The following is a 55,907-nucleotide window of genomic DNA, read 5'->3' as shown; positions in this document are numbered from 1 at the left end:
CCTCGTGGTGTCCGTCGCCGGGAACATCGACCACGACGAGGTCGTCCGGCTGGTGTCGGACGCGTTCGCCGGGCACCTGACCGGCGACGCCGAACCCGCCCCGCCCCGCGTCGGCGGCCCCACCGCGCCCGTCGACCCGCGCACCGTCATCATCGACAAGGACACCGAGCAGGCGCACATCGTCCTCGGCGTCCCCGGCGTGTGCCGCACCGACGACCGCCGCTTCGCCCTCGGCGTCCTCAACGCCGCCCTCGGCGGCGGCATGTCGTCCCGCCTCTTCCAGGAGATCCGCGAGAAGCGCGGCCTGGCCTACTCGGTGTACAGCTACACCGCCCAGTACGCCGACTCCGGCATCTTCGGCGTCTACGCCGGCTGCCAGCCCGGCAAGGTCGACGAGGTCCTGTCGATCTGCCGCGACGAGGTGAACCGCGCCGCCGAGCAGAGCCTCACCGAAGAGGAGCTCGAACGCGGCAAGGGCCAGCTGCGCGGCGCCATGGTCCTCGGCCTCGAGGACACCGGCTCCCGGATGAGCCGCATCGGCAAGAGCGAGCTGGTGTACGAGTCGCTGCTCCCGGTCGACGACGTCCTCGCCTGCATCGAGGCCGTCACCCTCGACGACGTCCGCGCCGTCGCCCACGAGATCCTCTCCGCCCCCCACGCCCTCACGGTGATCGGCCCGGTCGGGGATAGGCTCGGCTAGCCCAGGGGGCTGTGTTTTCCCAGGGGGGCGACCCCCTGGAACCCCCGTCACGACGGACGGCCTGTTTCGACGCTCCGCTAGCGCTCCGCGTCGAAACAGGCCGTCCGTCGTCGGGCATGCCCGCTGCGCTCGCTGGCGCTCGCTCCGCGTGCCTACCCGTTTTGCCCAGGGGGGCGACCCCCTGGAACCCCCGTCAACGGTCGGGAGGCTGTTTCCCGCTCCGCTAGCGCTCCGCGCGAAACAGCCTCCCGACCGTCGGGCAGGCCCGCTGCGCTCGCTGGCGCTCGCTCCGCGTGCCTGCCCGTGGCCGGGGCTGGGGTCTGGCCTTCCGTGGGGTTGATCAGCCGGCTGGACCGCTGGGTTCGCTGTGCGTGCCTACCGTGAGGTCGGCCGCGGTTCGGTGTGGGGTGGTGGGGGTATCGGCGCGGGGTGAAGATCCTCATCAGAGTGGTGATCTCGGCGATCGCGCTGTGGGTGGCGGCCGCCGTGGTGGACGGCATCGACGTGCAGGGCGGCAGCGCGGGGGAGAAGGCGCTGACGCTGCTGGTCGTCGCGGTCATCTTCGGCATCATCAACGCGGTGCTGAAGCCGGTCATCAAGGTGCTCGGGTGCGTGTTCTACATCGTCACGCTGGGGCTGATCGCCCTGGTGGTGAACGCGGGGCTGCTCATGCTGACCAGCTGGGTGGCCGGGGAGCTGCACCTGCCGTTCCACGTGGAGTGGTTCTGGCCCGCGTTCTGGGGAGCGATCATCATCGGCCTGGTGAGCTGGCTGCTCAACCTGTTCGTCGCGGACGACGAGTGATCGCGGTGGAACCGGCGCCGGGACGCGGTGCGGCGGCCGGTAGGCTCGTCGCACGCTTCATCGGGAGGAACACGTGATCAAGGTTGGGGTGCTCGGCTCGCGCGGCCGCATGGGGGCCGAGGTGTGCCGGGCCGTGCAGGGCGCGGACGACATGGAGCTCGTCGCCGCCGTCGACCAGGACGACGACCGGGAGCCGCTGACCGCCGCCGAGGTGGTCGTCGACTTCACCCGCCCGGCCGTGGTCATGGACAACCTCAAATGGTGCGTGGACCACGGGCTGCACGCCGTCGTCGGCACCACCGGGTTCGACCCGTCGCGGCTCGACACGGTCCGGTCGTGGCTGACCGGCGGCAAGGGCCCGAACGTGCTGATCGCGCCGAACTTCGGCATCGGCGCGGTGCTGATGATGCACTTCGCGCAGAAGGCCGCCCCGTTCTTCGAGTCCGTCGAGATCGTGGAGCTGCACCACCCGAACAAGGTGGACGCCCCGTCCGGCACCGCGTACCGCACCGCCGAGCTGGTCGCCGCCGCCCGCGCGGAGGCGGGGGTCGCGCCGCCGCCGGACGCCACCACCGAGGAGTTCGACGGCGCCCGCGGCGCCGACGTGGACGGCGTCCATGTGCACGCGGTCCGGCTGTCCGGTGCCGTCGCGCACCAGGAGGTCGTGCTCGGCGGCCACGGCGAGCTGTTCACCATCCGGCACGACTCGATGAACCGCGAGTCGTTCATGCCGGGCGTGCTGCTGGCCGTCCGCAAGGTCGTGGGCGCGTCCGACCGGCTCACCGTGGGCATCGAGTCGCTGCTCGGCCTGTGATGGAGTTCGCCGCCGAGCCCTGGGACTACCTCGCCGCGTCCGAGGCGATCGACATCGAGCACCCGCTCGTCCAGCAGACCGCCTCGGACCTGCGCACCGGCGACGACATCGCGTACGCGCGGGCGGCGTTCGACCATGTCCGCGATCAGGTGACCCACTCGATGGACGCCGGTGACGAGCGGGTCACCTGGCGCGCCTCCGACGTCCTGGAGCAGCGGACCGGGCTGTGCTACGCCAAGTCGAACGCGTACGTCGCGCTGCTGCGGGCCGGCGGCATCCAGGCGGGTCTGTGCTACCAGCTGGTGGACGGGTTCGTTCACGGGCTCACGGCGGCTCTGGTGGACGACCGCTGGGTGCTTCTCGACCCGCGCGGCAACAACGACGAGGTCCACGTGGAGTTCTCCGCGTCGGAGGACCGCCTCGCGTACCCGGCGGTGCCGGTTCTGCCGACGGTCCACGCGGCGCCGCACCCCACCGTCCTGAAGGCCCTCAAGTCGATGCGGAGGCTCTCCGTGGAGGCGCTCCCCACCACCCTCTAGCGGACGCGGGAGAGGCGGACGAAGGGCAGTTCGCGGCCGACGCGGCGGTAGTCGTCCTTGGTGCCGTCGACGATGAAGCCCATGTACCGGAGGAGCCTCGCGGCGGCCCGGGGATGGCGCGGCGCGTAGCGGATCATCAGCTCCCCGCCTTCCTCGGCGTCCAGCGGATGCGCCGTGACGGCGAACCGGCTCCGCCCCACCTGGACGGTCGCCCGGGGCGTCTTCTGAAGGTTGCGGTACCAGTCGGACCGGGGGCCGAAGCCGGAGCAGACGACGTAGTCGTCCCCGGAGTGCTCGACGACCTCCACGACCGCCTGCCGGGGCTCGCCGGACGCGCGGCCCACGTGCTCGAGCAGCAGGAAACGGTCCCCGAACAGCGGGCCGAGGCCCATCCGGTACAGGTGGACGGGCAGCCGGAACAGGGTCCGGCGCAGCCCTGACGGCGGCGCGGGCCGCTTGGGGATCTCCATGGCGCTCCCTCCCCGGTCCGTCCTACCCGCGACGGGCCGGGGAAGTCGCGTCAGTCGAGGACGGCCAGATCGAGGCGCTCCAGGCGGACGGGGTCGGCGAGGATGTCGATCGCGACGATCCGGCCGTCCGCGACGGTGAACGACAGCACCGACGCCGGGCGGTCGCCGTCCATCGACACGACCCCGGCGGTCCCGTTGACCAGCGCGGGACGCGACGTGTAGGCCGCGCTGCGGCTGAACATGACCGCCTGGTCGGCGACCATGCGGGCGCCGCGGAGATGCTGCCGGCCGGCGGCGCCGAGGTCGGCGCGGAGCTCCACGTCCGGGTCGAGGACCGCGACGAGGGCCTCGAAGTCGCCGGCGCGCGCCGCGGCGTGGAAGGCGTCGACGACGGCGCGCTGGCGGGCCGGGTCGCGTTCCGGGACGGGCGAGGCGCCCCTGACCCGGCGGCGGGCCCGGCTGGCGAGCTGCCGCGCCGCGTCCGCGGACCGGCCCACGATCGGCGCGATGTCCTCGAACGGCACCGCGAAGGTGTCGTGCAGCACGAACGCGAGGCGCTCGGCGGGCGTCAGCGACTCCAGCACGACCAGCAGCGCGAGCCCGACGGAGTCGGCGAGCAGCGCCTCCTGCTCGGGGTCGGTGCCGGAGGCCGGCCCGATCACCGGGTCGGGCAGCCGCTCCTCGATGGGGTCCTCGCGGCGGGACGTGCGGGACCGCAGCATGTCCAGGCACACCCGCCCGACGACGGTCGTGAGCCATCCGCCGAGGTTGGCGACCTCGCTGGTGTCGGACCGGCTCAGCCGCAGCCACGCCTCCTGGACGGCGTCGTCCGCCTCCGCCAGCGATCCGAGCATCCGGTAGGCGACCGCCTTCAGGTGCGTCCGGTGCTCCTCGAACCGGTACGCCAGAAAGTCGCGCTCGTCCATCGCAGTCCCCCTCGTCGGCCCCATCCACCACATTGACGGATCGGCCGGGCCGAATGTGACGGCTTGTCGGGTGCGAGAACGTGCCCTTAACGTTCGACGCGTGGACGACTCGATCGCGCGGGACCTGTGGACGGTCCTGGAACCCCTGCACGCGGTGACGTACTTCGAACCGGAATGCCTGGAGGCGAACAAGGAGGCCGGACTGAAGGGCTTCTGGATGGGCTACTTCGGCAGCCGCGCCGCGCCGATGGGCGCGGTCCCGGCGGGCGTGGTCGAGGCGACGTTCTTCGGGTTCCATCCGTCCCGGGTGCGGCGGGCCGTCCCGGACGCGTGGCGTTTCGCCTCGCCCGAGCGCATCCTCGGGATACGGGGCGCGGCGGCGGCGCGGGCCCTCCGCCGGATCGTGCCGGGGATCGAGCGGACGGCCGCCGAGACGGCGCCGGCCCTGCACCGCGCGGTCGCGGAGGCGGACGCGGCGGGGCGCCCGCTGTTCGGCGCCAACCGCGACCTGGACGTCCCGGACGACCCCGTCGAGGCGCTCTGGCAGGCCGCCACGGCGCTGCGCGAGCACCGCGGCGACGGGCACGTGGCCGTCCTCACGAGCGAGGGGCTCGACGGGCTGACCTCGAACGTCCTCGCCGCCGCCGTCGGCGCGGTCACCTCCGACCAGATGCTGATCAGTCGGGGCTGGTCGCGGGAGCAGTGGGACGAGGCGGCGGACGCCCTCGCCGCCCGCGGCCTCGTGGAGGGCGGCACCGCGACCGGCGCGGGACGGTCCCTCAAGGCCCGCATCGAGGAGCGCACCGACGCGCTCGCCGCCCCGCCCTACCGCGCCGTCGACGACCCGAAGGCCCTCTACGACCTGCTGGTCCCCGCCGCGGAGGCCGTGGCCGACGCGGGGGAGATGCCCTACCCCAACCCGATCGGGCTGCCCCGCGTCGGCCGCGCCTAGCCGCGCGTGGGGGTCTTGGAGAGGTCGACCTCGGTGATGCTGCGGGTGATCCCCGCGGCGGAGTAGGCGGCCTCCTCGTCGAGGGTCTCGGCCTCCAGCAGCGCGGCGGCGAGCGAGTCGAGCTGGTCGCGGTGCGCGCGCAGCGTCTCGAGGGCCTCGGCGTAGCACTCGTCGACGATCCGGCGGGCCTCCAGGTCCACGGCGTCCAGGGTGCCCTGGGCGGCGTACTGGCCCATCGGCTCCATGCCGTCGGACGGCAGGATCGACAGCGGGCCGACCTTCGGGGACATGCCCCAGCGGCCCACCATCCCGCGCGCGATCTTGGTGACCTGCTCCAGGTCGCTCTCCGACCCGGTGGTGATCACGCCGAACACCAGCTCCTCGGCGGCCATCCCGCCGAGCGCGCCGATGATCCGGCCGCGCAGGTACCGCTCGTCGTAGGCGTAGCGGTCGCTGTCGGGCGTGGAGACGGTGACGCCGAGGGCGCGGCCGTGCGGCACGATCGTGATCTTGCGGACGGGGTCGGCGCCCGGCTGCAGCATGCCGAGCAGGCCGTGCCCGGACTCGTGGTAGGACGTGCGGCGCCGCTCCTCGTACGGCATGACCAGCGCGCGGCGGGTGCCGAGCTGCACCTTCTCCAGCGCGGTCTGGAAGTCGTCCATGTCGACCGCGCTCTTCTCGCGCTTGACGGCGAGCAGCGCGGCCTCGTTGACGAGGTTGGCCAGCTCGGCGCCCGTCATGCCGGGCGTCATCTTCGCGACCGAGAGGATGTCGGCGTCGCCGCCGAGCGGGACCTCGCGGGTGTGCACCCGCAGGATCGCGACGCGGCCGTCCAGGTCCGGCGGCGACACCGCGACCTGCCGGTCGAACCGGCCGGGCCGCATCAGCGCCGCGTCGAGGATGTCGGGGCGGTTGGTGGCGGCGATGACCACGACGCCCTCGGAGCCGGAGAAGCCGTCCATCTCGGTGAGGATCTGGTTCAGCGTCTGCTCGCGCTCGTCGTGCCCGCCGAGGCTGGCGCCGCTGCCGCGGGTCCGCCCGATGGTGTCGATCTCGTCGATGAAGATGATCGACGGTGCGGTCTTGCGGGCCTCGGTGAACAGCTCGCGGACGCGGGCGGCGCCGACGCCGACGACCATCTCGATGAACTCCGACGCGGCGGCGGAGTAGAACGGCACGTCGGCCTCGCCGGCGACGGCGCGGGCCAGCAGCGTCTTGCCGGTGCCGGGCGCGCCGGTGAGCAGCACGCCGCGCGGGACGCGGGCGCCCATCCGGCGGTACTTGCCGGGGTCCTTGAGGAAGTCGACGACCTCGCTGAGCTCGGCCTCGACCTCGTCGATGCCGGCGACGTCGGCGAAGGTGGCGCGCTTCTCGTCGGGCGCGACGGGCTTCGGCGAGCGGCCGAAGCCGCCCATGATCCCGCCGCCACCGCCGCCGGTCATCCGGCGCTGCAGCCACACCATGACGCCGATCCACAGGCCGACGAACAACAGCGTGGGCAGCAGCGACAGCGCCAGGTTGGCGAGCAGGCCGCGGTCCTCGTTGACGGGCTTCGCCTCGACCGCGACGCCCTTGCTCACCATCTCGGTGTAGATCTTGTCGTCGGCGAACGCGGGGCGCAGCGTCTCGAACGCGGTGTAGGTCTTCTTCGGGTCCTTCTGCCCGGGGACCTGCTGCGCGCTCTTCAGCTTGCCCTGGATCTGGTAGCCCTTGGTGTAGACGTCCTTGACGTTCCCGGCCTGCACCTGCTGGGTGAAGGCGGTGTAGGGGACGCTCACCTTGTCCTGCCGGCCGGTGTAATGCATCGAGACGTAGCTCAGCCCGAACACCACGAGCAGCAGCAGCCAGAACAGGGAGGTGTTGCGGCGGGGACGCCAGCCGCCGAAGCCGCCGCCGGCCTTCTTCGGCCGCTCGGGCACGCCCTCGGCGCGCCAGGGCCGCTCGGGGTCGTTGCGCGGCGGCACCGACTCGCGCCGGTCGCGCTCCGTGGAACCTGCACGCTGCGCCGCCGCCTCGCTCGGCTGTGGCGCGGGTCGCTTGGACGGCACGTCTGGCATCTCCCGGTACGCATCGCTCGCGCGTGGCACGAGTGATCGGCTTCAGCGGAGTCCCGGTTCGGGGCTCCGGGGTGGTAAACGGGATTCCGGTACGAGACGTTCCCGTGCCGTATCAGCGGTGGGCGAACGCACACTCCGGGACGTGGCGCGGGTCACTGCGGGCCGTCGGGGGCGGTGAACCCGTACTTGTGGAACAGCCGCTGCGCCTCGGGCGTGACCAGCCAGGACACGAAGTCGTCGGCGTCCCGGCGGTGCGGCCCCTCCCTGACCGCCGCCGCGGAATAGGTCGCGGTGACGTTCTGGGCGGCCGGAATCGGAACGCTGCTGACCGCGACCCCGGCGGACCGGAGGTCGGTGATGTAGACCACGCCGGCGTCGGCGTCGCCGACGCGGATCTCGTCCAGCACGGCCCGGGAGCTGATCTCCTCGGCGCTCGTCCGGACGGTCACCCCCGCCTTCGCGAACGCCTGGCGGGTGTAGCGGCCGATCGGCACGGACGAGGCGCCCGCGACGACCCGCAGCCCCCGCCGCTCCAGGTCGCCCAGGCCCTGGATGCGCCTGGGGTTGCCGGGGCCGACGGCGATGGTGAGCGAGTTGCCGCAGATGGCCCGGCGGTGGCCGTCGAGGTACCGGTCGGCCTGGTCCAGGCTGGCGGTGTCGGCGGTCGCCAGCACGTCGCCGGGGTCGCGCTCGGCGAGCCGCTCCGCCATCTCCGCCGAACCGCCGAACTCCGGCCTCACCCGGACGTCCGGGTGCGTCTGGCGGTAGGCCGTGCTCATCTCGCCGAACACCTCGGTGAGCGACGAGGACGCCAGCACCGTCAGCGTCACGGGCCCGGACGAGCCGCCGCACCCGGCGGCGAGGCCGGCCAGGACGACCGGGACGAGCAGGGCGGACGCGCGGGCACGCCCGACGGCGCCGGAAAGGCGCGCTCGGGGGGAGTCGGGCATATCGCAGAATCCTAGGGACGGACCCGGTCCGTCCTCGGGATTCGGCCCTCAGCGTGTCGGCACCGCCCGAGGGCGCCCGCCACTCCCGCCGATCGTCTCCGGCGTGTCGGTGCCCGGCGCTACTGTTCCCTCAACCCAGATCACTTTCCCCGGAGGCACGGACGATGTCCCTCGACCTGATGGAACTGCTCCCCGCCGACTGGAGGCAGCGGCTCGACCCGCTGCTCGACCCGGTCGCCACCGCCGCGCTGGGCGCCTTCGTGGCGGGGGAGTACGACGGGCAGACCGTGTACCCGCCCCGCGAGGACCTGTTCAACGCGTTCCGGCACTGCCCGTTCGACCGGGCCCGGGTGCTGATCCTCGGCCAGGACCCCTACCACGGCCCGGGCCAGGCGCACGGGCTCAGCTTCAGCGTCCGCGAGGGCGTGCGGCTGCCTCCGTCGCTGCGCAACATCTACAAGGAGATGGCCTCCGACCTGGAGATCCCGCCCGCCGTGTCCGGCGACCTCACCCCGTGGGCCGACCAGGGCGTCCTGCTGCTGAACGCGGTGCTGACCGTGCGCGGCGGCGACGCCGGGTCGCACGCGGGCAAGGGCTGGGAGGACTTCACCGACGCCGCGATCCGCGCGCTGAACGACAAGACCGACCGCGTCGTGTTCGTGCTGTGGGGCGCCTACGCCCGCAAGAAGGCGCGGCTCATCACCGGCCCGCAGCACACCGTGATCGAGTCCGCGCACCCGAGCCCGCTGAGCGCGAAGAAGTTCTTCGGGACGCGCCCGTTCAGCGCCGTGAACAAGGCGCTGGTCGACGCCGGCCAGCCCGAGATCGACTGGAGCCTCGCCTGACCGCGGCGGGCTGAGCGCCGCACCGGGCCCGCCTCACCCGCGAGGACGAGGCGGGGCGGGTCCGGTTCCCCACGCGGCGGGAGGCGCGCCGGAGCCCGCGCAGCGATGCTCGGGGCATGACCGTTCCAGCCGATCCAACCGAGCCCTTCGCCGGGAACGCGCCGGCCCGGGGCCCGGGCGCCCTGCGGCTCGCCGTCTGCGCGGCGACCGTGGCCGCCTGCGTCCCCTACCTCTCCATCAAGATCGCCTGGCTGTCCGGCAGCACCGTCGGATGGAACGACGCCGCGGCGGCGCGGGACTCCGTCCTGTACGTCGGGAACGCGATCACGCTGGGCATGGACGCGTTGGCGGTGCTGGTCGCCTGCGCGTTCACGTTCCCGTGGGGACGGCGCGTCCCGGCGTGGCTGCTGCTGCCGCCGATCTGGGTCGCGACCGGGCTGCTCGCGCCGATCGCGCTCGCCGTCCCGCTGGGGACGGCGATCCAGAGCCTGGCGTCCACGGAGCCCGTGACGGGGACCGGGAACGGCTTGCAGGGGTGGGTGTACGGCGTCGTCTACACGGGGTTCACGCTCCAGGGGATCGGGCTGCTCACCGCCTTCGTCCTCTATGCGCGGAGGCGGTGGCCCGGCGTGTTCACCGTCCGCACCGTGGACGTCCCCACAGGCCCGACCCGATCGCTGCAACTGCTGCTGGCGCGCGGAGCGGTCGTTCCGGCCGCCGTCTGCGCGGCCGTGCACTTCTTCTGGGGGTTCGGCGGGACGGCGGGGCTCCCGCACGACCTGGCGGCCGACCGGAACGCACCGCAGCAGGTCCTCGACGGTGTGTGGGGCCTGCTCGCGCTCGGAGGCGCCGTGGGGCTCCTCGCGCTGGCCGGGCGCGCGCGCCGTCCGGCCCGGTTCGTCCTGCCGTTGGCCGCGGTCTGGGTAGGCGCGGGCGCGATGTTCGCCTGGTCGCTGTACGGACTGATCGTGACGCTGGCGGCGGCGGACGCGCTGGGCGCCGACACGGCGCCGGTGAGCGGCCTGGTCGCGCTCGGCGGCACGCTCACCGGGCTCGTCGCCGCGCTGACCGGCGCGTTCCTGCTCGCCGAGCACGGCGGTGCCCGGCGCGCGGCTCAGAGCGCCAGGCCGATGGCGAGCAGCACCCCGTAGGCGATCTGGAGGCGGCCGGTCTCGCCCAGCACCGGGATCAGGGCGGGGCCGGACGCGCCGCCCAGCACCTTCTGCGTCGGCGGGATCGACAGCGGCGCGGCGAGCAGCGCGATCAGCGCCCACGGGTGCGGCGCGGCCAGCACCAGCACGAACATGAACGGCAGCGCGGCGCACGCGGCGTACATGATCCGGGTGCGGCGGTCGCCGAGGACGACCGCGAGCGTCCGCTTGCCGGACTCGCGGTCGGTGGGGATGTCGCGCAGGTTGTTGGCGACCAGCAGCGCGCAGGCGAGCAGGCCGACCGGCACCGCCGCCGCCCAGCCCTCCCAGGGCAGCTTCTCGGCCTGCACGTAAACGGTCCCGACGACGGCGACGAGGCCGAAGAACACGAAGACCGACACCTCGCCGAGGGCCCGGTAGCCGTACGGGGTCTTGCCGCCGGTGTAGAACCACGCGGCGAGGATCGCGACCGCGCCGACCAGCAGCAGCCACCAGGTGGTGACGGCGGCGAGAACCAGCCCGGCCACGGCGGCGGCCAGGAAGCAGCCGAGCGCGGCGGCGAGGACCTGCTTGGGCGGCGCGACCTTCGAGCCGACGAGGCGCAGCGGCCCGACGCGGTCCTCGTCGGTGCCGCGGATGCCGTCGCTGTAGTCGTTGGAGTAGTTCACGCCGATCTGCAGGACGAGCGCGACGAACGCCGCCAGGAGCGCGCGCCACCAGATGGCGTGGTCCACGCCGATCGCGACGCCGGTGCCGACGACGACGGGAACGAGGGACGCGGGAAGGGTGCGGGGCCGCGATCCGGCGACCCATTGGTTCAGCGTGGCCACAGTTACCGCTCGTTCTCGTGGGACGACAGGGGTTCAGGGGGTGTCAGCCGCCCTGGGGTTCCGATTCTTCCCGATGTCGATCAGTGCTCGGGCGCAGCCGGAGCGAGAGGATCAGCCCGGCGGCGAGGATCGCGGCGGTCGTGAGCGCGGCGTGCCTGGTCGCGACGGCGAGGCTCGCGTCCGCGGCGTGCGCCTCGACCGCCGTGCCGGGACTGTCGTGAAGATCACGTCCGTACGTCCCGGCGCTCTCGCGCAGGTGCCGGGTCACCGACGCCTGCACGTCGGGCGCCAGCGCCGTCCCGGCGAGCCGGTCGCTCATCGCGTGCCCGAGGCTGGTGGCGAACACCGTCCCGATCAGGGCGATGCCGAGGGCGGCGCCGACCTGCCGCGCGGTGGACTGCGTGCCGGACGCCTGCCCGGCCTGCGCCGGCGGGACGTCCGCGAGCGAGACGTTGGTGAGCTGCGCCGACGTCAGGCCGAGGCCTAGGCCGTACAGCAGCATCCAGGGCGCGAGCCCGAACCCGCCGGTCGTCGCGGACACGGTGACGGCGAGGGCGAGGACGGCGGCGACCTCCAGCACCATGCCGATCTGCACGACCCGGTGCGCGCCGCGCTTGTTGGCGAGCTTGCCCGCGTACCCGCCGGTGAGGAACGCCCCGAGGGCCAGCGGCAGGATCGCGACGCTGATCTGCAGCGGGTTCGTGCCGTGCACGCCCAGCAGGAACAGCGGCAGGATGAACAGCAGCCCCAGCTCGCCCACGTTGATCAGGGACGAGGCGAGGTTGCCGTGCCGGAAGTTCGGGATCCGGAACAGGTCGAGGTCCAGCATCACCGGACGGCCCGCCGCCGCCCGCGCCCGCTCGACCACCACCAGCGCCGCGATCAGCACGACCCCGAGCGCGATCACCACCGGGACGGGCGACAGCCCGGTGCCCGGCCACTCGAACCCGCCCACCGAGAACCGCCGGGTGGCCGCCCACCAGCCGTACGTCTGGCCCTCGATCAGCCCGCACACCAGCGCGGCGAGCCCGAGCGCGGACAGCGCCGCCCCGGACCAGTCGATCTCGCGCAGCGTGCCCCGCGCGGCGGCGCCCGCCCCGCGGGTCTCCGGCATCAGCCGGAACGCGGCCGCGATGAGCGCCGCGCCGAGCGGCACGTTGATTCCGAACGCCCAGCGCCAGCCGCCGCCGGTCGCGACGGCCCCGCCGATCAGCGGCCCGAGCGCGGCCATCCCGCTGATCATCGAGCCCCAGATCCCGAACGCGATGGCACGGTCCCGTCCGGTGAACACCGCGTTCACCGTGGACAGCGTCGCGGGCAGGACCATCGACGCGCCGACGCCCTGCGCCGCCCGCGCCGCCACCAGCGCGCCGCCGCCGCCCGCCGCCGCGGCGGCGAGGCTCGCGAGCGCGAACACCGCCACGCCGAGCACGAACATCCGGCGCCGCCCGAACAGGTCGCCCGCGCGGCCGAACGGGATCAGCAGCGCCGCGAACACCAGCGAGTACACCGAGGTGATCCACTCCGCGCCGGCGGTCGTCAGGTCCAGGTCGGACACGATCCGCGGCAGCAGCACGCCGACGATGGTGGCGTCCACGACGACCAGCGACACGCCCAGGCTGATGACGACCATGCCGAGCCACCGGCGGTGGTCGGCGCTCGGCGGCGTCGCCGGGGCATGCGGCGACAGGGAGGTGGACTCGGGCACGGCCTCAACGATATGGCCGGACGGGCCGTGCCCCTCACCGACCCCTGCCGAACAGCGCCCCTATCGAACGGTGATGTCAGCGAACGGTGATGTCAGCGAACGGTGATGTCGGTGTGGAGCCGGACCTGGCGGACGGGCTCGCCCATGTCGAGGGTGCGGGCCGTCCCGTCCGGCGCCCAGCCGGCGCCGCCGAGGAACGCCCGGGTGACCTCGTCCTTCTCGAAGGCCCAGCTGATCAGGGTGGTGAAGCCGTCCTCGCGGAGCAGGTCGACGGTGGCGGCGAGCAGCCGGCTGCCGTGCCCGGCGCGGGCGTGCAGCGGGTCGACCAGCAGGGTGATCAGCTCGGCCGTGGTCGCGGCGTCGAGGTCGGGGTCCTCGGCGGGCGCGTGCGCCGCGAACCCCACGACCAGATCGGACGCGACCGCGACGAGCAGCCGGTGCCGCGGGCTCGGCGGGTTCGCCGCCGCGTCCGCCCACCGCTCCCGCCACGCCTCCAGCGCGTCCGGGCCGGTCACCCGGTCGAGGACGCCGGCGGGGAGCAGGTCGCGGTAGGCGTGCCGCCAGGCGCGCACCTGGATGTCGGCGACGGCGGCCGCGTCCGCGCGCCGCGCTTCCCGCACCCCCGCATCGGCCCCACCACCGGTCATGGCAGCCCCTCTCCCTGGACGATCACCGCACACCCTAGGGCCCGGGCACCGGGTCAGGCGCGGTTGCGGGCCCGGTAGGCGCGGGTCTTGGTGCGGTTGCCGCAGGTGCGCATCGAACACCAGGACCGCGACCGGTTCTTGGACGTGTCGAGGAACGCCCAGCGGCAGGTGCCCTCCTGGCAGACCTTGAGGCGCGGCCACGTCCCGGCGGCGGCGGCGTCCATGATCGCGGCGGCGAGGCGGGCGAGTCCCGCGGCGGCCGTCGCGGGCGGGTCGAGCGGGACGAGCGCGGGCCGCGGCCCGGTGAGGTCGACGCGCAGCGGCAGCGCGGCGAGCGCGTCCTCCAGTTCGCCGGGGAAGCCGGCCTCCTGCGGCCCGTGGTGGGCGGCCATGGCCTCGCGCAGGCCCTCGCGCAGGGTGATCGCGGTGCTCAGGTCGGCGGGTCCGGCGGGCGTCCCGGGAGGGACGAGCCCGCGCCCGGCCAGCCATCCGGCCAGCGCCTCCGGCGCGGGGAGGCCCTCGGTGCCGGAGTCGACGTCCAGCGTGTTGACGAAGTCCTGCAGCAGCAGGGCCGGGTCGTCGGTCTGCGCGTCCGTCATCGTCCCTCCACCCGTCCGTGAGCAGCCTACCAACCGTCGACACCAGTGAACGGGTTTGAGTGGTTGCACGATTCCGACACCACCGTTACCGTTTCACTGGTGTCAACGAAGGGAGGCGCGATGAACGCGCTGCCGTACCTGGCGGACCTCGCGACCCGGCACGCCTGGGCCGAACGGGAGTTCGCCCGACTGCAGGCCGACATCGTCGAGGCGCGGCTCACCGCCGGCGCCCTGGCGAGGGAGCGCGCGGCGCGCAGGCGGGCCCGGCTCGGCGCCCGGCTCCGCGCCCTGCGCCCGGCGCGTCCGGTCCGCCGTCCCGAGCCCGTGCACTGCCGCCGCGCCGCCGCGCGCTCGGTCCGGATCGCCCGTCCCGTGGGAGGAGCCCGATGACCGGCCTGAAACTCGGCGTCGTGGTCGACTGCGCCGACCCGGAGGCGCTGGCCGCGTTCTGGGGCGGGCTGCTCGGCGTGCGGACCGCCGCCGCCGAGGACGGCTGGCTCGATCTGGAGCCGGCCGGCGAGGGCGGCCCGGTCCTGTCGTTCCAGCGCGTCCCGGAGCGCAAGACGGTCAAGAACCGGATCCACTTCGACCTGGACGTCCCCGACATCCACGCCGCCGGCGAGCGCGCCGCCCGCCTCGGCGCGACCCCGGCCGGCGAGCCGATGGGCGACCCGCGGGCCCCCTTCCGGGTGTGGCGCGACCCGGAGGGCAACGAGTTCTGCTTCTGCACGGCGCCCTGACCGCCCTGACTGCTCTGACCGCCCGACCGTCCTGACGGCCATCGCCCCTGGCCGTCCGGCGGGACGTCAGCGCAGGACGGTGGCGAGGCGCCGGACGCCCTCCGCCAGCTCCGCCTCCGACGACGCGCTGCCGTAGCTCAGCCGCAGGAAGGGCGCGGGCGGCTCGGCGGGGAAGAACGGCCTCCCCGCGCTGACCAGCACGCCCGCGCGCAGCGCGGCCTCGGCGACGGCGACGTCGTCGAGGCCGTCCGGCAGCCAGACCCACAGGTGGAGGCCGCCCGCCGGACGGTTCGGGCGCAGCTCCGGCAGGTCGCGGGCGAGCGCGGCGCGCAGCGCGTCGCGGCGCGCCGGCAGCGCCGTCCGCAGCGCCCGGAGGTGCCGCGGCCAGCCGGGCGAGCTGACGAGTTCGAGCAGCGTCTCCTGCAGCGGCCGGGGGGGAAAGAACTCCTCGACGAGCTGCGTCGCGCGGATCCGCTCGGCGACCGGGCCGCGCGCGATCACCGCGGCGATCCGCAGGCTGGGCGCGGTGGCCTTGGTGAGCGAGGCGATGTGCACGACCCGGCCGTCGGCGTCCTGCGCGATCAGCGGCGGTGGAGGCGGGTCGATGCCGAGGTGGCGCGCGTAGTCGTCCTCCACCACGAAGGCCCCGGCGGCGCGCGCGATGTCGAGGACGCGCGCGCGCCGGTCGGCGCTCAGCACCGCCCCGGTCGGGTTGTGGAAGGCCGGCTGGCAGTAGAACGCCCGCGCGCCGCTCATCGCGAACGCCTCCGCGAGCAGGTCGGGGCGGACGCCGTCGGCGTCCACCGGCACGGGGACGGGCCGCAGCCCGCTCGCCCGCGCGACGGCCAGCACGCCGAGATACGTCGGCGACTCGACCAGGACGGGCGCGCCGGGCGGGAGCAGCGCCCGCAGCACGGTCGTGAGCGACTGCTGCCCGCCGTTGGTGACGGTCACGTCGCCGGGGGACACGCCGCCGCCGACGCTGCGGGCGAACCAGGCGCGCAGTTCGGGCACGCCGCCGGGGCGGGGCATGTCCCACGCGTTCGGCCGCCGGGCCGCCCGCCCCGCGGCGTTCGCCAGGGCGCGGACCGGCTGCAGGCTCGGGTGCGGGTAGCCGCCGCTGAGCGCGACGGCGCCCTCCGGCGGCGGGGTGAGCAGCCAGGACACGCCCGCCGCGTCCACCGAGCGGCCGGCGAGGGCCACCGCCTGCCAGCCGAAGTCGGCGGGTTCGGACGCGGGGGAGGGCCGGCGCGCGGCGAACGCGCCCGCGCCCGGGCGCGTGACGACCAGGCCCTCGGCGGCGAGCAGCCCGATGGCCCGCGACACCGTGACGGGGCTGACGCGGTGCCTTTCGACCAGCGCCCGGCTCGACGGCAGCCGCTCGCCCGGGCTCAGCCGGCCCACCTCGGTCCGCAGCGCGTCGGCGAGTGCCGCCACACTGCTATCGTTATTCATGAGGAACAAGGATAGCGCTACTGCCTCCAGCCCGGTAGCGGCGACGAGGCCGGGGATCGGCATCTGGCTCGCCGCGCTGGGCGTGCTGATCTTCTCTTTCACCCTTCCGGGCACCGAATACGGGCTGGAGGGCCTCGACCCCTACCTGATCGGGGTCGGCCGGTCGGCCGCCGCGAGCGTCCTCGCCGCGATCGCACTGCTATCGGTCCGGTCCCGCCGGCCGCGCGGCCGCGAGTGGGGCGCGCTCGCCGTCGCGGCCGCCGGGGTGGTCTTCGGGTTCCCGATCCTGTCCACGCTCGCGCTCGACCGGGGCGCCTCGTCCTCCCACTCGGCGGTCGTGGTCGGGCTGCTCCCGGCGGCGACCGCCGTCCTCGGCGTGCTGCGCGCGGGCGAGCGCCCGTCCCGCGCCTTCTGGCTCGCCGGTGCCGCCGGCGCCGCCTGCGTCACCGGCTTCGCGCTGATCCGGGGCGCCGGCCGGTTCAGCGCCGCCGACCTGCTGCTGTTCGGTGCGCTGCTGGCCGCCGCCGCGGGCTACGCCGAGGGCGGCCGCCTCGCCCGCGACATGCCCGGCTGGCGGGTGATCTCCTGGGCGCTCGTCCTGGCGGCGCCGATCACGGTCCCGGTGACCGGCGGCCTGCTCGCGACGACGCACCCGCACTGGACGGGCCACGCCGTGCTCGGCTTCGGCTACGTGACCGCCTTCTCCGCCTACCTCGGCTTCTTCGCCTGGTACGAGGGGCTGGCGCGGGCCGGGATCGCCCGCGCGAGCCAGGTCCAGCTCGCGCAGCCGGTGATGACGCTCGGCTGGTCGTGGCTGCTGCTCGGCGAGTCGATCGACGCGGTGACCGTGCTGGGCGCCGCCGGCGTCCTCGTCTGCGTGGCCCTGACCCAGCAGACGCGGGTGCGCCGCGCCCCCTCCGCCTTCCCGGTCGTGTCCGGGACGCCCACAATGGACGGTAGGGCGTCACGAGACGGTGACCATCGAGGAGCCTTGCATGGCCGACAAGCCGACCGTTCCTGAGGGCGGGTTCTGGCCCGCCCCGGACATCCCGCAGCCGAACATCTACCCGATGGAGTGGCGGGTCGAGACCGACAAGCTCGCCGCGATCTACGAGAAGTCGAAGCGGACCGTCTGGAACCCCGCCGACCTGCCGTGGGACGAACTGCGCCCGGACGGGTTCCCGCCGGAGCAGCGCCTCGGGCTCATGTACTGGTTCGCGGTGCTCGCCAACTTCGACGCCTCCGGGCCCGCGGTGTTCGCCCGCGCGACCATCCACGCGTTCGAGCAGCACGAGGAGGACCCGGTCCGCAAGTGCTTCTTCTCCATCACCCGCGACGAGATGAACCACGAGGAGTGCTGCCAGCGGTCGATCGCGCGGATCTGGCCGGGCGGGCCGCTCGACTGGACGCCGCGGACCGACCTGGAGAAGGCCGCGCACAACAACATCGGCTGGCTCTACCACAACGGCGGCCGCTACTGGCACGGCTACAACAGCGCCGTCCGCAAGTACTCGCTGGCCGTGCTGTTCACCAGCTTCATGATGGGGGAGATGGCCGCGTCGACGCTGTTCCGCGGCATGGCGTCCGGCACCCGGCATCCGCTGTTCGGCGAGATGTTCAAGCGGATCGGCCGGGACGAGTCGCGGCACCTGCAGATCTGCATGACGATCCTGGAGAACGAGTGGCCCGGCCTCACCGAGGACGTCAAGGGCCAGATCACCAAGCAGCTGCGGGCCGGCTTCGTGTTCCTGTCGATGATCCTCTGGGAGCCGCCGAAGGGCTTCTGGGACCTGCCGCCCTACTTCCTGCACAACCACCGCGTGCTGATGGACCACGCCCGCGACGCGGGCCTCGGCGTGCTGTCGTTCGACGAGCAGGCGGAGAACTGGCGGGTCGCGATCGCCCGCGTCCGCGCGATCGTGGAGCGCTGGGGCATCGAGTTCCCCGCGATCCCCGAGCTGGACATCTCCGGCGTCGACGTCAGCGGCATCGAGGCTGAGGACATCATCCCGGTCTTCTGAAGGCGGTGCGTTCGGCGCCGGGCGCCCGGCGCCGAACGCACCGCGAAGAGTTCTCGGTCCTTGACGGTTCAGTCTTTGACGATCTGGGCCAGCAGGGTGACGACGCCGACTCCGACCCCGATCGGGATCGCGGCCTGCGGGGCCATCGCGGTCAGAGCGCCGGCGCCGATCGCCACGAGGACGATCAGGAGCGCCCGGGTGCTGAGCAGTGCCTCGCGAGGGGGAACGACTCCCCGTCCCCGGGCCGACTTCGTCGGTAGCAGGGGTCTCGGTTCGGCCTGGTCAGGTCGTGCTCGCATGTCGGTTCGACCTCCATCCCGGTATTTCGGAACAGGATCGGGGCGGCCCCCCATTCGAGACCCAGTCGAGACCGGAAGCCCGGCACCGCTAGGCCGCCTCGTCACCCAAGAATTCCCCCGGTGTCAACGCTTTCCGCACCCGGCGCGCGGTTCGGGGGCAATCATGATCGACCCATGGCCGACGCGTGCCCTCCGGCTTGCCGGACGCGGACCCGGCGGCCTCCACGGCGCCCGAAGTGCCGGATCGATACGCGATCATTGCCGGATGGCGGGGATGAGGCGGTCTGGCAGGATAGGGCGGTCTGGCGGGAGACGGCGCGGAGGCCGGCGCGGCGCGCTGCGGTGGGCGGGCTGGACGGCCGCGTACGTGCTGGGGCTGGTCGCGCTCACCTTCTCCGGCGCGTGGACGTGGTGGCAGTCCGAGCCGGAGGCGCGCGGCACCGAGGCGAACGCGCTGTGGGCCAGGCACCAGTGGGTGGGGGAGCCGCACACCGACGCCGAGTACCGGGCGCTCGCGGAGCTCCTCAAGCAGAACCGCATCACCGACGTGTTCTTCCACTCCGGGCCGTTCGAGGCGGATGGGACGGTCCCCGCGGCCAAGTACCGGTACGCGAAGCGGCTCAACGACGCCGTCCACAAGTACGCGCCGGGCGTGCGGACCCAGGCGTACCTGGGCCAGATCCGCACGGTGGACGGCAAGGGAGTCATCGAGCTCGACGACACCGCCGTTCGGGTGCGCGTCGCGAGCACCGCGGCGGACCTCCTCGACGTCGGCTTCGACGGGATCCACTACGACTTCGAGCCGATCTACCCCGACGACCGGGCGTTCCTCGCGCTGCTGGAGAAGACCCACGAGCTCACCCGCTCCCGCGGCCGCCTGCTGTCGGTGGCGCTGGAGCAGCCGACGCTCGTGGACGCGGCGCAGCCCGTCTACAAGGCGCTGCTCCCGCGCACGGGCCCCTGGCACTATCCGCCGCGTCCCACCGACGCCTTCCTGCGGAAGGTCGCCCGGCGCGTCGACCAGGTGGCGATCATGACCTACGACGTGTCGCTGCCGACGCAGTCGCTCGCGGGCTGGCACTTCGCCCGGCACACCCGCCACACCCTCGAATTGATCGGCGATCAGGTCACGGTCTTCATGGGCGTGCCCACCTATCGGCCCTTGATGGACTGGGCTGAGAATCTCACCGTCGCCCTCCGTGGTGTACGGCGCGGAATCGGCGAGCTCAAACGCCCGCCGAAGCGCCCGTACGGCGTCGGCGTGTACGCGGACTGGACCACATCGCCGGCCGAATGGGCCCGATATCGCGCGACATGGCTGCCCGCGACGACAGAAAAAGTTGGCCGCTGAGAAACCCGGCCGACTACGTACCGATTTCTCCGTATGCCCAGGTAAGAAGGGGTGTATAGCGGGACATGGGCGGGGTACGGATCGGTGCGGTGAAGCGGGCCGTACCGGCGGCTGGCAAGGGAAGCGGAGGACGAGGCCGATGCGCATTCAGCAGACCGCGCGGCATGACGCCGACCGGCTCAGCGAGCTGTCAGCCGAGTTCGCCGGATGGCGGATCGGGCGGGGCGGGTCCGGCCACTGGTGGGCGGTCCGGGGCAACGATCTCGTGCGCACGCCGGACGTCGAGGAACTGCGCGGCCGGCTGCGCGAACTGACCGGAGGGTCACGTTATCCAACCGAGTCCGGGAAGTGGCCGGACTGACCCCGTAACGAGGCATTTGCGTGCCACGATGTCGGGTGTGGGAGCCGCCGCCACGCGTACCCCCGAGCGTGTGGCGGCGGCTTCTTCCATGCCCGCTTCGCGCCCGCCGCCACGCCCGCCCCGAGCCCGGCCCGCGGGGCCGCCGGAGCCCCCGTCCCGACCCGGCCGCCGAACCCCTCGACCTGCGGCTCCAACCCGGCGGCCGGAACGGTACCGTTCGATGCATGGCACCCAGCACATCGACCGACGCCCCGTTCGGGCGGATGCTGACCGCGATGGTCACGCCGTTCCTGCCGGACGGCGGAGTCGACTACGACGGCGCCGCGCGCCTCGCGACCCACCTGGTCGACGAGCGGCGCCACGACGGCCTGGTCGTCAACGGGACGACCGGCGAGTCGCCGACGACGAGCGACGACGAGAAGAGCACGCTTCTGCGCGCGGTCATCGAGGCGGTCGGCGACCGCGCCGTGATCGTCGCCGGTGCCGGAACCAACCACACCGAGCACACCCTGAAACTCGCGCGGCAGGCCGAGGCCGCCGGCGCGCACGGTCTGCTCGTGGTCACCCCGTACTACAACAAGCCGCCGCAGGAGGGCCTGATCCGCCACTTCACGGCGGTGGCCGACGCGACGGGCCTGCCGAACATGCTCTACGACATCCCGGGGCGCGCCGGGGTGCCGATCCAGAACGACACGCTGATCCAGCTCGCCGAGCACCCGCGGATCATCGCCGTCAAGGACGCCAAGGGCGACCTGTTCGGCGCGTCCCGGGTGATGGCGGAGACCGATCTGGTCTGGTACTCCGGCGACGACGTGCTGAACCTGCCCTGGCTGTCGGTCGGCGCCGCCGGGTTCGTCAGCGTGGTCGGCCATGTCGTGGGAACCGAACTCCATGAGATGATCGACGCATACCGCGCCGGTGAGCATGGGCGGGCGCTGGAGATCCACCGGCGGCTGCTGCCCGTGGTCACCGCGATCATGACCCGTACGCAGGGCGCCATCGCCGTCAAGGCAGCGCTGAACCTGCTGGGCCTCCCCGGGGGCGGCGCGCTGCGCGCCCCGCTGGTGGAGGCCACGCCGGAGTTCGCGGCGCGCCTGCGCGAAGACCTCACGATAGGGGGAGTCAAAGTGCCGGAGGTCGTCATTCCGGAGGTCGCCCGGTGAGTCATCCTCACCCGGAGCTCTCGGACCCGCCCGCGCCGCCCGAGGGCGGTCTGCGCATCGTCGCGCTCGGCGGGCTGGGGGAGATCGGCCGCAACATGACGGTCTACGAGTACGGCGGTCGCCTGCTCGTCGTCGACTGCGGTGTGCTCTTCCCCGAGACCGAGCAGCCCGGCATCGACCTGATACTGCCGGACTTCGAGTACATCAGGGACCGCCTCGACGACATCGAGGCCGTCGTCCTCACGCACGGGCACGAGGACCACATCGGCGCGGTCCCGTACCTGCTGCGCGAGCGCCGCGACATCCCGCTGGTCGGCTCGCGGCTCACGCTGGCCCTGCTGGAGGCCAAGCTCACCGAGCACCGCATCAAACCGGTCACCGACGTGGTGGCCGAGGGCGAGCGGCGCACGTTCGGGCCGTTCGAGTGCGAGTTCTTCGCCGTCAACCACTCGATCCCGGACGCCCTCGCGCTCGCCGTCCGCACGTCCGCCGGGCTCGTCCTGCACACCGGCGACTTCAAGATGGACCAGCTGCCGCTGGACGGCCGGCTCACCGACCTGCCCGGGTTCGCCCGGCTCGGCACCGAGGGCATCGACCTGCTGCTGTCGGACTCGACCAACGCCGAGGTCCCGGGCTTCGTCACCAGCGAGCGCAACATCGGCCCGGTCGTCGACGAGGTGTTCCGCACCGCGCAGGAGCGGCTCATCGTCGCCTGCTTCGCCTCCCACGTGCACCGCGTGCAGCAGGTGCTGGACGCGGCCGTCGCCAACGGCCGCAAGGTGTGCTTCGTCGGCCGCTCGATGGTCCGCAACATGGGCGTCGCCCGCGAGCTGGGCTACCTGAACGTCCCCGAGGACGTGATGGTCGACCAGAAGGAGCTGGACGACATCCCCGGCGACCGGCTGGTGCTGGTGTGCACCGGCTCGCAGGGCGAGCCGATGTCGGCGCTGTCGCGGATGGCCAACCGCGACCACTCGATCCGCATCACCGACCGCGACACCGTGATGCTGGCGTCCTCGCTGATCCCGGGCAACGAGAACGCGGTGAACCGCGTGATCAACGGCCTCACCCGGTGGGGCGCGCGGGTCGTGCACAAGGGCAACGCGCTGGTGCACGTGTCGGGGCACGCGTCGGCGGGCGAGCTGCTGTACGTGCTGAACGTGACGAAGCCGAGCAACTTCATGCCGATCCACGGCGAGTGGCGGCACCTGCGGGCGCACGCCAAGCTCGCCGCGCTCACCGGCGTGCCGGACGACAACATCGTCATCGCCGAGGACGGCGTCGTCGTCGACCTGGTGGACGGGCGGGCCCGGATCGTCGGCGCCGTCCCGGCCGGGTACGTGTACGTGGACGGGCTCTCGGTCGGCGAGGTCACCGAGACCTCGCTGAAGGACCGCCGGATCCTCGGCGAGGAGGGCTTCGTCTCCATCGTCGTCGGCATCGACTCGACCTCCGGCAAGCTGGTGGCCGGGCCCGAGGTGCACGCCCGCGGCGCCGGCATCGTCAACGAGGACTTCGACGAGATCATCGAGCGGATCGAGGGCGTGCTGGCCGGCGCGGCCGGCGACGCCGTGAACGACACGCACCAGATCAGCCAGCTGATCCGGCGCACGGTCGGCAAGTGGGTGAGCGACAACTACCGCCGCCGCCCCATGATCATCCCGGTGGTCGTCGAGGTGTAGCCGCCGCCCGGGACGGCCGTGCCGCGCACCGCGCGCGGCCGTCCCGGGCCGCGTCGTGCCCGCTCGTCCGGTATGGGCAACACGCCCGTTCGCCGTCCCGGGAACCCGGACGCTCCTTGGTTACTCTCATGAGCATGGCCACACGTGCGTCCGGGGGAGCGAAGACCACCTCCTCGCGTACCGGGGGCAGCGCGGCTCGCAAACCCGCAGGGCCGACCCCCCGGAAGCGAACGAACGGCAGCGCCAGGAGCGGTGGAGCGAAGGGCGGTGGAGCGAGGAGCGGGGCCAAGGGCGGCGCGGGCCGGGGATCCGGCCGGGGCCGCCCGCCGCAGAAGCCGGACCCGATCTCGCAGGCCGTCCTCGGCTTCTTCAAGCTGCTGTTCAAGCTGTACCTGCTCGCGGCGGTCGCCGTCGGCTCGATCTTCCGCGCCTACGGCGACGGCGCCCGCAACCTCGATCCCGAGCACCGGCGCGACGGGCTCGGGCTCGCGCTGCTCGGCTCGTCGATCGTGCTGGCGTCGGTGACCTGGTTCCGGCCGGACGGCGTCGTCACGATCGCGCTGGAGAAGGTCGTACGCGGCGGCATCGGCATCGTGGCCATGGCGCTGCCGGTGGTGCTGGCGCTGCTGGCGTGGCGGACGCTGCGCCATCCCGAGCAGAACGAGGAGACCGGGCGCGTCGTCATCGGCCTGACCGCGCTCACCGTCGGGGTGCTCGGCATCCTGCACATCGCGGCGGGCATCCCGTCGCCGGCCAAGGACATGGCCGGCGTGCGCGACGCGGGCGGCGTCGTCGGCTGGCTGGTGTCGGCGCCGCTGGACGCCGCGCTCAGCGGCTGGGTGGCGGTGCCGCTGCTGCTCCTGCTGTCGGGGTTCGGGCTGCTGGTCATCACCGCGACCCCGATCGCGAAGGTGCCCGAGCGGGTCGGCGACCTGTGGGCGGTCGCGACGCTGCAGGGCCGCCCGGAGCGCCCGTCCGACGCGTCGGACGAGGAGCCCGAGGCGCCGAAGAAGCGCCGCCGCAAGAAGAAGGCGGACGAGGCCGAGGACGAGCTGGAGGTCGGCGAGCACTCGCGGCCGTACGACACGCCGCTGCTGGAGGACGAGCCGAAGCGCCCGGACCGGCCGAGCCGCGACCTCGCGGACGAGCTGTTCGAGCCGGACCCGTTCGGCGGGGACGTCCCGCCGCCGGCGCCGCCGATCGACGACGTGCCCCCGCCGGCCGACCCGGTCCTGGAGGAGCCCGCGCCGCCCGAAGAGCCCGCGCACGGCGACGTCCCGGACCCGACCCCGGCGCCGCGCAGCTCCGAGCAGCTCCCGCTGTCGTCGTCCGGCGAGATCTACGTCCTGCCGGACCCGGCGGCGCTGCGGCCGGGCAGCGTGGCCAAGCCGCGCACGAAGGCCAACGACACGGTGGTCAACGCGCTCACCGGCGTGCTGGAGCAGTTCGACATCGACGCGCAGGTCACCGGGTTCACCCGGGGGCCGACGATCACCCGGTACGAGATCGAGCTCGGTCCCGCGGTGAAGGTGGAGAAGGTCACCGCGCTGACCAAGAACATCGCGTACGCGGTGAAGAGCGCGGACGTGCGGATCATCTCCCCGATCCCCGGCAAGTCGGCGATCGGGGTGGAGATCCCGAACACCGACAAGGACATCGTCAGCCTCGGCGACGTGCTGCGCTCCCCGGCGGCGACCAACGAGCACCACCCGATGGTGGTGGGGCTCGGCAAGGACGTCGAGGGCCGCACCGTGGTGGCGAACCTCGCGAAGATGCCGCACATCCTGATCGCGGGCGCGACGGGCGCGGGCAAGTCGACCTGCATCAACGGGCTGATCACGTCGGTGCTGATGCGGGCGACGCCGGACGAGGTGCGGATGATCCTGGTCGACCCGAAACGGGTCGAGCTGACCATGTACCAGGGCATTCCCCACCTGATCACCCCGATCATCACGAACCCCAAAAAGGCGGCGGAAGCCCTCGAATGGGTCGTCGGCGAAATGGACCGCCGGTACGACGACCTCGCCGCGTCCGGGTTCCGGCACATCGACGACTTCAACAAGGCGGTGAAGGCGGGCAAGCTCACCGCGCCGCCCGGCAGCGAGCGCGTCTACACCCCCTACCCCTACATGCTGGTGATCGTCGACGAGCTCGCCGACCTGATGATGGTCGCGCCGCGCGACGTCGAGGACTCGGTCGTCCGCATCACCCAGCTCGCCCGCGCCGCCGGAATCCACCTGGTGCTCGCGACGCAGCGCCCGTCCGTCGACGTCGTCACCGGCCTCATCAAGGCCAACGTGCCGTCCCGGCTGGCGTTCGCGACGTCCTCGCTGTCCGACAGCCGCGTCATCCTCGACCAGCCGGGCGCGGAGAAGCTCGTCGGGCAGGGCGACGCGCTGTTCCTGCCGATGGGCGCGAGCAAGCCCATGCGGATCCAGAACGCCTACGTGTCGGAGAAGGAGATCCACTCGGTCGTCGACCACTGCAAGGCGCAGATGGAGGCGAACTACCGGGAGGACGTCGCCGAGTCGTCCGCGCCGAAGAAGGAGATCGACGAGGAGATCGGCGATGACATGGACCTGCTCGTCCAGGCGATCGAGCTGGTGGTGTCGACGCAGTTCGGGTCCACCTCGATGCTGCAGCGCAAGCTGCGCGTCGGCTTCGCCAAGGCGGGCCGGCTGATGGACCTGATGGAGAGCCGCGACATCGTCGGGCCGAGCGAGGGCTCCAAGGCGCGCGACGTCCTCGCCAAGCCCGACGACCTGCCGGGAGTGCTCGCGGAACTGCGCGGCGGGGGCTGACCGGGCGTTCCCCCGCGGCGCACTTACCGCGGGGGAACAACGGAATGTCGGCGCGGTTACCGTCATATGGCCACCGGATACCGGGAACGGCATGGCGGAATGATGCGAAATCTTGCCCTGTTTCGAACGTGTTGGCGCTCGCCGAGCGGGCATTCCCGTTTCTAGACTGGTGTCGCATCAGCGTGGAACCAGCCGCGAACGCGCTCGAAGGAGGCCCGGCGTGAGCATCGGTGAGACCTTGGCCCAGGAGCGTCGGCAGGCGGGTCTCTCGGTGACGCAGGTCAGTCTCCAGACGCGGATCCGCGAGACGGTGATCCGCGGCATGGAGTCCGACGACTTCTCCGCCTGCGGCGGCAACTTCTACGCGCGCGGGCACATCCGCAGCGTCGCGCGGGTCATCGGCATCGATCCGGAACCGCTGGTCAGCGAGTTCGACGCCGCGCACGGCGGCGCGCCGCAGCCGGTGTCGGCGACGGCGGCGTTCGAGCCGGAGCGCCCGATCCCGTTCCGCGAGCGCCGCTCGGCGAACTGGAGCGCGGCGATGGCGCTCGCCCTCGCCGTCGTGGTGATCGCCGGGGTCGTCCAGGCGGTCCGGCACGACGGCGGGCACGAGCGGCACACCGCGCGGCAGGTCGCCGGGACGCCCTCGGCGGGCCCCGCGAAGCCGACCCCCTCCGCGCCGCCCAAGTCCACCGACCCGGTGGCGGCGGCGCCGCGCACCACGGTCGAGGTCGAGGCCGTCGCCAAGCGCACGGTCTGGATCAACGTCCGCGGTGACAAGGGCAAGGCGCTGTACTCCGGCGTGCTGCGCAGCGGCGACCAGAAGAAGTGGACCGCCAAGAAGAAGATCAGCGTGGTGATCGGCATCGGCGGCGGCGTCCGGCTCACCGTGAACGGCAAGGACATCGGCACGCCCGGGAAGGGCAAGGGCGTCCAGCGGCTCAGCTTCGACCGCAACGACCCCTCCGCCGCCTGAGGCCCCGGCCCGCCGGGCCCGCCGGTACCTGACCGCTCGGTCACCCGGGCGGGGCGGCGGTCCACGGCGCTGCCCGGGCCCATTACCTTAGGGGCATGTCGACTCGCCGCAAGGTCTCGCTCATCACCCTCGGCTGCGCCCGCAACGAGGTGGACTCCGAGGAGCTCGCCGCGCGCATCGAGGACGCCGGGTGGGACCTGGCGGACGGCGCGGACGGCGCCGACGTCGTGGTCGTCAACACCTGCGGCTTCATCGAGGCGGCCAAGAAGGACTCCATCGACACGCTGCTCGCGGCGCACGACTCCGGCGCCAAGGTCGTCGCGGCGGGCTGCATGGCCGAGCGGTACGGCCGGGAGCTGGCGGAGGCGCTGCCGGAGGCCGACGCGGTGATCGGCTTCGACGACTACCTGTCGATCGGGGACCGGCTCGACGACGTGATGGAGGGCCGGGCGCGCGAGGCGCACGCCCCGCGCGACCGCCGCACGCTGCTGCCGATCAGCCCGGTCGAGCGGTCCGCGTCCGCGGAGGGCGTCGCGATCCCCGGGCACGGCCCCGCCGGCGAGGCGGGCGACCTGCCGGACGGGGTGGCGCCCGCGTCCGGCCCGCGGGTGCTGCGGCGGCGCCTCGGCGGCGGCCCGGTGGCGCCGCTCAAGCTGGCGTCCGGCTGCGACCGGCGCTGCACGTTCTGCGCGATCCCGGCGTTCCGCGGCGCGTACGTGTCGCGGCCGCCGGCGGAGGTGCTGGAGGAGGCCCGCTGGCTCGCCGGCCACGGCGTCCGGGAACTGGTCCTCGTCAGCGAGAACTCCACGTCCTACGGCAAGGACCTCGGTGATCTGCGCGCGCTGGAGAAGCTGCTGCCCGGCCTGGCGGCGGTGGACGGCATCGAGCGCGTCCGGGTCAGCTACCTGCAGCCGGCGGAGACCCGGCCGGGGCTGATCGAGGCGATCTGCGGCACGCCCGGCGTCGCGCCCTACTTCGACCTGTCCTTCCAGCACGCCAGCGGCCCGGTGCTGCGCTCGATGCGCCGGTTCGGCGACCGCGTCCGGTTCCTGGAGCTGCTCGACCAGATCCGCGCGCAGGCCCCGGAGGCGGGCGTGCGGTCGAACTTCATTGTCGGGTTCCCCGGCGAGACCGAGGACGACTTCGAGGAGCTGGCGGAGTTCCTGTCCGCCGCGCGGCTGGACGCCGTCGGGGTGTTCGGCTACTCCGACGAGGACGGCACCGAGGCCGCGAAGCTCGACGGCAAGGTCGACCCGGACGAGATCGCCCGCCGCGTCGAGGAGCTGACGGAGCTGGCCGAGGAGCTGACCGCGCAGCGCGCCGAGGACCGCGTCGGCTCGGAGATCCACGTGCTGCTGGAGGACAAGGTGGACGACGGGTTCGAGGGCCGCGCCGCGCACCAGGCGCCCGAGGTGGACGGGACGGTGCTGGTCCGCGGCGAGGGCCTGGCCCTCGGCGAGATCGTCGCCGCCCGGGTCACCGGCAGCGAGGGCGTGGACCTCGTCGCGGACGTGTCGTGATCGCGGGCACGCCGGAGCCGGTCGCCGGGTCGCCGGACCCGCCGCCGGCGAGCGTCTACAACATCGCCAACGCGCTGACGCTGCTGCGGATCGTGCTGGTCCCGCTGTTCGTGTGGCTGCTGTTCATGGACGGCACCGGCTGGCGGATCGGCGCGTTCGCGGTGTTCGCGGCCGCCTCCGTCACCGACAAGATCGACGGCGACCTGGCCCGGGCCCGCGGCCTGGTCACCGACTTCGGCAAGATCGCCGACCCGATCGCCGACAAGGCGCTGACCGGGGCGGCGCTGGTCTGCCTGTCGGCGCTGGGCGAGCTGTGGTGGTGGGTGACCGCCGTCATCATGGTCCGCGAGATCGGCATCACGGTGATGCGGTTCGTCGTCATCCGGTACGGGGTGATCCCGGCCAGCAAGGGCGGCAAGCTGAAGACGATGCTGCAGGTCTTCGCGATCGGCTTCTACATCCTGCCCGGCCCGCTGGACTACCTGCGCTGGGTCACGATGGCCGCCGCGCTGATCGTCACCGTGGTCACCGGCGTCGACTACGTCGTCCAGGCGTGGCGCCTGCGGCGCGCTCCCCGCAGCTGACCCTCTCTCGCGTCAGGACGCGGCGAGCTCGTCGCCGACGCGGAGTGTGCCGAGCGCGCGCGGGACGCCGAGGCGTCCGAACACGATCTCGCGGTAGCCGTCGAAGCGCCCGGTGCGGTACGCGGCGAGCGCGCGCAGCGGCGCGGGGGAGCGCTCACCCGTCTCCTGGTCGGTGTTGATGATGACGCAGCGCCCGCACGGCGCGAGCAGCTCGATCTCGGCGGCGCCGCGCAGCCGGGTCACCCCGTCCTCGCCGTAGGGGCCGAGGCCGCTCAGGACGATGTTGGGGCGGAACCGGTTCATCGGGAGCGGCCCGGACATCCGGCGGTTCAGGTCGTCGAGCGACTCCTGCGAGAGCACCGAGACCGGATAGCCGTCGGCGTACGCCAGCGTCCCGCCGCCGCGCTTCGCCGGGCGCGTCCCGGTGAAGCGGACGAGGCGGCAGGAGAGCCCGAGCGCGTCGGAGAACCAGCCGGCGGCGTCGTCCCCCTGGTCGATCCCCCGGCAGGGTCGCCGGTGCACCGTGACGTCGCGGGGCGGGCCGTCGGCCGCCTCGCAGACCAGCGGCGCGTCCGCGAGCGGCGAGGAGACGGTGAGCTTCGCCCCGTCGTAGGCCGGGTGGATCAGCGCCAGCCCGGGCGCCTCCCGCTGGGACAGGTGGCGCCCGTCCGGGCGGACGAGCATGAACGCCCGGTCGTGCCGCAGCCCGTCCGGCGTCATGTCCGCCTCGGCGAGCGGGACGCCGGCCGCGCTCTTGACGGGGTACACGTTCAGTGCGGCGATGACGGCGATCATGAGGCGACGGTAGAGGGGCGCCCGCGCGGGTGGCCAGGAGAAGCGGTGATACTTGACACCGATTGGTCAGTTTGGAGGCCGCACACCGATGAGCGGGCAGGACTTCACCTATCCCGAGGTCGGCGCGACATGGGACGCCGAGCGCCCGGCGGGCTACCGGCACCTGCGGGTGCGGACGCTCGTCGGCACGGGTCCGGCGGTGATGCGCAACGCCTCGGACGCGCTGATGGAGTTCTGGATGCACCGGGCGCTCCCCGTGCGCGTGCGGGCGTCGGCCCCGCGGGCCGAACCGGGCGTGAGCGTGGAGATGGGCCTCGGCCTCGGGCCGTTCCGGCTGAACGCGCCCTGCCGGGTCGTGTGGACGCGCGAGGACGACCGCCGCGCCGGATGGGCCTACGGGACGCTGCCGGGCCATCCGCAATCGGGGGAGGAGGCGTTCGTCGTGCATCGGGACGACGAGGACGAGGTGTGGCTGACCGTCACCTCGTTCAGCCGCCCGGCGACGGCGCCGGCGCGGCTGGCGGGCCCGCTCGGGCCGCTGGCCCAGCGGGCGTACGCGCGCCGCTGCGGGGCCGTCCTGCGGCGCCTGGCGCGCCCCTGACCGCCCGCACCCCCTGACCGCCCGCACCCCCTGACCGCCCGCGCCCCTGCCCGCCCCTGGCGGCCCGGCGACCGGGGGGGCCGGTGACCCGGAGGAGCGGAGACGAGCACGGCCGCCATGACGGGCTACGGGAGCACGCCCACCCCGGTCGTGCCCCGCAGCCCCCTTCATGGCGGCCGCACTGGCAATTATCCCCGTGAATGGGGAGTGGTCGCGACATGCCAAATGAGTTCTGACTCACAAAATGACGGCGCGGTTGGCCGATGGTGGACCGCCCGCCGCAATGGCGCAGGTCGGAGCGGTGCGACGATGCGCGCCCTGGTCGCGTTCCCACTCACGCGCAGTGTGCGGCGCCCGGCGGGTGTGTGACACAATGCACGGCTCGCTTTTTCTTCGGCCAACGAAATGCGATATGCGGGGACCGATCGGGCGAGCAGCTGTTAGTCGGTCAAAGGGGTCTTCGTCCTGATTCGGTCGCCGATGGCGGTCAACCCCGCGGCCCGCGCCGCCGTCGCCCGCGACCGCCCGCCGGCCGCGGCGCGGACCGTCGTCCCCCGCCGGTACATTCGGGTGACCGGCGACGGGGAGGCGGAGGCATGCGGGTCGAACTGCTCACCGTCGGGGACGAGCTGCTCCTCGGCGACACCATCAACGGGAACGCGGCCTGGCTCGGCCGGCGCCTCGCCGAGCACGGCGTGGACGTGACCCGCAGCGTGGTCGTCGGCGACGAGACGGACGTCATCGTCGCGGCGGTGCGGTCCGCGCTGGCCCGCGCCGACGCGGTGATCACCACCGGCGGCCTCGGCCCCACCTACGACGACCTGACCCGGGACGCGCTCGCCGAGGCGGCGGGCGTCGCGCTCGTCTGCGACTCCGCGCTGGAGCGGCGGCTGCACGAGCGGGCCGAGGCGGCGGGCCGGACGCTCCAGCCGATGGCGTTCCGCATGGCCGAGGTCCCCGAGGGCGCCGTGCTGCTGCACAACTCCGCCGGCACCGCCCCCGGCCTGCGCGTCGAGCTGGACGGCGGGATCGTCTACGCGCTGCCCGGCGTCCCGTTCGAGATGCGCACGATCATGGACGAGGTGGTGCTGCCGGAGCTGGCCGGGATCGCCGGGCTGCCCGCGGTCGCCCGCCGGACGCTGCGCACCGCCGGGATCTGGGAGTCGGTCGTCGCGACGCGGCTCGCCGAGGTCGAGGCGATGGACGGGGTGAAGCTCGCCTACCTGCCCGATCCGGCCGAGGTCAAGATCCGGATCACGGTGGCCGGCGCGGACGCCGAGGGCCGGCTCGCGGCGGTCGAGGAGCGCGTCCGCGAGCTGCTCGGCCCGGTCGTCTACGGCGTGGAGGCGGACACGCTGGACCGCGTCGTCCACCGGCTGCTCGCCGAGCGCTCGGCGACCGTTGCGGTCGCCGAGTCCTTGACCGGCGGCGGCATCGGCGCGGAGCTGACCGCGATGCCCGGTTCGTCCGCGACGTACGCGGGCGGGGTGGTGGCGTACGCGACGGAGCTGAAGCACCGCCTGCTCGGCGTCCCCGACGTCCTGCTGGCCGAGCACGGGGCCGTCCACCCGGACGTGGCCGCCGCGATGGCCGAGGGCGTCCGGGACCGGCTCGGCGCCACGTACGGGCTCGCGGTGACGGGCGTCGCGGGTCCCGAGCCGCAGGACGGCCGCCCGGTGGGAACGGTCTATATCGGCGTGACCGGACCCGGGAATACGCGCACCGTGGTCAGGCCGAAACTCCCCGTGCCCGGCACCGGGCCGGAGATCCGCCCGGTGATCCGCCGGATGACCGTCGTGCACGCGCTTGAGCTGCTCAGACGCGTCCTGCTGGGACTTGACGTCGAGGTCGAGACCGGGGACGCTCGGGAAGATCGGGAAGTTAGGGGCTGATTACAGCGTTACGTTCCGAGCGAACACGAAATCAACGGTCTGCCATGGCCACCGTCAAGCCGGGTACGGTGGAACCGGCAGATGGTCCGAACTGAGGGAGGGAGCGAGACGATGGTCCTGCTTCGCCAGCTGCTCGGTGACGTACTGCGGCAGCTGCGGCTGCGCCAGGGACGCACCCTCCGTGAGGTGTCCGCGGCCGCGCGGGTTTCCCTCGGCTACCTGTCCGAGGTCGAACGCGGGCAGAAGGAGGCCTCCTCCGAACTGCTCTCGTCGATCTGCAAGGCGCTGGGCGTTCCGCTGTCGCACGTGCTCAGGGAGGTGGCCGACTCGCTGGCCCTCGCCGAGCTGCAGCACGAGCCGGTCATGGCGGGCGCGCCCGAGCACGAGCGGATCCCCGCCGAGCGCATTCCGGAGACCCCCGAGGAGATCACCGGCGAGTTCCGCGGCGACATGGTCGCCGCCTAGTCACCGGACCGGACCGCGGTGCGAGCCGCGGCGCCGGGTTCATGCCCGACCAGGGGCCGCGGGTGTGCGCGGTCTCACGCATGGGCTCGGCATATGGGGGCAGCCTTCCCCGTTGTAGCGGACACACCGTAACGACGCGGAAGGAGCCCGAACAATGGCGGCCGTCAAGAGCCCGCTCTCGGACGAGGCACTGAAGGTCACCGGGCAGGCCCTGCAGGGCGCCTTGGTGGACCTCATCGATCTTTCGCTCGTGGCGAAGCAGGCGCACTGGAACCTGACCGGGCGCAACTTCAAGGTGGTGCACGAGCACCTGGACGAGGTCGTCGACCTCGCCCGCGCCGGCCAGGACGACGTCGCCGAGCGCGCCGTCGCGATCGGCGTGAACCCCGACGGCCGTGCCCGCACGGTCGCCGACCGCACCGAGATCCCGCAGCTGGAGGCCGGCTACCTGGCCGACGACAAGGTCGTCGCGGCGGTGACCGACGTGCTGGCGCAGATCATCGCGCGGTTCCGCGAGCGGATCGCGGCCACCGACGAGCCGGACCCCGTCACGCAGGACCTGCTCATCGGCATCGCGGCCCAGCTGGAGAAGCAGCACTGGATGTTCCAGGCGCAGACCTGATCGCCATAGAACGCGGATCCCCCGCGCCGCCGCGATCCTCGGCGCCGACCCGGATCCGGACGGAAAAGGCCCGGCCCCTCTCCTGGGGCCGGGCCTTTCCGCGTCCCAGGGTCAGATGCGGAGGTGCGCCAGGACGGTGTCGGCGAACTCGATGGCGAGCGGGCTCAGCGCGTCCCAGCGCCGGGCCGCCCATCCCGCCGTGAGCGGCGGCAGGTCCGGGATCGGGATCAGCCGCACCTCGCCCCGGCCGCCGTCCCAGCCGGGCAGCGCCGGCACGATCGCGTGGCCGAGGCCGAGTTCGGCGAGCAGCAGCGCGGTGTCCCAGTCGGCGACGCTGGTCGTGGACGTCAGCCGGACCCCGTGCCGTTCGAGGTGCGTTTCCAGATGGACGCGGGACGTCGAGTGCGCGGGCAGCTCGATGTGCCGGATGCCCGCCAGGTCGTCGAGGCCGATGGAGTCGCGGCGGGCCAGCGGGTCGTCGACGTGCACGGCGAGCGTCCACGGTAGCGCGCAGGACGCCCGCTGCTCGACGCCCTCCAGCGGCGGGCCGATCGTCACCCACGCGAGGTCGGCGGTGTGCGCCCGCACCGCCTCCAGGCAGCGGCGGCTGGACCCGGCGGTCTCGAACTGCAGCGCCGCCTCCGGATGGCGGGCCCGGAACGCGGCCACGCCGGCGGCCATGAAGTGCCGGACGGTGGTGGCGCCCGTCGCGATCCGGACCGTCCCGCCGACGCCGCGGCGCAGGTCGTCCAGGTGCCGCAGCGCCGCGTCGATCCCGGCGATGCCCTCGGTGGCGGCCTGGTGCAGGATCCGGCCGGCGCGGGTGGGCAGTACCCCGCGCGGGCGCCGCTCCAGCAGCACCAGCCCGGTCTCCCGTTCGAGCCGCTTGACGTGCTGGCTGACCGCGGACTGGCTGCAGGACAGGTCGCGCGCGACGGCGCTCAGGTTGCCGGCCGCGCAGACGGCGACGAACACGCGGAGGTCGTCGAGGGTCACCCGCCCCAAGGTAGACCTGGGAGATCGATAAGAAAACCCGAGAATTGACTTGGAACGATCGCAATCGGAGGATGCTTCTGCGGGCGCAGGATCCGGCGACCCGCTTCCGGCGGCGACCCGTCCGCGACCTCGAGGCGCGGGACGGGCGCCGACCGCATCCGGACGGCCTGCCGGGAGAGGGCCGGGGCGGCTCGGCCGGAGGTCTCCGGCGGCGCAGCCCGCCGCGCGTCGGGACGGCTCGTCCTAGCGGGCCGGCTGGCAGCGGGGGCACCAGAACGCGGTCCGGTCCCCGACGTCGGAGGGCTGGGGAGCGCGCTCCACGCGGGTGCCGCAGCGGCGGCAGGGGCGCCCGGCGCGCCCGTACACCCAGTGCTCCCGGCCGCGCCCCAGGTCTCCCGTGGTGACGTGGCCGTGCCGCGCCTTGTTGGCGTCCAGGAGCCTGTGAGCGAGCTCCACGAGGGCGGGCAGGTCGGGGACGTCGGACACGGGCGTCCAGGGGTGTACGCCCCGCAGGAACAGGACCTCGGCCTTGTAGACGTTGCCGATTCCCGCGAGGCGGGTCTGGTCCAGCAGCGCCTCGCCGATCGCGCGGGACGGCTGCTCCTCCAGCCGCGCGACGGCCTGCGCGGCGAGGCCGCCGTCCCAGCCCGGGTCGAGGAGGTCGGGGCCGAGGTGGCCGACGGCCGCGTCCTCCTCGGCGGTGCGGAGCAGCTCGACCAGGCCGAGCGACTGGCCGACCGCCTGCCGCTCGGTGTTCGCCAGCACGACGCGGACCCGGTGGTCGCGCGGCATCGGACCGGCGGGCCGGATCTGCCAGCGGCCCTCCATGAGCAGGTGGCTGTGGATCGTCAGGCCGCCCTCGACGCGGATGAGCAGGTGCTTGCCCCGCGACACGACCTCCAGGACCGTGCGGCCGCGCAGGTCGGCGGTGGCGAGGCGCGGCACCCGGAACTGGGCGCGGGTCAGCGGCCGCCCGGCGAGCGCCTCGTGCAGGCGCCGGGCGGTCAGCCAGACGACGTCGCCTTCCGGCACGGTGCAGACCCCGCCGCTAGATCAGGGAGGGGCTCTCCCAGGCGGACGGGTCCTCGGTGAGCTTGCGGACGCCCTCGGGCAGCTCGCCGGCGGCGATGTGGGCGAGGGTCACCCGCTCGAGGATGGCCCGCTCGCTGGCGCGCAGGGCGATCCACACCTCCTGGAGCGACCGGGCGGGGCCCTCGTAGCCGACGTGCTCGGGGCGCTCGCCCCGGACGCCGAGCAGCGGGCCGTCGATGGCGCGGATGATGTCGGCGAGGGCGATCTGCTCGGCCGGGCGCGCCAGCCAGTAGCCCCCCTCGGGGCCGCGCTGGCTGCGGACGAGACCGGAACGGCGCAGCTGGCCGAGGATGTTCTCGAGGAATTTGGGCGGAATCTGCTGGGCCTCCGCGAGCTGGACCGCGGTCACCGGGTGACTCCCGGCCACCGCCAGCTCCGCGGCGGCACGCAACGCGTAGTCGACCCTGGCGGACAATCGCATGTAGGTATTATCCCTTGCCGATCGGACTGGTCTGGCTTACCCGCCGATCCGGGGCCCTGAACAGGGCGGCGCGCCCGCCGGCGCGGGGCCTCGGACGGGTGTGGCGCGCCCGCCGGTACCGGGCCTTTTCGACCGGCGGGCGCGCCACGGCTCGTGAGCCGCGATCAGGCGGCGGAGACCAGCCCGAGGATCTCGGCGGCGGCCTGCGCGTTGGCCGCCGCGGCGCCGTAGGTGGCCATGTAGACGGCCGAGCCGGGCCGCCAGACCGGCAGCCCCATCTCCACGATCACCGCGTCCGGACGGGCGGTGAGCAGGGCGGTCGCGAGCGCCCGCTGCGCGGCGTGCCGGTGGGCGTCCCGCAGCACGACCACCAGGCCGCGTCCCCTGGCACGTTCCAGGACACCTTCCGCCTCTCCGGGCGCCCCCGCGGCCCGGACGGCGTCGGGCGCCCAGGGCCGCAGGCCCCAGGGCGTCGGCCCCACCGCGATGTTGCCGGTCGCCTCCGCCTCGACGACCAGCGGCGCGCCGTTCCAGCCGGGCAGCGCCCCGGTCACCCGGACGGCCCGGCGGGCGCCCTCCATCCCTGCGGCGCGGTCCACAGCGGCGGGGCTGCTGCCCGCGAGCCACGCGCGCAGCCGGCGGGTCCGCTCCGCCGCGTCGTGCAGCCGGGACGCGGGCAGCCGCCCGGTCCGCACCGCCTCCTCGATCGCGTCCAGGGTCGCCCGGAGCGTCTCGGCGTGCTCGTTCGGGCCGAGGCACAGCAGGTCCGCGCCCGCGATCAGCGCCCGCACCGACGCCTCCGGGATGCCGATGGCACCGCTGGCGCCCTGCATGTCGAGCGCGTCGGTGACGATCACGCCCTCGTAGCCGAGGTGCTCGCGCAGCAGCCCGGTGATCGCGGCGCGCGACAGCGTCGCCGGGGTCCCGCCGGTGATCGCGGGCAGGTTGAGGTGGCCGGTCATCACCGCGCGGGTGCCGGCCGCGATCGCCGCCCGGAACGGGACCAGCTCGCGGCGGTCCAGCAGCTCCAGGTCGGCGTCGACGATCGGGACGCCGAGATGGGAGTCCTCCACGGTCGCGCCGTGGCCCGGGAAGTGCTTGCAGCAGGCGGCGACCCCCGCCTCCTGCGTGCCGGTCACGGCGGCCGCCGCGTGCCGGGCGACGAGGGCGGGGTCCGCGCCGAACGAGCGCGTCCCGATCACCGGGTTGTCGTCGGCGGTGTTGACGTCGACCGACGGCGCGAAGTTGAGGTTGACGCCGACCTCGGCCAGCTCCGCGCCCAGCGACCGGTAGATCCGCCGGGTGAGCTCCGGGTCGTCGACCGCGCCGAGCGCGGCGTTGCCCGGGTAGGGGCTGCCGGTGGCGTGCCCGCCGAGCCGGGTGACGTCGCCGCCCTCCTCGTCGATGGTCACGAGAGGCTCGCCCGCCTTGCGCATCTGCGCGGTGAGCGCGGCCAACGACTCCGGGCTCGGAACGTTGCCGGTCAGCGCGAACAGCGTCACCCCGCCGAGGCCCCCCTCCAGCTCGTCCAGCACCCAGCGCGGTGCGGACGGGCCCGGGAAGGAGGGCAGCAGGGTGCCCCGCGCCAGCCGGGCGATCTCGCCGGTGGTCGCGATGTCGTCGGTGGTCACCCCTTCACCGCCCCGGCGGTCAGCCCGGACACCATGCGGCGCTGGACGAGCAGGAAGAAGGCGATGACGGGAATGGTGAGCAGCGTCGACGCTGCCATGATGGGCCCCCAGGCGGTGCTGCTGCGGCCGAAGAAGAACTGCAGCATGATCGGCAGGGTGTACTTGTCCTGGTCGTCCAGGAACGTGAAGGCGAAGATGAACTCGTTCCACGCGGTGATGAACGAGAAGATGCTGGTCGCGACCAGGCCGGGCGCGACGAGCGGGAGCATGACGGTGAAGAAGGTGCGGATCGGGCCGGCGCCGTCGATCGCGGCGGCCTCCTCCAGCTCCTTCGGGACGGCGGCGACGAAGCCGCGCAGCATCCAGATCGCGAACGGCACCGCGAACCCGATGTAGACGACCGCGAGGCCCGGCAGCGTGTTCAGCATGTCGAGCCGCTTGAGGTCCAGGAACAGCGGGATGACCAGCGACTCGCACGGCACCATCTGCACGACCAGCAGCATGACCAGGAACGTGGTCCGGAACCGGAAGCGGAACCGGGCCACCGCGGTCGCCGCCAGCAGCGCCAGCAGGCTCGACGCCACGACGGTGATCAGGGCCAGCAGGATGCTGTTGCGGAAGTAGGTCCAGAACGACACCTGCGCGATGCCGCCGTTGAGCACGAAGTCGAAGTGCGTCAGGGTCGGGTGCGTCGGCAGCGGCTTCGGCGTGGTGCTGAAGATCTCGCTGTTCGGCTTGAACGCGGTGGACGCCATCCAGAAGACGGGGAACACCGCCAGCACGAACACCAGCACGCCGAGCCCGTTGAGGCCGATCGTGCGGGCCCGCCTGCGCGCGGCCGGGCGGCCGCGCCGGGAGCGTCCCGCCTTGACGGTTGCCTGGGTCATCGGGTCTCCCCCTGACGCACCATGACCCGCACGTACAGCGCGGTGACGACGAGCAGGATCAGCGTGAGCACCGCCGCGATGGCCGAGCCCATCCCGAGCTTGGGGTTGAGCGCGCCGAACGCCTCGGAGTAGCCGTACAGCGACAGGTTGAACGCGTCGCGGTTGGCCATCCCGGACATGATGAACAGCTGGGTGAACACCTTGAAGTCCCAGATGATCGACATCACCAGGACGACGAGGAAGATCGGCTTGAGCATCGGGTAGGTGAGGCTCCAGAACGTCCGCCACGGGCCCGAGCCGTCCACCCGCGCCGCCTCGTACAGCTCGCGCGGGACGCTCTTCAGGCCGGCCAGCACCGACACCGCCACGAACGGGCACGCCTGCCAGACGACGCAGACCGTCAGCACCGTGTAGGTGGACAGCGGCGTGGCGAACCAGTTGTAGTCGTTCCAGCCGCCGCCGACCAGGGCGTCCGGCAGCTTGTCGAGGAACCAGTTGACCAGGCCGCCGGTCGAGCCGAACAGCCAGCTGAAGATGATCGCGGCGGTGACCGGCGGGGTCGCCCAGGCGACCATCACGCCGCCGGAGACGAAGCTCGACATCCGCTTGCCGAGCCGGTTGAGCAGCAGCCCGACCAGCGTCCCGATCACCATCGTGAGGGTGACCGCCACGATGGCGAACAGCACGGTGTGCCGGAAGGCCGCCCAGAAGAGCGGGTCCTTGAGGATGGTGTCGAAGTTCTCGGTGCCGACCGACTCGGCCGGCTCGCCGCGCAGCTGGCGGTTGCCGACCTTCTGGAACGACATGATCCCGATCTGGATCATCGGCCAGAACATCAGCACGGCGATCACGACGACGGTCGGCGCGATCAGCAGGTAGGGCCCGAAGCGGGGCCGGCGGTGCGGGCGCCCGCGGCCGGACGGTCTCCGGCCCGGCGGCCTGCGCACCGCGGGAGCGGTGTCGAGCATGAACGCTTCCGATCAGCGGGGACGGGTGGCGTGCGGGACCCGGCGGGGCGGGACCGCGGTGCGGCGGGTTCCGGCGGTGCGGAGCCGGGTGCGGCGGGGTCCGGCGGTGCGAGATCCAGCGGTGCGGGATCCGGCGGGCCCGCGGGGACTGCGGTGCGGGCCCGCCGGATGCACGGTGCTCCAGGACGAGCGGCCCGGCTACTGGTTGAGCAGCTCGTTGGCCTGCTCGTTGGCCTTCTTCATCTCGTCGTCGGCGGACTTGCCCTGCATGATCGCCTTCACCGCGTTCGGCAGCACCTTCTTGGACTGCTCGAAGTCGCCCCAGCCGGCGCTGATCGGGGTGAACTTGGTGTTGGCCGCGATCTGGGTGAACGGGGCGAGCGCCGGGTCGGAGAACTGGACGTCCGAGCGCATCGAGGAGAAGCCGCTGATGTCGGCCCACTTCTTGGCGTTCTGGGCGTTGTTGAGGATGGTGATGTAGTCGAACGCGGCCTTCTTGGCCTTGCTGTCCTTCCACACGGCGAGGTCGGAGCCGCCCGCCATGACCGGCGCGTTCCCGCCGTTCTTGGCGGGGATCGGGAAGACCGCCCACTTGTCGGCGTTCTTCGGGGAGATCTTCTTCATCTGCGCCAGCGCCCAGCTGCCGTCGATGTACATGCCGAGCTTGCCGAGCGCGAAGTCGCGCTGCGGGCCGTCCAGCTCGTTCTTGCCGACGTACTTCTCCGGCGCGACCTTGTCCTTGGTGACGAGGCCGGCGTAGAAGTTCACGGCCTCGACGGCCTGCGGCTGGTCGAGCTTGCCGGTCCACTTGCCGCCGTCCTTGACGGCGACCTCGCCGCCGTTGCCCCAGATGAAGCTGACGAGGGCGTTGGTCTGGTCGCTCGGGGCGCCGATGCCGGGCACCTTCTTGGCGTCCTGGACCTTCTTCGCCGCGGTGACCAGGTCCGCCCAGTTCGCCGGCGGCTGGATCTTCAGCTCGTCGAACCAGTCCTTGCGGTACCAGATGGCGCGGACGCCGCCGTACCACGGCACCGCGTAGGTCTTGCCGTCCGCCTGGTCGTTGGCGAGGGCGGTCTTGTTCAGGGTCTTGTTGTCCGCCCAGCCCGACATCTCGTCGGTGACCTCGGCGAGGTTGCCCTGCTCGATGTGCGACTGGACGTCGGTGTTGCCGAGCTCGGTCACGTCCGGGCCCTCGCCGCCGGCGGCCGCCTTCTGGAAGGTGGTGGCGACCTGCGGCCACGGCACGTACTTGATCTGGACGGCCGTGTTCGGGTGCTTCTGCTTGAACTCGGTCTCGACGCCCTTGAGGAAGTCCGTCTGCTCGGTGGTCCCGTCGCCCATCATCCAGACCTTGAGCTGCGCCGGGTCCTTGCCCGCGCCGGAGTCGTCCTTCTTCTTGTCGTCTCCGCCGCCGCAGGCCGTGGCGGCCAGGGCGATCGCGGCCGCCGTGGCCACAACCTTGATGTACTTCACTGGGGGTTCCTTTCCGGCATCGCCTCGCGGGGCCTTGCGGCCTGCGATGCGAGTGGAGCGCGCCCGGACCCTTTAGGGTCCGGGACATGCCCCGCTCGCCGTCGCGTCGCCCGCGGGCGCCCTGCTCGCCAGTCGGCGCTCTGCACGCCCCTCCCCGGATGAGGGGTCGGTCGGCGCTTGCGGGTAAACTAACAAGAAACTTTCCTAAACAAAACCGCCCGTTAGCGGATTGAGACATCGAGGGGTACCAGCATGGCCAGACGCCCGGGAACGCCGCGGCTGCTGCGTGAGCTGAACGACCGCGCGGCGCTGGACCTGCTCGTCGAGCACGGCCCGCTGACGCGCGCGCAGATCGGCGAGCACACCGGGCTCTCCAAGGTCACCGCCTCCCAACTGCTGTCCCGGCTCGAGGAGCGCGGGCTGGTGGCGGTCGTCGGGGAACAGGCCGGGGGGCGCGGGCCGAACGCCGCCCTGTACGCCGTGGTGCCGTCGAGCGCCTACGTCGCGGGTCTGGAGGTGGGGCCGGACGGTGTCACCGCGGGCGTCGCCGACATCACCGGACGCATGGTCGCCCAGGTTACCGTCGATCCGAACGGTGCTGACGAGCCGGTCAAGATGGTCCACAACGCCGTTGTCAAGGCGTGCCGCTCCGCGAAGGTCGCGGTGAACCGGCTGAGCGCCTTCGTCATCGGCACCCCCGGCGTCGTCGACCCGCGCTCCGGCGACGTCCAGTTCTCCTTCGACCTTCCCGCCTGGCACGAGGGCGTGCTCGCCGCACTCCGCACCGACCTGCGCCGTCCCGTGACGATCGAGAACGACGTGAACCTCGCCGCCGTCGCCGAGCGCGCCTACGGCGCGGCGCGCGACGCCGACGACTTCGCGCTGATGTGGTTCGACCGCGGCATGGGCCTGTCGGTGATGCTCGGCGGGCGGCTGCACCGCGGGCGGTCGGGGGGCGCGGGCGAGATCGGGTACCTGCCCGTCCCCGGCGCGCCGCTCCCGTTGAGCACGGCCCGGCGCGTCCCCGAGGAGGAGGGCGGCGTCACCGAGTCGACCTCGTGGGGGATCCCGACCCTCGCCGGCGGTTACGGGGCGCTCGTCGGCGCGGACGGGGTCCGGGCCCTGGCCCACGAGCACGGCATCACCGAGCCGACGGCGGTGGAGTGCGTCCGCGCTGCCGCCGCCGACGAGTCCCGCGGCGGCGCGTTCCTGGACGAGCTCGCCAACCGGTTCTCCTACGGCGTGACCTCGGTCAACATCGTGCTGGACCCGGGGCTGGTGGTGCTGTCGGGCAGCCTCGGCCGGGCCGGCGGGGCGCCGCTCGCCACCCGCATCGAACGGGCCGTCGGGCGGATCAGCCCGACCCGTCCGACCGTCGCGGTGACGGAGGTGGAGGGCAACCCGGTGCTGCGCGGCGCCCTGTACGCCGCTCTGGAGCAGGCCCGCGACGAGGTCTTCTCGGCGGGCGAGGGCTGAGCCGGCCGGGTCCCATGCGGGGCGGGCGCGGGCAGTGCGGGTGCGGCCAGTGCGGGCGTGCCGAAGCGGTGCGGGCAGTGCGGGCGTACCGAAGCGCCCCCGCCGGTGGCGGGGGCGCCCGCCCGCGCGGGGGCGGCCCGCGCGGGCGCTCGTCGCCCGGTTACTTCTCCTGCGCCTCGACGGTCGCGGCCTGGTCGTGGCGGCGCGGGTCGTTGAGAGCGCGGTCGATGAGGGTCTGGCTGATGATCTGACGCTTGCGCCGCTGCGCGGCGGCCCACCGTGCCGTAGGTGTCATGGTGAAACCCCGTTCCGCGGTGGCGCTCTCCCCGTGGCCACCGCAACCCCGTAATGCCTCTATGGTCTCAAACCGGCGGCTCCGGGGGATCCATCTTGGGGATGAATTCGAGGTCAGACCTCGTGCGGAGACCTCCCGGAGATCTTCCGGAGACCTTCCGCGGTGATCATGTGGAACGAGGGATCCGACCCGGCCGTTGGGGGGACCGTGACCGAGCCATCGAGGGGGCGTTATGGCGCTGCTTGACCGATTCCGACGGCTCGTCCAGAAGCCGGGAAGCGTCGATCTCGAGCCCTTCCGCGCCATCGCCGAGGAGGCCGGACGGCGCGAGGAGCGGGTCCGCGCGCTGACCGACGCGGAGCTCACCGCCGCCGCGTCCGTCCCGGACCTGGTCGCCGACCTGCCGGAGTTCTGCGCGATCGGCCGCGAGGCCGCCCGCCGCGCGATCGGCGAGCGGCCCTTCGACGTCCAGCTCACCGGCACCCTGGCGCTGCTGTCCGGGCACGTCGCCGAGATGGCGACCGGCGAGGGCAAGACCCTGGCCGGCGCCCTCGCCGCCGCCGGGTACGCGCTGCGCGGCGAACGCGTCCACGTGATGTCGGTGAACGACTACCTCGCCCGCCGCGACGCCGAGTGGATGGGGCCGCTGTACGCCCTGCTCGGGGTGTCCGTCGACGCGATCGGGCAGGCGTCCACGCCGGACGAGCGGCGCGCGGCCTACGGGGCCGACGTCGTGTACGCGCCCGTCAGCGAGATCGGCTTCGACCTCCTGCGCGACCGGCTCGTCACCGACCCCGCCGACGCCGTCCAGCGGGCCGCGTCCGTCGCGCTGGTCGACGAGGCCGACTCGGTGCTGGTGGACGAGGCGATGGTGCCGCTGGTGCTGGCCGGCGCCGCCGACCTCGACCCCGCCGACCCGCGGTACGCCGACCTCGTCCGGCGGCTGCGGCCCGGCCTGCACTACGCCACCGACGAGGAGGCCCGCAACGTCCAGCTGACCGCCGCGGGCTCGCGCGAGGTCGAGCGCGTCCTCGGCCTCGACCTGTACGCTCCCGAGAACCTCGCGACGCTGACCGCCGTGAACGTCGCGCTGCACGCCGAGGTGCTGCTGCGCCGCGACGTCGACTACATCGTCCGGGACGGCGCGGTGAAGCTGATCAGCGAGTCGCGGGGCCGGGTCGCGCTGCTGCAGCGCTGGCCGGACGGCCTGCAGGCGGCCGTCGAGGCGAAGGAGGAGCTGGCGGCGTCGCCGTCCGGGGAGATCCTCGACTCGATCACCGTGCAGGAGCTGGTCGGCCGCTACCCGGTCCGCTGCGGGATGACCGGCACCGCGATGGCCGTCGCGGGGCAGCTCACCGAGTTCTACGGGCTGCAGATCGCCGTCGTCCCGCCGAACCGGCCCCGCGTCCGCGACGACGAGCCGGACCGCCTCTACGCCACCACCGCCGACAAGGAGGTAGCGGTCGTCGAGGAGATCGTCGCGGCGCACGCCGCCGGGCGGCCCGTCCTGGTCGGCACCGGCGACGTCGCCGAGTCCGAGCGGCTCGCCCGCCGGCTCGTCCGCGCGGGCGTCGACCCCGTCGTGCTCAACGCCAAGAACGACGCCGAGGAGGCCGCGATCATCGCCGAGGCGGGCGCGCCGGGCGCGGTCACCGTCTCCACCCAGATGGCGGGCCGGGGCACCGACATCCGGCTCGGCGGGGGGCCCGGCGCGCCGGTCCCCGGCACCGCGCCCGCCGAGCAGGAGGGGGCGCGGCGCGACCAGGTCGCCGCCGCGGGCGGCCTGCTGGTGATCGGCACCGGCCGCTACCACAGCAGCCGGCTCGACGACCAGCTCCGCGGCCGCGCCGGCCGGCAGGGCGACCCCGGCGGGTCGGTGTTCTTCACGAGCCTCCAGGACGACCTCGTCACCCGCTACGCGCCCGACGAGACCTACCGGGGCCCGATCGGCGACGAGGGCCGCGTCGAGGACAAGGGCGCGCACTGGATCGTCGGCCACGCGCAGCGGGTCGCCGAAGGCGTCGACCTCGAACTGCACCGCAACACCTGGCGCTACAACCAGCTGATCGGGTTGCAGCGCCGCGAGGTGCTCACCGAACGCGACGCCGTCCTGACCGGCGACGCCGCCGACACGGCGATGGCCGCGGACGCGCCCGCCAAGCACGCCGAGCTGGTGAAGGTCGCCGGCGCCGAGGCGGTCGCGGAGGCCGCGCGGCAGGTCGTCCTGTACCAGCTGGACCGCTGCTGGGCCGAGCACCTGGCCTTCCTCGCCGAGCTGCGCGAGGGCATCCACCTGCGCTCGCTCGGCCGCGGCCTGGACCCGCTGGTCGAGTTCAACCGGGAGGCCGTCCCGGCGGGCAAGCGCCTCCTCGGCGACGCCCGCCGGCGGTCGGTGGCCGCGTTCGAGGAGCTCACCGCGACCGCGGAAGGCGTCGACCTCGACGCGGCGGGCCTCAAGCGGCCGTCCGCGACGTGGACCTACCTCGTCCACGACAACCCGTTCGGCTCCCTCGACGAGCGGGCCCTCCGCGGGCTGATCTCCATGTTCAAGGGCCGCCGCCGCTGACCTTCCCGGGCAGGAGCGCGTCGGCCGCGGCGCGGGCCTTGGCGGTGGCGTCGCGGACGCCGGCGACGCTGAACGCGACGACCGCGCCCTCGTGCAGGATGAGGAGCTGGTCGGCCAGCGTGGCGTCGGCGACGAGACCGGCGTACAGGTCCCTGACCCACGCCTTCTGCTCCGCGGCCACCGCGTGGACGGGGTGGCGGGGGTCGGGGAGCTCGGCGCAGGCGTTCACCATCGAGCAGCCGCGCCCGCATTCGGTGGACAGCCATTCCCCGAGGGCGTCGAAGGTCGCGAGGGCGCGGTCGCGGGCGCCGGGAACCGGGTCGATCCACCTGGTGAGGAAGGCCCGCCAGCGCTCGTCGCGGGCGCGCAGGTAGGCCAGGACGAGCGCCTCCTTGGAGCCGAACCGGTCGTAGACGGTCTTCTTGGTCACCCCGGCCTCGGCCGCGACGAGCTCCATGCCGACCGAGCCGATGCCGCGCTCGTAGAACAGCTCGCCCGCGACCTGGAGCACCCGCCGCGCGGCGGGGGTGAGCGGGCGTTCCCCTGCTGTGGCCGGCATCGGCGGCTCCTTCGCTCCTGGCCTCATCCCTCTGGTGCGCCAAGTTTACATACCGGTGTGGATACAGGGTAACTATACCGGTATGTATACCTCCCGAGGGATCGCCGCCGTCCCGCACCGCGACGCCCTGCTCGGCGCCGCCATCGGCACCGTCTTCGTCGTGACCTGGAGCTCCGGCTTCATCGGCGCGCAGCTCGGCGCCGGCGCCGCACCGGCGAGCACCCTGCTGGCCTGGCGGTTCATCGTCGCGGGAGGGCTGCTCCTGGCCTGGGCCGCATGGCGGCGCCCCCGCATCCCGCGCCGCGACCTCGTCCTGCACCTGATCATCGGCGCCCTCGGGCAGGGCGGCTACCTGTACGGCGTCTTCGCGGCCGCCGAGCACGGCGTCAGCGCCGGCGTCGACAACCTGATCACCGCGCTGCAGCCGCTGCTCGCCGCCGTCCTCGCCGTGCCCGTGCTCGGCGAGCGGATCACCCGGCGGCAGCTGGCCGGATTCGCCGCCGGACTCGGCGGCGTCGCGCTCGTGGTCGGCGGCGACCTGCGCGGCGGTGCGCCGCCCTGGGCCTACGCGCTCCCGCTCGCCGCGACGCTCTGCCTCGTCGGCGCGACCCTCCTCGAACGCCGCACCCGGCCGTCCATCGGACTCGTGGACGCCCTCACCGTCCAGGCCGGGATCAGCGCCCTGCTCTTCACCGCCCTCGCCGGCGCCACGGGCGACCTGGCCCCGCCGGCGGACCCGGCGTTCTGGACCGCCGTCGCCGTCCTCGTGGTGATGGCGATGTTCGGCGGCTACGGCCTGTACTGGGTGAACGTCCGGCGCAGCGGCGTCGGCCGCGCCTCCGCCCTGCTCTACCTCACCCCGCCCGCCACCATGCTCGGCGCGTGGGCCCTGTTCGGCAGCACGCTGGCCCCGCTCTCGCTCGCGGGCGTCCTGGCGTGCGCCGCCGCCGTGGCCGTCGTGCTGCGCGCGCCGGCCGCCGGTGCCCGGCGGAGCGGCGACGGCCGCCGGGCGTCAGGGCGGTCGCGGGGCAGGCGCGCAGTCGCGGCGCGGGTCAGGGGCGCAGCCGCGCGGGTCAGGCGCGCAGCCGCAGGCCCCGAGGAGTGGGGTGGAACCCCGCCGACTCCAGAGCGGCGGCGAGCGGCGAGTCGTTGATCGCCGCGCCGTCGGCGCGTTCGACGGTCAGCTTGCCGAGCGCGCCCTCGCGGACAGCGAGCGCGAGCGCGTCGACCGCCGGCTGCAGCACATCCGGGTCGTCGTCCCAGGTCAGCAGCGTCTTGCCGCCGCGCTCCACGTACAGGACGAGGCGCCCCTCGACCAGCACGACCAGCGCGCCCGCCTTGCGGCCCGGCTTGTGGCCGCTCGCGACCTCGTCGTCGCGGTCCGGCCACGGCAGCGCGGCGCCGTACGGGTTCGCCGGGTCGGCGGCGGCGAGCACCAGCGCGCGCACGTCCGGTTTGCGCGGCGCCTCCCAGAGCGCCGAGAGGTCGTCCGGCGCGGTGCCCGACGGGCGCAGCGCGCGGAGCCGGTCGACCGCCCCGGGCAGCGCGAACTGCGCGGCGCCGAGGCCCTCGACGAAGTACCCGCGGCGGCACCGGCCGCTCTCCTCGAACGCGCGCAGCACCGGATACACCGCGGAGAACCCGCCGGGCGTGCGCTCGGCCGCCACCGCGCCGCGGATGACGATGCCGTACCGCTCCAGCAGCGCCTCCGCCAGCGCGTGCGAGCGCAGCGTCGCGGCGGTCTCGCGCGCCGGCAGCGGCCACCAGCGGCCCGCGACCGTGGGCGGGCCCGTCCTGGACGGCAGGACGGGACGGCCGCGCCGGGTCGTCCGCGACCGGTGCGTGGGACGCCCCGAGCCGAGCGCCGCCCGCAGCGGGGCGAGGGTGTCGTTGGTGAGGCGCCCCGCCCAGACCAGGTCCCACACGGCGGTGGCGAGGTCGGCGTCGGCTGTGGTGACCTGCGCGTTCACCCGGTCGGAGAGGGTGCGGAAGAACAGCGCGCCGCCGCCGTCGAGGGCGTCCAGGACGGCCTGGTGGGCGGGCGTGAGGGTGATGTCGGCGGGCTCCGGCATGAGCAGCGGCGCGGTGTCGGCCAGGTACAGCGAGACCCAGCCGTCGCCGCCGGGCAGCCCGCCCTGCCCGGCCCAGACCACCTCGCCCGCGGACGTCAGCTCGTCCAGCATGGCGGGGGAGTAGCCCGCCACCCGCGACGGCAGGACCAGCGACTCCAGCGCCGACGCCGGGACCGCCGCGCCCTGCAGCTGCTCGACCGCCTGGACGAGCGCGTCGATGCCGCGCAGCCGGGACCCGCCCGCGATGCCGTGCCAGGCCGGCAGGAACCGGCCGAGCGACTCCGGCGGGGACGGCTCGACCTCGGCGCGCAGCCGGGCCAGCGACCGGCGGCGCAGCGTCCGCAGCACCCCGGCGTCGCACCACTCGCTGGTCAGCGGGCCCGTGACGGCCTCGACGGGCAGGAACTCGCCTTCGGCGACGCGACCCGCGCCCGCCAGCCGCCGGAGCGTCTCGGCGACCACGGCGGCGCCGAGCCCGAACCTGGTGGCGACGTCCCCGGTCCGGAACGGCCCGTGTGTGCGCGCGTAGCGGGACACCAGGTCGCCGAGCGGATCGTCCACCGGTTCGAGGAACGCCTCGGGGACCCCGACGGGCAGCGGCGCGCCGAGCGCGTCGCGGAGCCGCGCCGCGTCCTCGATCGCGGCCCACCGCTCCTCCCCGGCGACGCGGACGCGGATCGCCCGGCGCGTGGCCTCGAGGTCCTCCAGCCAGCGCGACGCCGCGACCAGCACCTCCCGCGCCGGGCCCGGTTCGCCCGCCGCTTCGGGATCGGCGCCCTCGTCGCCGGGGGCCAGGGTCGTCCTGAGGGCGACCTCGGCGGTCGTCATCGGGCCGAGGGCGCGCAGCAGGTCCGCGACGCCTTCGAGGTCGCGGGCGCGGCGGTCCGGGACGAGGCGCTGCAGCTCGCGCTCGATGTCGGCGACCGCGTCCGGGTCGAGCAGCTCCCGCAGGTCGGCCTGGCCGAGCAGCTCGGCGAGCAGCGCCGAGTCGAGCGCCAGGGCCTGGGCGCGGCGCTCCGCGAGCGGCGAGTCGCCCTCGTACATGAACGCGCCGACGTAGTGGAACAGCAGGGAGCGCGCGTAGGGCGACGGCTCCGGCGTCTCGACCTCGACCAGGCGGACCTTGCGGCCGGACATGTCGCGCATCAGCTGGACGAGGCCGGGGACGTCGAACACGTCCTGCAGGCACTCGCGCATCGTCTCCAGCACGATCGGGAACGAAGGGTACTTGCTCGCGACCGCCAAAAGCTGCGCGGCGCGCTGGCGCTGCTGCCACAGCGGCATCCGCTTGTCGGGGCGGCGGCGCGGCAGCAGCAGGGAGCGCGCCGCGCACTCGCGGAACCGCGCCGCGAACAGCGCCGAGCCGCCCAGCTCGTCCACCACGATCCGCTCGATGTCGTCGGCGTCGAACACCGCGAGGTCGAGGCTCGGGGGCTCGTCCATGTCGGGGATGCGGATGACGATGCCGTCGTCGGCGTGCATGGCCTGCGCGTCGACGCCGTACCGTTCGCGGAGCCTGCCCGCGATGGCCAGCGCCCACGGGGCGTGCACGCGCGCGCCCAGCGGGGAGTGGACGACCATGCGCCAGTCGCCGAGCTCGTCGCGGAACCGTTCGACGACCATCGTCCGGTCGTCGGGGACGTGCCCGGTGGCCTCCCGCTGCTCGCCCAGGTACGACACGAGGTTCCCGGCGGCCCAGTCGTCGAGGCCCGCCGAGGTGACGCGCTCGCGGGCCGCCTCGGCGGGCAGCTCCGCCAGCTCGCGGGTGAACGCGCCCAGCGCGCGGCCCAGCTCGGCGGGTCGGCCCAGCGCGTCGCCGTGCCAGAACGGCAGCTTGCCGGGCTGGCCGGGGGCGGGCGAGACCAGGACGCGGTCGGGGGTGATGTCCTCGATCCGCCACGAGCTGGCGCCCAGCACGAACACGTCGCCCACCCGCGACTCGTAGACCATCTCCTCGTCGAGCTCGCCGACGCGGGACGACTTCTCGCCCACCAGGAACACCCCGAACAGGCCGCGGTCGGGGATGGTCCCGCCGCTGGTCACGGCGAGGCGCTGCGCGCCGGGGCGGTCGTGCAGGACGCCGGTGACGCGGTCCCAGACCAGGCGCGGGCGCAGCTCGCCGAACTCGTCGCTGGGGTAGCGCCCGGCGAGCATGTCGAGGGTCGCCTCCAGCGCCGACCTCGGCAGCGTCGCGTACGGGGCGGCGCGCTTGACGAGGGTCTCCAGGTCGTCGACGGTCCACTCGTCCATGGAGACCATCGCGACGATCTGCTGTGCGAGCACGTCGAGGGGATTGCGCGGGTAGTGCAGCTCCTCGATCTCGCCGCCGCGCATCCGCTCGGCCACCACGGCCGTCTGTACGAGGTCGCCCCGGTACTTGGGGAAGATGACGCCCTTGGACACCGCCCCGACCTGGTGCCCGGCGCGGCCGACCCGCTGCAGGCCGCTGGCCACCGACGGCGGCGACTCCACCTGGACGACCAGGTCGACCGCGCCCATGTCGATGCCCAGCTCCAGGCTGGAGGTGGCGACGACGGCCGGGAGGCGGCCCTCCTTGAGCGCGTTCTCGATTCCGGCCCGCTCCTCCTTGGAGACGGACCCGTGGTGCGCGCGCGCGATCTCCTGCGGCGCGCCCCGCGCGGAGCCCGCCTCGGCCATCAGCTCGGCGGGGGAGTGGTTCTCCGGCAGCGGCTCGCCGGTCGCGCGCTCGTAGGCGAGCTCGTTGAGGCGCCCGCAGAGGCGTTCGGCCAGGCGGCGCGAGTTGGCGAACACCAGCGTCGAGCGGTGCGCCTGGATCAGGTCGAGGAGCCGGTCCTCCACATGGGGCCAGATGCTGCGCTGCCGCGGGTCGGCGGTGCCGGACTCCGCGACGAACTGCCCCATCTCGCCCATGTCCTCGACCGGGACGACGATGTCGAGGTCGAACACCTTGTCCGAGCCCGGCTGCACGACCGACGCGGGGCGCGTCCCGCCGAGGAACGCCGCGACCTCCTCCGGCGGGCGGACGGTCGCCGACAGGCCGATCCGCTGCGCGGGCCGGTCCAGCAGGGCGTCCAGGCGCTCCAGGGACAGCGCCAGGTGCGCGCCGCGCTTGGTGCCCGCGACGGCGTGCACCTCGTCGACGATCACCGTCTCGACGCCGCGCAGCGACTCGCGGGCGCGCGAGGTGAGGATCAGGAACAGCGACTCCGGCGTGGTGATCAGGATGTCCGGCGGCTTCACGGCGAGCCGGCGGCGCTCGTCGGCCGGGGTGTCGCCGGAGCGCATCCCGACCCGGACGTCCGGTTCGGGCAGGCCGAGCCGGCGGGCGGCGTGCCGGATGCCGGTGAGCGGCGCGCGCAGGTTGCGCTCCACGTCGACGGCCAGGGCCTTCAGCGGCGAGACGTACAGCACGCGGCAGCGGCGCAGCGGGTCGGCGGCCGGGGCGGACCGGCCCTCCGGCGCGGCCTCGCCGGCCTCGTCCGCGCCGCCGGCCGGCGGCGGGCCGGCGGTGAGGCGGTCGAGCGACCACAGGAACGCGGCGAGGGTCTTGCCGGACCCCGTCGGCGCCACCACCAGGGTGTTGTCGCCGCCGGCGATCGACTCCCACGCGCCGGCCTGCGCGGGGGTGGGTGCGGCGAAGGCCCCGGCGAACCAGGCACGGGTCGCCGGGGAGAAGCGTTCGAGCACGTCACCGCCCATGGCGCCATACTGCCTCGCGGGTCCGACAGAATGCGCCCACGTGGCGCGCGTCACGTTGTAAGCAAGCGCTTGTATGGGCATGGTCTACCGGAAGGACGCATGCCGCCAAGGAGTCGCGATGCCCTACCTGCTGCTGGCCCTCGGGATCCTGTTCGCCCTTCTCGCGGCCAACGCGCACGCCCCCCGGCACAGCGCGCTCCTGCTGGTGCCGAGCTTCTTCTCCGGCTGGCTCACCATCGAGATGGCCCCGCACCTGCTCGTCACCGAGATCGCCGCGCTCTCCCTCACCGCCGCGTACGGCGGACTGGACGGCTGGGCCGGCTGGGCGGGCCTCGCCCTCGGCGTCCTCGGCGCCGCCGGGACCGTCGCCATCATCCTTGCGTCCCGCCGTACCGTCGTCACGCTCCGGGAGAGCGGGGCGCCCCTCGACCTCGACCCGGACGGCGCACCGCGCTTCCCCTTGGCGCCCCTGATCGTCCCGCCGCTGTGCCTGATCCCGCGCAAGGGCGTGAAGGTGCAGCGCAACGTCGTCTACCACCAGGACGGGCGACTGCGCCTGAAGCTGGACGTCTACAGCCCTGCCGGAGACGGCCCGGCGGACGGGCTGCGCCCGGGGCTGATGCAGATCCACGGCGGCGCGTGGGTCATCGGCGACAAGCGCGAACAAGGGCTGCCCCTGCTCAACCACATGGCCGTCCAGGGATGGGTCGGCTTCAACGTCAACTACCGCCTCAGCCCGCGCGCCACCTGGCCGGAGCACCTGATCGACCTCAAGCGCTTCCTGGCCTGGTACAAGGAACACGCCGAGGAGTACGGCGCCGACCCCGACTTCCTGTGCGTGACGGGCGGCTCGGCGGGCGGCCACCTCACCGCGATGGTGGCGCTCACCGCGAACGTGCCCGACTTCCAGCCGGGCTTCGAGGACGCCGACACCTCCGTCCAGGGCGCCGTCCCCTTCTACGGCGTCTACAACTTCGTGGACGCCGGCCCATGGCCGGTCCCCATGGGCTCCACCCGGCTGGTGGAGAAGATGGTCGTCAAACTGCCCTTCGAGGAGAACCGCGAGGCGTACGCCAAGGCCTCGCCCGTCACCTACATCCGCAAGGACGCCCCGCCCTTCTTCGTCATCCACGGCACCCACGACTCGCTCATCCCCGTCCTGGAGGCGCGCCGCTTCGTCGAACGGCTGCGGGACGTCTCCGAGGCGCCGGTCGTCTACGCCGAGATGAAGGGCGGGCAGCACGCCTTCGACGTCTTCCCCTCCTACCGGACGGCCCGCGTCGTCGAAGGCGTCGAGCGCTACCTGACCGGCCTGCACCGCCAGTACCGCCAAGGGGCCGGCCCCGCCGTCCCCGGCGAGATCGCGCGGTCCTTGGACGGCCCGCCCGTCGGATAGCGTGGACGCGTGCGTCTAACAGTCTTCTGGGATCGGATGAACCAGCAGTTCGGTGAGGCCTACGCCCAGAGCGTGGCCAAGGACTACGTCATGGCCGAACTGGGCGGGCGCACCATCGAGCAGGCGCTCGCGGACGGCGAGTCCGCCAAGCGGGTCTGGCAGGCCGTCGTCGCCACCTTCGACGTCCCCTCCAGGCTCCAGTAACGCCGCACCGCGCCTCGGAGAGCGCCGCAGGCCGCTACAGGGCGATGCGGTGCGGGACGAACGACGACGTGTCATCGGTGATGAGCCCCGACGTCTCGCGGATGCCCACGCCCGCCGACTCGTCCTCGATCACCCATGCGCCGAGCACCGGGTGCTCGCCGTCGAAGTCCGGCAGCGCGGAGAACTCCTGGAAGACGAACCCCTCCGCGCCGTAGTCGCCCTGGGTGCGCTGCTCGCTGCCGTCCGGCGCGACGATCCGCATGCTCGCGCCCTCCCGCCCCAGGAGCGGCTTCTGCACGTAAGAGGTCAGGCCCGAAGGCGTGTTCAGGTACGCCGGCAGCAGGTTCGGATGCCCGGGGAACAGCTCCCACAGCAGCACCAGCAGCGCCTTGTTCGACAGGACCATCTTCCAGATCGGCTCTATCCAGGACGTCGGCGCGCCAGGGATCTCCCGCCCGAACGGTTCCGCCACGATCCATTCCCACGGGTAGAGCTTGCAGAGCGTGCGGATCTCCTGCTCGTCCATGTCGACGAACCGGCGCCGCGACCGATCCCAGCCGATGTCCTCCATCGCGATCGCCACGCCCGGCAGGCCCGCCTCCTCGGCGGTCTCCTGCATGTAGGCGATCGTCATGACCTCCTCGCCGGTCTCGTCCTCCGTGGTCCACGCGAAGTGCACCGGCCCGCCGCCGAGCTTCGGCACGAGGTCCTTCCACCGGGCGACCATCCGCTCGTGGATGGAGTTCCACTGGTCGTCATTGGGATACACGTCCTGCAGCCAGTACCACTGCACCACCGAGCTCTCGACGAGCGCGGTCGGCGTATCGGCGTTGTACTCCAGCAGCTTGGCGGGACCGTGGCCGTCATAGCGGAGGTCGAACCGTCCGTACAGGTGCGGGTCGCGCCGCCGCCACGACTCCTCGACGAGGGGCGCCACCCAGTCGGGTATGCCGAGCACGTGGTAGCGGCCCGTGCTGACGACGTGCTCCACCACCTGCAGGCACATCTCGTGCAGTTCCTCGACGACGGCCTCTAGCGCCAGCACCTCGTCCATGTCGAAGACGTAGTGGACGGACTCGTCCCAGTAGGGACGGGTCAGGTGCTCGGGGTGCGCGGTCCGGTGGAACGCCAGTCCGTGCGCCTCGACCTTCTCGGCCCACCCGTCCCTCGGCGTCGAACGCATCCGGCGCACGTCAGCTCCCGCTCTTGCCGCTGCCGCCGAAGCCGCCCCGGCTCAGCGTCTTCCCGCTACCGGACTTGATCTTCCCCTTGCTCGGCCGGTACTGGCTGCCGCCCGAGACGAAGCCGTTCGAGCTGCGCTTGCCGCCGTAATACCAGAAGTAGCGGTTGTAGGAACCGGTCCCCCCGCCGTCGATGTCGTCGACGTCGCAGTACCGGTCAGGGACCACCTTGTAGCCGCCCTTGCCGGACGGCGCGTTGCGGTCGACGCACCGCGCCGTGGTGGAACTGGAACCGCAGGCGACCAGGGTCAGCGACAGCGCGCTCACCATTCCCACCTTGACGGTGCGGGAACTGAGCCGGCGACGGGGCTCCTGAGGAGGCAAGGGGAACACGTCCTTCGCGAAGGGGCTGAACAGCGGCCACAGCCTAGAGGCGGCCCAACATGGGACGGAAGAGGGCATATGCCGGTTCCGTCACGCCCCGGACACGCGCCGTGCGTCAGTCCGGGACCGGCAGGTGCGCGTACAGGTCCATCGCGTCCACCGACGCGGGCAGGTCGCTGACCTGGCCGTCGCCGACCTCCACGACCCGCCACTCGCCGTCGGTGCGGCGCGCCAGGTCGGTCGTGATGAAGCGGCAGCCCAGCGCCCGGACCGCGTGCGCGACCGCGTCCAGCTCCGGATCGGGCTCCAGGCCCGGCGTGTCCGGATGCGGCCCCACGAGGGCGGGCTCCCCGTCCACCCACCACACGCGCGCCTCGCCCTCGCCGTCGTAGGACTCGAACTCGCGCACCACGAGGCCGCCCGCCAAGTACTCGTCCTGCAGGGCGATCATCTTGGCGGCCACGTCGCGCAGCCGCGCGAGGTTCTTCACGTCCGGGACGAAGCACGCCTCGTCCCACTCGTGCTTGCGCGACTTCACGTAGTCCTTGACCACCCCGGGGCCGCCGCGCAGCGGCCGGACCAGCTCGGCGAGCGCGTTCGGGTCGCCCGGGTCCTGCCCGGGGGAGAGAGGGCGCCACACGCTGTTCGGTGTCAGCCCGGCGAACGTGTCGTGCCAGCCGGGCAGCTCGTGCGCGCGCGTGTAGTCGTCGGGATGCGTCAGCAGCACCGTCCCGCGTTGCTTCAGGGCGGCGGCCATCGCGGCGTACTCCGGGCCGGTGACCATCCAGCCGCGATACCAGACGGGGCCCAGGTCGGCGGGGACCGCGCGGATCGCCGCCTCCACGTCCCCGCGCCGCAGCGCGTCGTGGTCCAGCAGCGCCGTCTCGCCGTAGTGGTCCCGCACGGCCGCGGCCTCGCGTGCATAGTGGGGGTCAACGCGCCGGGGGTGGATCGGATCGACGCAGAAGAGGACGGTCAGCGTCATGATGGAACCCTCCGTTGACGGCGCCAGCGTACGGGGTCCGGACCACGGCGCGCACGGTGATTCCCACCCGAATCGGTGCACCGGGCGATGATCGAACGAGTGTTCGGTAAGCTGGCCCCGGCCGGTGTCGTCGTCCACAACCGCGCCCGCATCTCGAAAGTGTCGGTGGCCCGCCGTAACGTCGCCCTCGACATCGCAGACCAGCGGCCGAGAGCCGACAAGTCACAACGAGAAGGACATCTCACATGGCAGCGAACGACCGGGAGAAGGCTCTCGAGACCGCACTCGCCCAGATCGAGCGGCAGTTCGGCAAGGGCTCG

The 55,907-nt window shown here is 73.4% G+C and carries 53 protein-coding genes (2 of these 53 cut by a window edge); 29 read left to right on the top strand and 24 right to left on the bottom strand.

Annotation, left to right across the window (positions count from 1 at the left end):
- The 4 genes from amrb99_RS13510 to amrb99_RS13495 form a co-directional block, all read left to right on the top strand.
- Positions 1-700, top strand: the 3' portion of a protein-coding gene (locus amrb99_RS13510; RefSeq protein ID WP_347256663.1) for a pitrilysin family protein. It extends 614 nt beyond the left edge of the window; 700 of the gene's 1,314 nt are visible here — the last part of the coding sequence; its start codon lies off the left edge, out of view; it ends in the stop codon at positions 698-700.
- A gap of 429 nt (positions 701-1,129) precedes the next feature.
- Complete coding sequence (locus tag amrb99_RS13505; protein WP_190856272.1) at positions 1,130-1,504, top strand: phage holin family protein; 375 nt, start codon at positions 1,130-1,132, stop codon at positions 1,502-1,504.
- A 73-nt stretch (positions 1,505-1,577) separates the two neighbouring features.
- The gene (gene dapB, locus amrb99_RS13500) at positions 1,578-2,318 is read left to right on the top strand and encodes a 4-hydroxy-tetrahydrodipicolinate reductase (RefSeq protein WP_190856271.1); all 741 of its coding nucleotides are present in this window, start codon (positions 1,578-1,580) and stop codon (positions 2,316-2,318) included.
- A complete protein-coding gene (locus tag amrb99_RS13495) occupies positions 2,318-2,857 on the top strand; it encodes a transglutaminase family protein (RefSeq protein ID WP_190856292.1) in 540 nt (179 codons plus the stop codon). Before dapB ends, amrb99_RS13495 begins: the two co-directional genes overlap by 1 nt.
- Here the strand turns inward: amrb99_RS13495 and amrb99_RS13490 are convergent.
- Both amrb99_RS13490 and amrb99_RS13485 read right to left on the bottom strand, forming a co-directional pair.
- Positions 2,854-3,327: a nitroreductase family deazaflavin-dependent oxidoreductase gene (locus amrb99_RS13490; protein ID WP_190856270.1), complete on the bottom strand. Its 474-nt coding sequence runs from the start codon at positions 3,325-3,327 to the stop codon at positions 2,854-2,856. The genes amrb99_RS13495 and amrb99_RS13490 overlap by 4 nt on opposite strands.
- 50 nt (positions 3,328-3,377) lie before the next feature.
- Positions 3,378-4,253, bottom strand: coding sequence for a sigma-70 family RNA polymerase sigma factor (locus amrb99_RS13485; RefSeq protein ID WP_190856269.1), 876 nt, complete (start codon positions 4,251-4,253; stop codon positions 3,378-3,380).
- A gap of 100 nt (positions 4,254-4,353) precedes the next feature.
- Here amrb99_RS13485 and amrb99_RS13480 point away from each other — a divergent pair, with 100 nt between their 5' ends.
- Complete coding sequence (locus amrb99_RS13480; RefSeq protein WP_190856268.1) at positions 4,354-5,205, top strand: hypothetical protein; 852 nt, start codon at positions 4,354-4,356, stop codon at positions 5,203-5,205.
- Here the strand turns inward: amrb99_RS13480 and ftsH are convergent.
- Both ftsH and modA read right to left on the bottom strand, forming a co-directional pair.
- Positions 5,202-7,253, bottom strand: a complete 2,052-nt coding sequence (ftsH, locus tag amrb99_RS13475; protein WP_347256662.1) for an ATP-dependent zinc metalloprotease FtsH — start codon at positions 7,251-7,253, stop codon at positions 5,202-5,204. The two genes, amrb99_RS13480 and ftsH, sit on opposite strands and share 4 nt — an antisense overlap.
- 161 nt (positions 7,254-7,414) lie before the next feature.
- Positions 7,415-8,212 (bottom strand): molybdate ABC transporter substrate-binding protein, encoded by a 798-nt coding sequence (gene modA, locus amrb99_RS13470; RefSeq protein ID WP_190856266.1) that lies wholly within the window; start codon positions 8,210-8,212, stop codon positions 7,415-7,417.
- Between the two features lie 164 nt (positions 8,213-8,376).
- On the opposite strand from modA, the gene amrb99_RS13465 reads away from it, so the two are divergent.
- Positions 8,377-9,057 carry a uracil-DNA glycosylase gene (locus amrb99_RS13465; RefSeq protein ID WP_190856265.1) on the top strand — a complete coding sequence of 227 codons (681 nt, stop codon included), beginning with the start codon at positions 8,377-8,379 and terminating at the stop codon, positions 9,055-9,057.
- 116 nt (positions 9,058-9,173) lie between these two features.
- Entirely contained in the window at positions 9,174-10,208 is a 1,035-nt protein-coding gene (locus amrb99_RS13460; protein WP_190856264.1) for a hypothetical protein, read from the top strand.
- On the opposite strand, the gene amrb99_RS13455 is transcribed toward amrb99_RS13460, so the two are convergent.
- The 4 genes from amrb99_RS13455 to amrb99_RS13440 all read right to left on the bottom strand — a co-directional run bounded on the left by amrb99_RS13455 (position 10,172) and on the right by amrb99_RS13440 (position 13,992).
- A complete protein-coding gene (locus amrb99_RS13455; RefSeq protein WP_190856263.1) occupies positions 10,172-11,038 on the bottom strand; it encodes a 1,4-dihydroxy-2-naphthoate polyprenyltransferase in 867 nt (288 codons plus the stop codon). The two genes, amrb99_RS13460 and amrb99_RS13455, sit on opposite strands and share 37 nt — an antisense overlap.
- Positions 11,039-11,081: 43 nt before the next feature.
- Positions 11,082-12,746, bottom strand: a complete 1,665-nt coding sequence (locus amrb99_RS13450) for an MFS transporter (RefSeq protein WP_347256661.1) — start codon at positions 12,744-12,746, stop codon at positions 11,082-11,084.
- A gap of 92 nt (positions 12,747-12,838) precedes the next feature.
- On the bottom strand, positions 12,839-13,393 hold the full coding sequence (locus amrb99_RS13445; RefSeq protein ID WP_190856262.1) for a GNAT family N-acetyltransferase: 555 nt from the start codon (positions 13,391-13,393) through the stop codon (positions 12,839-12,841).
- Between the two features lie 53 nt (positions 13,394-13,446).
- A complete protein-coding gene (locus tag amrb99_RS13440) occupies positions 13,447-13,992 on the bottom strand; it encodes a CGNR zinc finger domain-containing protein (protein ID WP_190856261.1) in 546 nt (181 codons plus the stop codon).
- A 99-nt stretch (positions 13,993-14,091) separates the two neighbouring features.
- On the opposite strand from amrb99_RS13440, the gene amrb99_RS13435 reads away from it, so the two are divergent.
- Together amrb99_RS13435 and amrb99_RS13430 are read left to right on the top strand one after the other, a co-directional pair.
- On the top strand, positions 14,092-14,382 hold the full coding sequence (locus tag amrb99_RS13435) for a hypothetical protein (protein ID WP_190856260.1): 291 nt from the start codon (positions 14,092-14,094) through the stop codon (positions 14,380-14,382).
- The gene (locus amrb99_RS13430; RefSeq protein ID WP_190856259.1) at positions 14,379-14,732 is read left to right on the top strand and encodes a VOC family protein; all 354 of its coding nucleotides are present in this window, start codon (positions 14,379-14,381) and stop codon (positions 14,730-14,732) included. The genes amrb99_RS13435 and amrb99_RS13430 overlap by 4 nt, the downstream gene beginning before the upstream one ends.
- 66 nt (positions 14,733-14,798) lie before the next feature.
- Here the strand turns inward: amrb99_RS13430 and amrb99_RS13425 are convergent, their stop codons facing one another.
- On the bottom strand, positions 14,799-16,187 hold the full coding sequence (locus amrb99_RS13425; protein ID WP_190856258.1) for a PLP-dependent aminotransferase family protein: 1,389 nt from the start codon (positions 16,185-16,187) through the stop codon (positions 14,799-14,801).
- On the opposite strand from amrb99_RS13425, the gene amrb99_RS13420 reads away from it, so the two are divergent.
- A complete protein-coding gene (locus tag amrb99_RS13420; RefSeq protein ID WP_190856257.1) occupies positions 16,186-17,208 on the top strand; it encodes a DMT family transporter in 1,023 nt (340 codons plus the stop codon). The two genes, amrb99_RS13425 and amrb99_RS13420, sit on opposite strands and share 2 nt — an antisense overlap.
- Entirely contained in the window at positions 17,183-18,208 is a 1,026-nt protein-coding gene (locus amrb99_RS13415; RefSeq protein ID WP_190856256.1) for a hypothetical protein, read from the top strand. Before amrb99_RS13420 ends, amrb99_RS13415 begins: the two co-directional genes overlap by 26 nt.
- 68 nt (positions 18,209-18,276) lie before the next feature.
- On the opposite strand, the gene amrb99_RS13410 is transcribed toward amrb99_RS13415, so the two are convergent.
- Positions 18,277-18,507, bottom strand: a complete 231-nt coding sequence (locus tag amrb99_RS13410; RefSeq protein ID WP_190856255.1) for a hypothetical protein — start codon at positions 18,505-18,507, stop codon at positions 18,277-18,279.
- A gap of 367 nt (positions 18,508-18,874) precedes the next feature.
- Between amrb99_RS13410 and amrb99_RS13405 the strand changes: the two genes are divergently transcribed.
- The 8 genes from amrb99_RS13405 (at position 18,875) to amrb99_RS13370 (ending at position 28,945) form a co-directional block, all read left to right on the top strand.
- A complete protein-coding gene (locus tag amrb99_RS13405) occupies positions 18,875-19,858 on the top strand; it encodes a hypothetical protein (protein ID WP_347256660.1) in 984 nt (327 codons plus the stop codon).
- 139 nt (positions 19,859-19,997) lie between these two features.
- Positions 19,998-20,219, top strand: coding sequence for a hypothetical protein (locus tag amrb99_RS13400; RefSeq protein WP_190856254.1), 222 nt, complete (start codon positions 19,998-20,000; stop codon positions 20,217-20,219).
- A gap of 224 nt (positions 20,220-20,443) precedes the next feature.
- Positions 20,444-21,382: a 4-hydroxy-tetrahydrodipicolinate synthase gene (gene dapA, locus amrb99_RS13395; RefSeq protein ID WP_190856253.1), complete on the top strand. Its 939-nt coding sequence runs from the start codon at positions 20,444-20,446 to the stop codon at positions 21,380-21,382.
- Entirely contained in the window at positions 21,379-23,064 is a 1,686-nt protein-coding gene (locus tag amrb99_RS13390) for an RNase J family beta-CASP ribonuclease (protein ID WP_190856252.1), read from the top strand. Before dapA ends, amrb99_RS13390 begins: the two co-directional genes overlap by 4 nt.
- Positions 23,065-23,198: 134 nt before the next feature.
- On the top strand, positions 23,199-25,865 hold the full coding sequence (locus amrb99_RS13385) for a DNA translocase FtsK (RefSeq protein WP_190856251.1): 2,667 nt from the start codon (positions 23,199-23,201) through the stop codon (positions 25,863-25,865).
- Between the two features lie 220 nt (positions 25,866-26,085).
- Positions 26,086-26,841, top strand: a complete 756-nt coding sequence (locus amrb99_RS13380) for a RodZ domain-containing protein (protein ID WP_190856250.1) — start codon at positions 26,086-26,088, stop codon at positions 26,839-26,841.
- Positions 26,842-26,936: 95 nt separating this feature from the next.
- Positions 26,937-28,361: a 30S ribosomal protein S12 methylthiotransferase RimO gene (gene rimO, locus amrb99_RS13375; RefSeq protein ID WP_190856249.1), complete on the top strand. Its 1,425-nt coding sequence runs from the start codon at positions 26,937-26,939 to the stop codon at positions 28,359-28,361.
- Positions 28,358-28,945: a CDP-alcohol phosphatidyltransferase family protein gene (locus amrb99_RS13370; RefSeq protein ID WP_190856248.1), complete on the top strand. Its 588-nt coding sequence runs from the start codon at positions 28,358-28,360 to the stop codon at positions 28,943-28,945. Before rimO ends, amrb99_RS13370 begins: the two co-directional genes overlap by 4 nt.
- A gap of 12 nt (positions 28,946-28,957) precedes the next feature.
- Here amrb99_RS13370 and amrb99_RS13365 read toward each other — a convergent pair whose 3' ends face one another.
- Positions 28,958-29,740: an MOSC N-terminal beta barrel domain-containing protein gene (locus amrb99_RS13365; RefSeq protein ID WP_190856247.1), complete on the bottom strand. Its 783-nt coding sequence runs from the start codon at positions 29,738-29,740 to the stop codon at positions 28,958-28,960.
- Positions 29,741-29,828: 88 nt separating this feature from the next.
- Between amrb99_RS13365 and amrb99_RS13360 the strand changes: the two genes are divergently transcribed.
- From amrb99_RS13360 to amrb99_RS13345, 4 genes are all read left to right on the top strand, one after another.
- Entirely contained in the window at positions 29,829-30,341 is a 513-nt protein-coding gene (locus tag amrb99_RS13360; protein ID WP_190856246.1) for a DUF1990 domain-containing protein, read from the top strand.
- Between the two features lie 596 nt (positions 30,342-30,937).
- Positions 30,938-32,233: a CinA family nicotinamide mononucleotide deamidase-related protein gene (locus amrb99_RS13355; RefSeq protein WP_190856245.1), complete on the top strand. Its 1,296-nt coding sequence runs from the start codon at positions 30,938-30,940 to the stop codon at positions 32,231-32,233.
- Between the two features lie 111 nt (positions 32,234-32,344).
- Positions 32,345-32,698 carry a helix-turn-helix transcriptional regulator gene (locus amrb99_RS13350; RefSeq protein WP_151538353.1) on the top strand — a complete coding sequence of 118 codons (354 nt, stop codon included), beginning with the start codon at positions 32,345-32,347 and terminating at the stop codon, positions 32,696-32,698.
- Positions 32,699-32,852: 154 nt separating this feature from the next.
- Positions 32,853-33,320 (top strand): DNA starvation/stationary phase protection protein, encoded by a 468-nt coding sequence (locus amrb99_RS13345; RefSeq protein WP_190856244.1) that lies wholly within the window; start codon positions 32,853-32,855, stop codon positions 33,318-33,320.
- A 111-nt stretch (positions 33,321-33,431) separates the two neighbouring features.
- Here the strand turns inward: amrb99_RS13345 and amrb99_RS13340 are convergent, their stop codons facing one another.
- The 7 genes from amrb99_RS13340 to amrb99_RS13310 form a co-directional block, all read right to left on the bottom strand.
- Positions 33,432-34,316, bottom strand: coding sequence for a LysR substrate-binding domain-containing protein (locus amrb99_RS13340; RefSeq protein ID WP_190856243.1), 885 nt, complete (start codon positions 34,314-34,316; stop codon positions 33,432-33,434).
- 243 nt (positions 34,317-34,559) lie between these two features.
- Positions 34,560-35,348, bottom strand: a complete 789-nt coding sequence (locus tag amrb99_RS13335; RefSeq protein ID WP_190856242.1) for an Fpg/Nei family DNA glycosylase — start codon at positions 35,346-35,348, stop codon at positions 34,560-34,562.
- Positions 35,349-35,364: 16 nt separating this feature from the next.
- Positions 35,365-35,829 (bottom strand): Rrf2 family transcriptional regulator, encoded by a 465-nt coding sequence (locus tag amrb99_RS13330; RefSeq protein ID WP_173099665.1) that lies wholly within the window; start codon positions 35,827-35,829, stop codon positions 35,365-35,367.
- Between the two features lie 164 nt (positions 35,830-35,993).
- A complete protein-coding gene (locus amrb99_RS13325; RefSeq protein WP_347256659.1) occupies positions 35,994-37,460 on the bottom strand; it encodes a glycoside hydrolase family 3 N-terminal domain-containing protein in 1,467 nt (488 codons plus the stop codon).
- Positions 37,457-38,347 carry a carbohydrate ABC transporter permease gene (locus amrb99_RS13320; protein ID WP_190856241.1) on the bottom strand — a complete coding sequence of 297 codons (891 nt, stop codon included), beginning with the start codon at positions 38,345-38,347 and terminating at the stop codon, positions 37,457-37,459. The genes amrb99_RS13325 and amrb99_RS13320 overlap by 4 nt, the downstream gene beginning before the upstream one ends.
- On the bottom strand, positions 38,344-39,315 hold the full coding sequence (locus amrb99_RS13315) for a sugar ABC transporter permease (protein WP_190856240.1): 972 nt from the start codon (positions 39,313-39,315) through the stop codon (positions 38,344-38,346). The genes amrb99_RS13320 and amrb99_RS13315 overlap by 4 nt, the downstream gene beginning before the upstream one ends.
- A gap of 198 nt (positions 39,316-39,513) precedes the next feature.
- Positions 39,514-40,788 carry an extracellular solute-binding protein gene (locus amrb99_RS13310; protein ID WP_190856239.1) on the bottom strand — a complete coding sequence of 425 codons (1,275 nt, stop codon included), beginning with the start codon at positions 40,786-40,788 and terminating at the stop codon, positions 39,514-39,516.
- Positions 40,789-41,040: 252 nt separating this feature from the next.
- Between amrb99_RS13310 and amrb99_RS13305 the strand changes: the two genes are divergently transcribed.
- On the top strand, positions 41,041-42,264 hold the full coding sequence (locus amrb99_RS13305) for an ROK family transcriptional regulator (protein WP_190856238.1): 1,224 nt from the start codon (positions 41,041-41,043) through the stop codon (positions 42,262-42,264).
- Positions 42,265-42,424: 160 nt separating this feature from the next.
- Here amrb99_RS13305 and amrb99_RS52345 read toward each other — a convergent pair whose 3' ends face one another.
- Positions 42,425-42,559, bottom strand: coding sequence for a hypothetical protein (locus tag amrb99_RS52345; RefSeq protein ID WP_277819903.1), 135 nt, complete (start codon positions 42,557-42,559; stop codon positions 42,425-42,427).
- 232 nt (positions 42,560-42,791) lie between these two features.
- Between amrb99_RS52345 and secA2 the strand changes: the two genes are divergently transcribed.
- Entirely contained in the window at positions 42,792-45,125 is a 2,334-nt protein-coding gene (secA2, locus tag amrb99_RS13300; RefSeq protein ID WP_190856237.1) for an accessory Sec system translocase SecA2, read from the top strand.
- On the opposite strand, the gene amrb99_RS13295 is transcribed toward secA2, so the two are convergent.
- Positions 45,106-45,684, bottom strand: a complete 579-nt coding sequence (locus amrb99_RS13295; RefSeq protein ID WP_190856236.1) for a TetR/AcrR family transcriptional regulator — start codon at positions 45,682-45,684, stop codon at positions 45,106-45,108. The two genes, secA2 and amrb99_RS13295, sit on opposite strands and share 20 nt — an antisense overlap.
- 82 nt (positions 45,685-45,766) lie before the next feature.
- On the opposite strand from amrb99_RS13295, the gene amrb99_RS13290 reads away from it, so the two are divergent.
- Positions 45,767-46,837 carry a DMT family transporter gene (locus tag amrb99_RS13290; protein WP_190856235.1) on the top strand — a complete coding sequence of 357 codons (1,071 nt, stop codon included), beginning with the start codon at positions 45,767-45,769 and terminating at the stop codon, positions 46,835-46,837.
- Here amrb99_RS13290 and amrb99_RS13285 read toward each other — a convergent pair.
- Entirely contained in the window at positions 46,758-51,437 is a 4,680-nt protein-coding gene (locus amrb99_RS13285; protein ID WP_190856234.1) for an ATP-dependent helicase, read from the bottom strand. The genes amrb99_RS13290 and amrb99_RS13285 overlap by 80 nt on opposite strands.
- Before the next feature lie 118 nt (positions 51,438-51,555).
- Between amrb99_RS13285 and amrb99_RS13280 the strand changes: the two genes are divergently transcribed.
- Both amrb99_RS13280 and amrb99_RS13275 read left to right on the top strand, forming a co-directional pair.
- Positions 51,556-52,833, top strand: a complete 1,278-nt coding sequence (locus amrb99_RS13280; RefSeq protein WP_190856233.1) for an alpha/beta hydrolase — start codon at positions 51,556-51,558, stop codon at positions 52,831-52,833.
- A gap of 9 nt (positions 52,834-52,842) precedes the next feature.
- The gene (locus amrb99_RS13275) at positions 52,843-53,037 is read left to right on the top strand and encodes a DUF3046 domain-containing protein (RefSeq protein ID WP_190856232.1); all 195 of its coding nucleotides are present in this window, start codon (positions 52,843-52,845) and stop codon (positions 53,035-53,037) included.
- Between the two features lie 34 nt (positions 53,038-53,071).
- Here amrb99_RS13275 and amrb99_RS13270 read toward each other — a convergent pair whose 3' ends face one another.
- The 3 genes from amrb99_RS13270 to amrb99_RS13260 form a co-directional block, all read right to left on the bottom strand.
- A complete protein-coding gene (locus tag amrb99_RS13270; RefSeq protein WP_190856231.1) occupies positions 53,072-54,229 on the bottom strand; it encodes a glutathionylspermidine synthase family protein in 1,158 nt (385 codons plus the stop codon).
- A gap of 1 nt (position 54,230) precedes the next feature.
- Positions 54,231-54,548 carry a hypothetical protein gene (locus tag amrb99_RS13265; RefSeq protein ID WP_190856230.1) on the bottom strand — a complete coding sequence of 106 codons (318 nt, stop codon included), beginning with the start codon at positions 54,546-54,548 and terminating at the stop codon, positions 54,231-54,233.
- A gap of 169 nt (positions 54,549-54,717) precedes the next feature.
- Complete coding sequence (locus amrb99_RS13260) at positions 54,718-55,587, bottom strand: ATP-grasp domain-containing protein (protein ID WP_190856229.1); 870 nt, start codon at positions 55,585-55,587, stop codon at positions 54,718-54,720.
- A 245-nt stretch (positions 55,588-55,832) separates the two neighbouring features.
- Here amrb99_RS13260 and recA point away from each other — a divergent pair, with 245 nt between their 5' ends.
- Positions 55,833-55,907 carry the beginning of a recombinase RecA gene (recA, locus tag amrb99_RS13255; protein WP_190856228.1) on the top strand. 1,071 nt of this gene lie beyond the right edge of the window, so 75 of the gene's 1,146 nt are visible here — the first part of the coding sequence; its start codon is at positions 55,833-55,835; its stop codon lies off the right edge, out of view.

The organism is Actinomadura sp. RB99 (assembly GCF_014706005.1).
GTDB lineage: Bacteria > Actinomycetota > Actinomycetes > Streptosporangiales > Streptosporangiaceae > Spirillospora.
This window is presented reverse-complemented; position numbering and strand designations above follow the sequence as displayed.

Coding starts and splice junctions, on each gene's coding strand:
- amrb99_RS13290 (WP_190856235.1), top strand. CDS start 45,767: ATGTATACCTCCCGAGGGATCGCCGCCGTCCCGCACCGCGACGCCCTG.
- amrb99_RS13430 (WP_190856259.1), top strand. CDS start 14,379: ATGACCGGCCTGAAACTCGGCGTCGTGGTCGACTGCGCCGACCCGGAG.
- amrb99_RS13385 (WP_190856251.1), top strand. CDS start 23,199: ATGGCCACACGTGCGTCCGGGGGAGCGAAGACCACCTCCTCGCGTACC.
- amrb99_RS13360 (WP_190856246.1), top strand. CDS start 29,829: ATGAGCGGGCAGGACTTCACCTATCCCGAGGTCGGCGCGACATGGGAC.
- amrb99_RS13320 (WP_190856241.1), bottom strand. CDS start 38,347: ATGACCCAGGCAACCGTCAAGGCGGGACGCTCCCGGCGCGGCCGCCCG.
- rimO (WP_190856249.1), top strand. CDS start 26,937: ATGTCGACTCGCCGCAAGGTCTCGCTCATCACCCTCGGCTGCGCCCGC.
- amrb99_RS13280 (WP_190856233.1), top strand. CDS start 51,556: ATGCCCTACCTGCTGCTGGCCCTCGGGATCCTGTTCGCCCTTCTCGCG.
- amrb99_RS13400 (WP_190856254.1), top strand. CDS start 19,998: ATGCGCATTCAGCAGACCGCGCGGCATGACGCCGACCGGCTCAGCGAG.
- amrb99_RS13305 (WP_190856238.1), top strand. CDS start 41,041: ATGGCCAGACGCCCGGGAACGCCGCGGCTGCTGCGTGAGCTGAACGAC.
- amrb99_RS13445 (WP_190856262.1), bottom strand. CDS start 13,393: ATGACCGGTGGTGGGGCCGATGCGGGGGTGCGGGAAGCGCGGCGCGCG.
- dapA (WP_190856253.1), top strand. CDS start 20,444: ATGGCACCCAGCACATCGACCGACGCCCCGTTCGGGCGGATGCTGACC.
- amrb99_RS13260 (WP_190856229.1), bottom strand. CDS start 55,587: ATGACGCTGACCGTCCTCTTCTGCGTCGATCCGATCCACCCCCGGCGC.
- amrb99_RS13495 (WP_190856292.1), top strand. CDS start 2,318: ATGGAGTTCGCCGCCGAGCCCTGGGACTACCTCGCCGCGTCCGAGGCG.
- amrb99_RS13465 (WP_190856265.1), top strand. CDS start 8,377: ATGTCCCTCGACCTGATGGAACTGCTCCCCGCCGACTGGAGGCAGCGG.
- amrb99_RS13425 (WP_190856258.1), bottom strand. CDS start 16,187: ATGAATAACGATAGCAGTGTGGCGGCACTCGCCGACGCGCTGCGGACC.
- amrb99_RS13295 (WP_190856236.1), bottom strand. CDS start 45,684: ATGCCGGCCACAGCAGGGGAACGCCCGCTCACCCCCGCCGCGCGGCGG.
- amrb99_RS13285 (WP_190856234.1), bottom strand. CDS start 51,437: ATGGGCGGTGACGTGCTCGAACGCTTCTCCCCGGCGACCCGTGCCTGG.
- amrb99_RS13330 (WP_173099665.1), bottom strand. CDS start 35,829: ATGCGATTGTCCGCCAGGGTCGACTACGCGTTGCGTGCCGCCGCGGAG.
- amrb99_RS13415 (WP_190856256.1), top strand. CDS start 17,183: ATGGCCGACAAGCCGACCGTTCCTGAGGGCGGGTTCTGGCCCGCCCCG.
- modA (WP_190856266.1), bottom strand. CDS start 8,212: ATGCCCGACTCCCCCCGAGCGCGCCTTTCCGGCGCCGTCGGGCGTGCC.
- amrb99_RS13410 (WP_190856255.1), bottom strand. CDS start 18,507: ATGCGAGCACGACCTGACCAGGCCGAACCGAGACCCCTGCTACCGACG.
- amrb99_RS13365 (WP_190856247.1), bottom strand. CDS start 29,740: ATGATCGCCGTCATCGCCGCACTGAACGTGTACCCCGTCAAGAGCGCG.
- amrb99_RS13345 (WP_190856244.1), top strand. CDS start 32,853: ATGGCGGCCGTCAAGAGCCCGCTCTCGGACGAGGCACTGAAGGTCACC.
- secA2 (WP_190856237.1), top strand. CDS start 42,792: ATGGCGCTGCTTGACCGATTCCGACGGCTCGTCCAGAAGCCGGGAAGC.
- amrb99_RS13315 (WP_190856240.1), bottom strand. CDS start 39,315: ATGCTCGACACCGCTCCCGCGGTGCGCAGGCCGCCGGGCCGGAGACCG.
- amrb99_RS13265 (WP_190856230.1), bottom strand. CDS start 54,548: ATGGTGAGCGCGCTGTCGCTGACCCTGGTCGCCTGCGGTTCCAGTTCC.
- amrb99_RS13350 (WP_151538353.1), top strand. CDS start 32,345: ATGGTCCTGCTTCGCCAGCTGCTCGGTGACGTACTGCGGCAGCTGCGG.
- amrb99_RS13490 (WP_190856270.1), bottom strand. CDS start 3,327: ATGGAGATCCCCAAGCGGCCCGCGCCGCCGTCAGGGCTGCGCCGGACC.
- amrb99_RS13485 (WP_190856269.1), bottom strand. CDS start 4,253: ATGGACGAGCGCGACTTTCTGGCGTACCGGTTCGAGGAGCACCGGACG.
- amrb99_RS52345 (WP_277819903.1), bottom strand. CDS start 42,559: ATGACACCTACGGCACGGTGGGCCGCCGCGCAGCGGCGCAAGCGTCAG.
- amrb99_RS13420 (WP_190856257.1), top strand. CDS start 16,186: ATGAGGAACAAGGATAGCGCTACTGCCTCCAGCCCGGTAGCGGCGACG.
- amrb99_RS13440 (WP_190856261.1), bottom strand. CDS start 13,992: ATGACGGACGCGCAGACCGACGACCCGGCCCTGCTGCTGCAGGACTTC.
- amrb99_RS13460 (WP_190856264.1), top strand. CDS start 9,174: ATGACCGTTCCAGCCGATCCAACCGAGCCCTTCGCCGGGAACGCGCCG.
- amrb99_RS13355 (WP_190856245.1), top strand. CDS start 30,938: ATGCGGGTCGAACTGCTCACCGTCGGGGACGAGCTGCTCCTCGGCGAC.